Source organism: Actinomadura madurae (assembly GCF_900115095.1).
Lineage (GTDB): Bacteria > Actinomycetota > Actinomycetes > Streptosporangiales > Streptosporangiaceae > Spirillospora > Spirillospora madurae.
Genome location: NZ_FOVH01000013.1, coordinates 115,344 through 173,014, shown reverse-complemented (window position 1 = coordinate 173,014; position 57,671 = coordinate 115,344). Strand labels below are relative to the sequence as shown.

The 57,671-nt window shown below is 72.9% G+C and carries 40 protein-coding genes (2 of these 40 cut by a window edge); 19 read left to right on the top strand and 21 right to left on the bottom strand.

All coding sequences use genetic code 11. From position 1 onward, the window contains the following. The 7 genes from BM339_RS31570 to BM339_RS31540 form a co-directional block, all read left to right on the top strand. A protein-coding gene (locus BM339_RS31570) for an IclR family transcriptional regulator (protein ID WP_024933975.1) crosses the window boundary here: on the top strand, window positions 1-483 show its 3' portion. 309 nt of this gene lie to the left of the window's left edge; only the last 483 of its 792 coding nucleotides appear in the window; the start codon falls outside the window, past its left edge; it ends in the stop codon at window positions 481-483. A 114-nt stretch (window positions 484-597) separates the two neighbouring features. Then, window positions 598-1,386 (top strand): SDR family NAD(P)-dependent oxidoreductase, encoded by a 789-nt coding sequence (locus tag BM339_RS31565; RefSeq protein WP_021592376.1) that lies wholly within the window; start codon window positions 598-600, stop codon window positions 1,384-1,386. An 18-nt stretch (window positions 1,387-1,404) separates the two neighbouring features. Then, a complete protein-coding gene (locus BM339_RS31560; protein WP_021592377.1) occupies window positions 1,405-2,355 on the top strand; it encodes a substrate-binding domain-containing protein in 951 nt (316 codons plus the stop codon). Continuing rightward, entirely contained in the window at window positions 2,352-3,893 is a 1,542-nt protein-coding gene (locus BM339_RS31555; RefSeq protein ID WP_024933974.1) for a sugar ABC transporter ATP-binding protein, read from the top strand. The genes BM339_RS31560 and BM339_RS31555 overlap by 4 nt, the downstream gene beginning before the upstream one ends. After that, entirely contained in the window at window positions 3,890-4,912 is a 1,023-nt protein-coding gene (locus BM339_RS31550; RefSeq protein ID WP_021593873.1) for an ABC transporter permease subunit, read from the top strand. The genes BM339_RS31555 and BM339_RS31550 overlap by 4 nt, the downstream gene beginning before the upstream one ends. A gap of 56 nt (window positions 4,913-4,968) precedes the next feature. Continuing rightward, window positions 4,969-6,051 carry an SDR family oxidoreductase gene (locus BM339_RS31545; RefSeq protein WP_075023236.1) on the top strand — a complete coding sequence of 361 codons (1,083 nt, stop codon included), beginning with the start codon at window positions 4,969-4,971 and terminating at the stop codon, window positions 6,049-6,051. A 23-nt stretch (window positions 6,052-6,074) separates the two neighbouring features. Then, window positions 6,075-7,802, top strand: coding sequence for a flavin-containing monooxygenase (locus BM339_RS31540; RefSeq protein WP_075023235.1), 1,728 nt, complete (start codon window positions 6,075-6,077; stop codon window positions 7,800-7,802). Between the two features lie 126 nt (window positions 7,803-7,928). On the opposite strand, the gene BM339_RS31535 is transcribed toward BM339_RS31540, so the two are convergent. After that, entirely contained in the window at window positions 7,929-9,518 is a 1,590-nt protein-coding gene (locus tag BM339_RS31535; protein ID WP_200871668.1) for a tannase/feruloyl esterase family alpha/beta hydrolase, read from the bottom strand. A 349-nt stretch (window positions 9,519-9,867) separates the two neighbouring features. Between BM339_RS31535 and BM339_RS50200 the strand changes: the two genes are divergently transcribed. Further along, window positions 9,868-10,548 carry a TetR/AcrR family transcriptional regulator gene (locus BM339_RS50200; RefSeq protein ID WP_161790940.1) on the top strand — a complete coding sequence of 227 codons (681 nt, stop codon included), beginning with the start codon at window positions 9,868-9,870 and terminating at the stop codon, window positions 10,546-10,548. Window positions 10,549-10,755: 207 nt separating this feature from the next. Here BM339_RS50200 and BM339_RS31525 read toward each other — a convergent pair whose 3' ends face one another. Further along, on the bottom strand, window positions 10,756-11,757 hold the full coding sequence (locus BM339_RS31525; RefSeq protein ID WP_256255541.1) for a non-reducing end alpha-L-arabinofuranosidase family hydrolase: 1,002 nt from the start codon (window positions 11,755-11,757) through the stop codon (window positions 10,756-10,758). Between the two features lie 395 nt (window positions 11,758-12,152). Here BM339_RS31525 and BM339_RS31520 point away from each other — a divergent pair, with 395 nt between their 5' ends. After that, on the top strand, window positions 12,153-13,571 hold the full coding sequence (locus BM339_RS31520; RefSeq protein WP_075023234.1) for an endo-1,4-beta-xylanase: 1,419 nt from the start codon (window positions 12,153-12,155) through the stop codon (window positions 13,569-13,571). Between the two features lie 59 nt (window positions 13,572-13,630). Here BM339_RS31520 and ald read toward each other — a convergent pair whose 3' ends face one another. From ald to BM339_RS31475, 9 genes are all read right to left on the bottom strand, one after another. Then, window positions 13,631-14,752 carry an alanine dehydrogenase gene (gene ald, locus BM339_RS31515; RefSeq protein ID WP_075023233.1) on the bottom strand — a complete coding sequence of 374 codons (1,122 nt, stop codon included), beginning with the start codon at window positions 14,750-14,752 and terminating at the stop codon, window positions 13,631-13,633. Between the two features lie 116 nt (window positions 14,753-14,868). Beyond that, the gene (locus BM339_RS31510) at window positions 14,869-16,644 is read right to left on the bottom strand and encodes an amidohydrolase (protein WP_075023232.1); all 1,776 of its coding nucleotides are present in this window, start codon (window positions 16,642-16,644) and stop codon (window positions 14,869-14,871) included. Between the two features lie 162 nt (window positions 16,645-16,806). After that, entirely contained in the window at window positions 16,807-17,760 is a 954-nt protein-coding gene (locus BM339_RS31505) for an alpha/beta fold hydrolase (protein ID WP_177287831.1), read from the bottom strand. Between the two features lie 4 nt (window positions 17,761-17,764). Beyond that, entirely contained in the window at window positions 17,765-18,811 is a 1,047-nt protein-coding gene (locus tag BM339_RS31500) for an extracellular solute-binding protein (protein ID WP_075023231.1), read from the bottom strand. Between the two features lie 70 nt (window positions 18,812-18,881). After that, window positions 18,882-19,964 (bottom strand): ABC transporter ATP-binding protein, encoded by a 1,083-nt coding sequence (locus BM339_RS31495; protein WP_083598191.1) that lies wholly within the window; start codon window positions 19,962-19,964, stop codon window positions 18,882-18,884. Beyond that, entirely contained in the window at window positions 19,961-20,773 is an 813-nt protein-coding gene (locus BM339_RS31490) for an ABC transporter permease (RefSeq protein WP_075023230.1), read from the bottom strand. Before BM339_RS31490 ends, BM339_RS31495 begins: the two co-directional genes overlap by 4 nt. Then, window positions 20,766-21,662, bottom strand: a complete 897-nt coding sequence (locus BM339_RS31485) for an ABC transporter permease (RefSeq protein WP_021593886.1) — start codon at window positions 21,660-21,662, stop codon at window positions 20,766-20,768. The genes BM339_RS31490 and BM339_RS31485 overlap by 8 nt, the downstream gene beginning before the upstream one ends. Continuing rightward, window positions 21,659-22,975 carry an aminotransferase family protein gene (locus tag BM339_RS31480; RefSeq protein ID WP_021593887.1) on the bottom strand — a complete coding sequence of 439 codons (1,317 nt, stop codon included), beginning with the start codon at window positions 22,973-22,975 and terminating at the stop codon, window positions 21,659-21,661. The genes BM339_RS31485 and BM339_RS31480 overlap by 4 nt, the downstream gene beginning before the upstream one ends. A 14-nt stretch (window positions 22,976-22,989) precedes the next feature. Next, window positions 22,990-24,450: an NAD-dependent succinate-semialdehyde dehydrogenase gene (locus BM339_RS31475; protein WP_075023229.1), complete on the bottom strand. Its 1,461-nt coding sequence runs from the start codon at window positions 24,448-24,450 to the stop codon at window positions 22,990-22,992. 239 nt (window positions 24,451-24,689) lie between these two features. Between BM339_RS31475 and BM339_RS31470 the strand changes: the two genes are divergently transcribed. The 7 genes from BM339_RS31470 to BM339_RS31440 all read left to right on the top strand — a co-directional run bounded on the left by BM339_RS31470 (window position 24,690) and on the right by BM339_RS31440 (window position 31,580). Next, complete coding sequence (locus BM339_RS31470; protein ID WP_052357180.1) at window positions 24,690-25,190, top strand: MarR family winged helix-turn-helix transcriptional regulator; 501 nt, start codon at window positions 24,690-24,692, stop codon at window positions 25,188-25,190. A 141-nt stretch (window positions 25,191-25,331) separates the two neighbouring features. After that, the gene (locus BM339_RS31465) at window positions 25,332-26,285 is read left to right on the top strand and encodes a hydroxymethylglutaryl-CoA lyase (protein ID WP_075023228.1); all 954 of its coding nucleotides are present in this window, start codon (window positions 25,332-25,334) and stop codon (window positions 26,283-26,285) included. Next, window positions 26,269-27,006, top strand: coding sequence for an enoyl-CoA hydratase/isomerase family protein (locus BM339_RS31460; protein WP_218163811.1), 738 nt, complete (start codon window positions 26,269-26,271; stop codon window positions 27,004-27,006). The genes BM339_RS31465 and BM339_RS31460 overlap by 17 nt, the downstream gene beginning before the upstream one ends. Continuing rightward, complete coding sequence (locus tag BM339_RS31455) at window positions 27,003-28,208, top strand: CaiB/BaiF CoA transferase family protein (RefSeq protein ID WP_024933969.1); 1,206 nt, start codon at window positions 27,003-27,005, stop codon at window positions 28,206-28,208. The genes BM339_RS31460 and BM339_RS31455 overlap by 4 nt, the downstream gene beginning before the upstream one ends. Further along, entirely contained in the window at window positions 28,205-28,993 is a 789-nt protein-coding gene (locus tag BM339_RS31450; RefSeq protein WP_075023226.1) for an enoyl-CoA hydratase/isomerase family protein, read from the top strand. Before BM339_RS31455 ends, BM339_RS31450 begins: the two co-directional genes overlap by 4 nt. Before the next feature lie 5 nt (window positions 28,994-28,998). Next, complete coding sequence (locus tag BM339_RS31445) at window positions 28,999-30,624, top strand: class I adenylate-forming enzyme family protein (RefSeq protein ID WP_075023225.1); 1,626 nt, start codon at window positions 28,999-29,001, stop codon at window positions 30,622-30,624. Continuing rightward, complete coding sequence (locus BM339_RS31440) at window positions 30,621-31,580, top strand: NAD(P)H-dependent flavin oxidoreductase (RefSeq protein ID WP_075023224.1); 960 nt, start codon at window positions 30,621-30,623, stop codon at window positions 31,578-31,580. The genes BM339_RS31445 and BM339_RS31440 overlap by 4 nt, the downstream gene beginning before the upstream one ends. Window positions 31,581-31,627: 47 nt before the next feature. Here the strand turns inward: BM339_RS31440 and BM339_RS31435 are convergent, their stop codons facing one another. The 3 genes from BM339_RS31435 to BM339_RS31425 form a co-directional block, all read right to left on the bottom strand. Further along, the gene (locus tag BM339_RS31435; protein ID WP_075023223.1) at window positions 31,628-33,280 is read right to left on the bottom strand and encodes an ABC transporter permease; all 1,653 of its coding nucleotides are present in this window, start codon (window positions 33,278-33,280) and stop codon (window positions 31,628-31,630) included. After that, complete coding sequence (locus BM339_RS31430) at window positions 33,277-34,203, bottom strand: ABC transporter ATP-binding protein (protein WP_075023222.1); 927 nt, start codon at window positions 34,201-34,203, stop codon at window positions 33,277-33,279. Before BM339_RS31430 ends, BM339_RS31435 begins: the two co-directional genes overlap by 4 nt. Before the next feature lie 88 nt (window positions 34,204-34,291). After that, window positions 34,292-34,969 carry a TetR/AcrR family transcriptional regulator gene (locus BM339_RS31425; protein WP_021593899.1) on the bottom strand — a complete coding sequence of 226 codons (678 nt, stop codon included), beginning with the start codon at window positions 34,967-34,969 and terminating at the stop codon, window positions 34,292-34,294. An 89-nt stretch (window positions 34,970-35,058) separates the two neighbouring features. Between BM339_RS31425 and BM339_RS31420 the strand changes: the two genes are divergently transcribed. From BM339_RS31420 to BM339_RS31410, 3 genes are read left to right on the top strand one after another with little or no spacing between them, the layout of a single operon-like run. Beyond that, window positions 35,059-35,607, top strand: a complete 549-nt coding sequence (locus BM339_RS31420) for a TetR/AcrR family transcriptional regulator (RefSeq protein WP_075023221.1) — start codon at window positions 35,059-35,061, stop codon at window positions 35,605-35,607. Next, a complete protein-coding gene (locus tag BM339_RS31415) occupies window positions 35,604-36,323 on the top strand; it encodes an ABC transporter ATP-binding protein (protein ID WP_075023220.1) in 720 nt (239 codons plus the stop codon). The genes BM339_RS31420 and BM339_RS31415 overlap by 4 nt, the downstream gene beginning before the upstream one ends. Next, window positions 36,320-37,054 (top strand): ABC transporter permease, encoded by a 735-nt coding sequence (locus BM339_RS31410; protein ID WP_075023219.1) that lies wholly within the window; start codon window positions 36,320-36,322, stop codon window positions 37,052-37,054. Before BM339_RS31415 ends, BM339_RS31410 begins: the two co-directional genes overlap by 4 nt. 25 nt (window positions 37,055-37,079) lie before the next feature. On the opposite strand, the gene BM339_RS31405 is transcribed toward BM339_RS31410, so the two are convergent. The 7 genes in view from BM339_RS31405 to BM339_RS31375 are tightly spaced (at most 43 nt apart) and all read right to left on the bottom strand, a layout consistent with a single transcriptional unit that may run on beyond the window. Next, window positions 37,080-37,865 (bottom strand): thioesterase II family protein, encoded by a 786-nt coding sequence (locus BM339_RS31405; protein ID WP_075023218.1) that lies wholly within the window; start codon window positions 37,863-37,865, stop codon window positions 37,080-37,082. Further along, the gene (locus tag BM339_RS31400; RefSeq protein ID WP_075023217.1) at window positions 37,862-38,950 is read right to left on the bottom strand and encodes an NAD-dependent epimerase/dehydratase family protein; all 1,089 of its coding nucleotides are present in this window, start codon (window positions 38,948-38,950) and stop codon (window positions 37,862-37,864) included. Before BM339_RS31400 ends, BM339_RS31405 begins: the two co-directional genes overlap by 4 nt. Next, complete coding sequence (locus BM339_RS31395; RefSeq protein WP_177287830.1) at window positions 38,947-44,487, bottom strand: non-ribosomal peptide synthetase; 5,541 nt, start codon at window positions 44,485-44,487, stop codon at window positions 38,947-38,949. Before BM339_RS31395 ends, BM339_RS31400 begins: the two co-directional genes overlap by 4 nt. Then, window positions 44,484-52,883 (bottom strand): non-ribosomal peptide synthetase, encoded by an 8,400-nt coding sequence (locus tag BM339_RS31390; RefSeq protein ID WP_075023216.1) that lies wholly within the window; start codon window positions 52,881-52,883, stop codon window positions 44,484-44,486. Before BM339_RS31390 ends, BM339_RS31395 begins: the two co-directional genes overlap by 4 nt. After that, window positions 52,876-55,215 (bottom strand): ABC transporter ATP-binding protein/permease, encoded by a 2,340-nt coding sequence (locus BM339_RS31385; RefSeq protein ID WP_143118680.1) that lies wholly within the window; start codon window positions 55,213-55,215, stop codon window positions 52,876-52,878. Before BM339_RS31385 ends, BM339_RS31390 begins: the two co-directional genes overlap by 8 nt. Further along, entirely contained in the window at window positions 55,212-56,168 is a 957-nt protein-coding gene (locus BM339_RS31380) for an ABC transporter permease (protein WP_075023214.1), read from the bottom strand. Before BM339_RS31380 ends, BM339_RS31385 begins: the two co-directional genes overlap by 4 nt. Window positions 56,169-56,211: 43 nt before the next feature. Beyond that, a protein-coding gene (locus BM339_RS31375; protein ID WP_075023213.1) for an ABC transporter substrate-binding protein crosses the window boundary here: on the bottom strand, window positions 56,212-57,671 show its 3' portion. 133 nt of this gene lie beyond the right edge of the window; only the last 1,460 of its 1,593 coding nucleotides appear in the window; its start codon lies off the right edge, out of view; the stop codon is at window positions 56,212-56,214.

Sequence of the window (57,671 nt, the reverse complement as noted above, 5' to 3'; positions counted from 1 at the left end):
TGCGTGCCGCGCCGCGACGAGGCCGTGTGCATCGAGCGCATCGACGGCAAGCGCGTCCAGTCGCTCGCCCTCCAGCTCGGCGGCTCCCTGCCCCTGCACGCCGGAGCGGCGGCGCGAAGCATCCTCGCCCACCGCGACGAGAAGGAGTGGGACGCCTACATCGAGCGCAACGCGCCCCTGCACCGGTTCACGCCCTCGACCCCGGTCGAGCCCGGTGACCTGCGGCGGGTCCTCGCCGCCACACGGGCGGGCGGCATCTCGATCAGCGATCAGGACGTCACGCTGGGCGTCGCAGCCCTCGGCGTGCCCATCACCGACTACCGCGGCCGGCTGCGCGCGGCGCTGTCCATCAGCGGGGTGCGCGAATCGATCCTCGGGCCCGACTCGGCGTCCTGGCGGGCCGCGCTGGTCGAGGCCGGCCAGGAGATCTCGCGCGCCTTCGGCTCCGACGTGGCGCGGCCCGACCTGCTCGACCTGGGCTGACGCGCTCCGTTCACCTCCTTCCGCAAAATGTCCCACTGTCTAGACATCTCGTCCGCCTTATGAGAATGTGGGGCCTCATCACGGGCTGAGTGACCTGTGGGAAGGAGGCGACACATGCAACAGGGCCTGACGGGACGGGTGGCCCTCGTGACGGGCGCGGGCAGCGGCATCGGGCTCGCCTGCGCGCGGCACCTCCACGCGGCGGGCGCGCTCGTCGCGGGGGCGGATCTCCACGTCGACGCCCTCCGCGAACTCGGCGGCCCCGACCGCGTCCTGCCCCTCACCGCGGACCTGCGCGAGGCGGACGCCGCGGCGGCGCTGGTGGCGGCGGCGGCCGAGGCGTTCGGCCGGGTCGACGTCCTGGTGAACAACGCCGGCGCCGCCGCGGTGCGTCCCGGATTCCTCGACACGACCGACGCGGACTGGACGTCGACGCTGGAGCTCAACCTGCTCGGATACGTCCGGGCGGCCCGCGCGGCCATCCCCGCCATGCTCGACGGCGGCGGCGGAGCGCTCGTCCACATCGCGTCCGAGGCCGCGCGCATGCCCAACCCGCGCCTGCCCGACTACAGCGTCTCCAAGGCCGGCGTCCTGATGCTGTCCAAGGTCCTCGCGGCCGAGTTCACCCCGGCCGGCGTCCGCTCGAACGTCGTGTCGCCGGCCTTCATCCGGACCCCGCTGTACGACCGTCCCGGCGGCCTGGCGGACTCGCTCGCCGAGGAGTTCGGGGTGGACAGGGAGACGGCGCTCACCCGCTACGTGGAGCTCAACCGCATTCCGGCCGGCCGGCTCGGCACGGTCGACGAGGTGGCCTCGCTGGTCGCCTATCTCGCCTCCGACCAGGCCGGCTTCGTCTCCGGCGCGAACTTCTGCGTCGACGGCGGCGTCACGCCGGTCGTCTAACCCTGATGAGGACATCCCATGAAGGCAGTGAACCACCCCCGCCGCCTCACCCGGTTCGCGGCGGCCGCCGCCGCGGGCGCCGCGGGCCTCGCGCTGGCCGGCTGCGCCGCGTCCGAGGCGGGCACCGACGCCGAGACCTCGATCGGCGTCGTGCTCAACGCGGCGTCCAACCCCTTCTTCCTCGCCGAGGGGAAGGCCGTCCAGGAGGCCGCGGCCGCCCGCGGCGTCAAGGTCTCGGTCCAGTACGCCAACGCCGATGTCAGCGCGCAGACCGACAAGATCGACACGTTCGTCCGGCAGCGGGTCGACGCGATCATCGTCGACGCGGTCGACTCCGACGGCATCGGCCCCGCGGTGCTGCGCGCCAAGCAGGCGAAGATCCCCGTGGTGGCCGTCGACGTCGCCGCGGCGGGCGCCGACGCGACCGTCACCAGCGACAACGTGCAGGCCGGCCGGGAGGCGTGCAAGTACCTGATCGGCCGGCTCGGCGGCCGCGGCGAACTGGCGATCGTCGACGGCTCCGCCGTCTCGGCCATCGGCGACCGGATGAAGGGCTGCAAGGAGGCCATCGCCGCCAACCCCGGCATCACGGTCGTCGCCACCCAGCGCGCCGACCTGACCCGCGACAAGAGCATGAAGGTCGCCGGCGACATCCTCACCGCTAACCCGGGCGTGGACGGCTTCTTCGGCGTGAACGACCCGACGGCGGTCGGCATCGCGCTCGCCGCCGGGCAGCACAAGGCCGACGTGAAGATCGTCGGAGTGGACGGTGCACGGCAGCTCACCGACCTCATCGGCAAGGGCCCGATCATCGGGACGGCCGGCCAGAACCCGCGCGAGCTCGGCCGCTCCGGACTCGACCTGGCGATCAAGCTGGCCGGCGGGGAGAAGGTGGACCCGAAGCCCAAGCTGATCCCGACCGTCCTGGTCAACGCCGACACCCTCGACGACTACGAGAGCTGGGGATGAGCGCGGCCGGGCCACCGGAGGGCGCCGTCGCGCGCCTGACCGGAATCGAGAAGTCCTACCACGGCAACCCCGTCCTGCGGGGGGTCTCACTCGGCCTTGAAGCGGGACGCGTGCACGTGCTGGCCGGCGAGAACGGCGCCGGCAAGTCCACCCTGATCAAGATCCTCACCGGCATCGAGCGGGCCGACCGCGGCGAGATCGTCCTCGACGGCGTCCCGGTGGCCCTCACCGGGCCCCGCGACGCCCGGGAACGCGGGCTCGCGGTCGTCCACCAGGAGCTGAGCCTGGTGCCGGAGCTGACCGTCGCCGACAACCTGCTGCTCGGCCGCGAGCCGCGCCGCCGGGCCGGCCGGCTCGACCGCCGCCGGGCGCGCGCGACGGCGCTGGAGGCCCTCGGCCGGATCGGCGTCGACCTCGATCCGGACGCCAAGGTGGCCAGGCTCAGCACCGGCCGCCGGCAGCTCGTCGAGATCGCCCGTGCCCTGGGCGAGCGGCCGCGGCTGCTGGTGCTGGACGAGCCCACGGCGGCGCTATCTCAGAACGAGGCCGACATGCTTCTCAGCACGGTCGAGGACCTCCGGGCCGAGGGCCTGGCGCTGCTGTACATCAGCCACCGGATGGAGGAGATCTCCCGCGTCGCCGACCACGTCACCGTCCTGCGGGACGGCGTGGTCGCCGACTCCATGACGCGCGCCGAGATGACCGAGGACCGGGTCGTCACGTCCATGGTCGGGCGGCCCGTCCAGGATCTCTACCGGCACGACCGCGCCCCCGCCGCCGACCGGATCAGGCTCCGCGTCTCCGGGCTGCGCTCGCCGGACGTCCGTCCCGCCTTCTTCGAGGTCCGGGCCGGGGAGGTCGTGGGGGTCGCCGGGATCGTCGGGGCCGGCCGCAGCGAGCTCGGCCGGCTGATCGCCGGCGCCGACCGCGCGGACGGCGGCACGGTGACCGTCGACGGCGCGACCGTGGCCGGCGGGAGCCTGGGCGGCCCGCTCGCGGCCGGGATCGTGATGCTTCCCGAGAGCCGCAAGGAACAGGGGCTGTTCCCGCAGATGTCGATCGCCGACAACGTGTGCGCCGGGACCTCGAAGGGCCGCCGCGCCCTCGGCCGGACCAGCCCCGCGAGCATGCGCGCGGCCGCGCGGCCGCTGACCGAGGCCATGCGCGTCCGGGCGACGGGGCTCGCCCAGCCCGCCGGCCAGCTCTCGGGCGGCAACCAGCAGAAGGTGCTCCTCGCCCGATGCCTCGCCCGCGATCCCTCCGTCCTCATACTGGACGAGCCGACGCGCGGCGTGGACATCGGCGCGAAGGCCGACATCTACGCCCTCATCGGCGACGTCACGCGCCGCGGCGTCGCCGTGCTGCTGATCTCCTCCGAGCTGCCGGAGGTGCTCGGCCTCTCCGACCGCGTCCTCGTCATGCGGCGCGGCGAGATCGTCGCCGAGCTCGCGGGACCGGCCAAGACCGAGGAGAACGTCATCCGCCACGCGACCGGCGTCGCCGGCGACCGCACGACAGCCAGCGAGGTGAACTCGTGAAAGGGACAACCGCCCCCGGCGGCCCGGCGGCCCCCGCCGGCCGCACGCACCACGACCGGCTCCGACGCCGCGTCACCGCCGCCGCCGACCAGGCCGGCGTGGCCGGCGCGCTCGTGGTGCTCGTGCTCGTCTTCGCGGCGTCGGCGCCGTACTTCCTCACCGTGGACAACCTGCTGGACGTGGCGCGGCAGATCTCCGTCACGGCGATCCTGGGCGCCGGCCTCACGTTCGTCATCATGACGGCGGGCATCGACCTGTCGGTCGGCTCGGCCGTCGGGGTGACCGCCCTCTTCGCGGTGCGGCCCGCCCTCGACGGCTTCCCGCCCGCGATCGCGGTGCTGGCGGCGCTCGGAGCGGGACTGGTCATCGGCACCGTGAACGGCGTCCTCGTCGCCCGGCTCAAGCTCGCCTCGTTCATCGTCACCCTCGCCGCGCTCACGTACCTGCGGGGCGTGACCTACGTGGGAACCGACGGCAAGACCCTGTTCTCCACGACCCTCGGCTACGCGTGGATCGGCAATGGAACGGTCCTCGGCGTGCCCGTCCCCGTGGTGATCATGGTGATGGTCTTCGCCGCCGGCTGGTACCTGCTGAACCGGACCGTGTTCGGACGCTGGGTGCACGCGGTCGGCGGCAACGAGGAGGCGGCCCGGCTGGCGGGCATCCCCGTGCGGCGGGTGCTGACCTGCGTGTACATCATCTCCGGGCTCTGTGCGGGGATCGGCGGCGTGATCGCCTCCGCGCGGCTGCAGAGCGCGGTGCCCGACCTCGGCACCGGCTACGAGCTGTCGGCGATCGCGGCGGTCGTCCTCGGCGGCACGTCCCTCATGGGCGGGAAGGGCTCGCTGGTCGGCACCCTCGTGGGCGCGGCGATCATCGGGGTGCTGGTCAACGGCATGACGCTGCTCGACGTCTCCAGCTTCTACCAGCAGATCATCCAGGGAGTCGTGATCGTGCTGGCCGTCGCGGTCGACCGGCTGCGCGTACGCGAGGCGCCCGCGCCGGGTGTGGCCGCGTGACCCGTAAGGACCCGCTGTGCCCAGGCGACATCCCTGAGAACCGGAAGGACATCATGATGACCGACGAGAGCCCGCCGGGCGGGGACGGCACCGTCCTCGTCGCCGGTGCCCACGGCGTGGTCGGCGGCGCCGTCGTCCGCGCCCTGCTGGAGTCGGGCGGGCGCGTCGCCACGGTCGCGCGGCGCGGTCCGGTCGGGCCGCCGGACGGCCCGCCGGTCGGCGACCACCTCCAGGTCGACCTGCTCGACGCGGCGGCGACCCGCGCCGCGCTCGCCGCCCGCCCCGACATCACCGCGATCGTCCATGCCGCGTACATCGAGCGCGAGACGATGGCCGCCACCGTCGAGCCGAACGTCGCGATGCTGCGGAACCTGCTCGACGCCGTGCACGGCTCGCCGTCCCGGCTGCGGCACGTGGTGCTCATCGGCGGCGGAAAGTCGTACGGGGAACACCTCGGCGGCTACAAGACCCCGGCGAAGGAGTCCGATCCCCGCTTCCTCGGGCCGATCTTCTACAACGACCAGGAGGACCTCCTCCACGCCGACGCCGCCCGCGCGGACTACACCTGGACGGTGCTGCGCCCGGACGCGGTGATCGGCCCGAGCCTCGGCTCCCCCATGAACATGCTGACCGGCCTCGCCGTCTACGCCGGCGTCTGCCGCCACCAGGGCGTCCCGCTGCGCTTCCCCGGCTCCCCCGCCGCGTGGGGCGCGCTCCACCAGGCGACCGACGCCCGCGTCCTCGCGCGGGCCGTCGCCTGGGCGCTGCGGTCACCGGCGGCGCGGAACGAGGTCTTCAACGTCACCAACGGCGACAACTTCCGCTGGCGGCACCTGTGGCCGGAGATCGCGGACTTCTTCGGAACGCCGGCCGCGCCGCCCCAGCCGATGTCGCTCGCGGAGCAGATGGCCGACAAGGGCCCGGTGTGGGACGCGATCGTCCGGGAGCACGGGCTGCGGCCCACCGCCCTCTCCCGGATCGCGTCCTGGCCGTTCGTCGACGGCTGGTTCGCCGCCGGCGACGACATGGTGCAGAGCACCATCAAGATCCGCCAGGCGGGTTTCGGCGACTGCGTCGACACGCATGTGAGCTTCCTCGACAACCTCGCGATGCTGCGCGACCTCTCCCTCATCCCCTGAACCAGCATGCCCCGGAGGCAGACATGACCACGACCATCGCGACGGACTGGCTCACCCGGTTCGGCGACGCGCTCGAACGCGGGGCCGACCTGTCCGGGCTCTTCGCCCCCGAGTGCCACTGGCGGGACGTCGTGTCGTTCACCGGCGATCTCCGAACGTTCTCGCACACGCGCGCCCCCGCCGAACTCTCCGCCCGCCAGCCGCGGGCCAAGGCGGCGAACCTCCGCCTCGCGGCCGGGCGGACGCCGCCGCGGGAGGTGGAGCGCAACGGGGTCACCTGCGTCGAGGCGATCTTCGAGTTCGACCTCGCGGTCGGCCGCGGGCTCGGGGTGGTCAGGCTCGTGCCCGGACCGGACGGCCGGTGCGTGGCCCGGAACCTGTTCACCGCGCTGGAGGAGATCGCGGGCCGTCCGGAGCCCGTGGGCGCGCACCGCCCGACCGGCCAGGCCGACTCCTCCAAGTTCGGCGGGCCCAACTGGCTCGACCGGCGGCACGCGGCGGTCGCCTACGCCGACCACGACCCCGACGTCCTGATCGTCGGGGCCGGGCAGAGCGGCCTCGCCCTCGCCGCCCGGCTCGGCCGGCTCGACGTGGACGCGCTCGTGGTCGACGCCCACGAGCGCCCCGGGGACAACTGGCGCAAGCGCTACCACGCGCTCACCCTGCACAACGCCGTCTGGCTGAACGACCTGCCGTACATGCCGTTCCCGCCGACGTGGCCGGTGTTCGTCCCGAAGGACAAGCTCGCCGGATGGTTCGAGGCGTACGTCGAGGCCATGGAGATCAACTTCTGGGGGTCGTCGACGTTCGAGCACGGCGCCTTCGACGAGGCGACCGGGACCTGGGAGGCGCGGATCCGCCGGGCGGGCGGCGGGCACCGCACCCTGCGTCCCCGGCACATCGTCCTCGCCACCGGGGTGAGCGGCATCCCGTACCGGCCGGACCTGCCCGGCCTCGGCGACTTCGGCGGCCGGGTGCTGCACTCGGCCGACTACACGGGCGGCACCGACCACGCAGGTGAACGGGTCGTCATCATCGGGACCGGTAACAGCGCCCACGACATCGCCCAGGACCTGCACGCCAACGGCGCGGCCGTCACGATGGTGCAGCGCAACTCCACCACCGTCGTCAGCGTCGACCCCAGCGCGGCCCTCGGGGACGCGTCCTATCTCACGGCGCCGACGCTGGAGGACAGCGACCTGATCGGGCTGTCGGTGCCCTACCCGGACCTGGTGACCGGGAGCAAGGCGCTGACGGAGGCGATGAGGGAGATGGACGCCGACCTCATCGCCGGGCTGGAGCGGGCGGGCTTCCGCACCGACTACGGCGAGGACGGCACCGGCCAGCAGATGAAGTTCATGCGCCGCGGCGGAGGCTACTACCTCAACGTCGGCTGCTCCGAGCTGATCATCTCGGGCGCGGTCGGCCTCGCGCAGTTCGCGGACACCGACCGCTTCGTCAAGGAGGGGCTCCGGATGAGGGACGGCTCCGTGCTCGGCGCCGACCTCGTCGTCCTCGCCACGGGCTTCCACCCGCAGCAGGAGAACGTGCGGCGCCTCATGGGCGACGCGGTCGCCGACGCCGTGGGACCGATCTGGGGGTACGACGACGAGGGCGAACTCCGCAACATGTGGCGGCCCACCGCGCAGCCGGGCCTGTGGTGCACCGCGGGCAACTTCCAGATGTGCCGCACCTACTCCAAGGTGCTGGCCCTGCAACTGCGGCTGGCCCTCGACCGTCACAGCACCTGAACCATGGACCGTGGGGGCCGGCATCCGGTGTGCGGCCGGCACCCCGGCGTCGTCCGGTTGCCCGTCGACCGCGGCCCGGCACCGCGAAGGCCGGATGGGGCGGGCCCCATCCGGCCTTCCGTGGCGTCAGCGCGAGCAGACGAAGCTCTGGGCGTTGTCGGCGTCACCCGAGCGGTACTTCGGCCAGCGCGGGTACTCGCAGAGCGGGCGCGTTCTGCCGCTGCGGCCGTCTATGACCACCGGCTTGGAAGGCGGCCGCCCCTTCTCGACCCATCGCTCCAGGGCCGAGAGCGAGTCCCAGTTGGCGGCGAAGGCGGGCGCGCCGAAGTTGGCGTGATTCGCGCCCGGCACGAGGTAGTACCGCATGAATCCCCGGGTCTGCCCGTAGCCCATCTTGTCGAGCACTCGCTCGTAATAGTCGTTCGTCGAGCGGTGGGAGACCAGCTCGTCCGCGGAACCGTGGAGCAGGAGCAGTTTCCCGCCGGAGCGCGCGAACGGGCGAAGGTCGGAGTTGTTCCGGTCCTGGATGGTGGACAGGTGACTGATGCGGGGAAGCCACTTTCCCGGTCGCCGGGGGTCGACTTCAAGGGAGTTGTGATCAGGATCCCTCGTCAGGAAGTATTTCACCCACTGATCCCAGTACTGCATCCCATATCCGCTCGTCGTCGGCATGGGGTTGGCGGGCGCGGACGTGCCGAACCCGAGGAATGGCGTTCTCATGTCGGCGCCCGAAAGGAGGGGGAACCCAGGGTATTCCTTCTCACCGCTGGCGATCCGGTACTTCCAGCGGAACGGCTTGGACGCCGCGACCACCGACGCTATCTGCCGATCCGACAGGCACGTCGGCCCGGTGTCGGCACCGCGCGGGCAGCGAAGCACACGGGGATCGAAGTCGCAGCCGGCCTCATTCGAGATGACCTTGTCCCTGAGCCCGTCCCGGCCGTCGCACTTCGCTACAACGCTGTTGTAGAGGAGCGTCTGCTTTTCGGGCCCCGGGAACGCGCCGGGTCGGGACATCACCTGCGCGAGATACCCGAGATCCAGGATCTCGGCCATGTTGTTCCAGGCAGGGTAGGCGGAGATGACGCCATCGAAGGCGCCGGGCCACCGTTGCGCGACGATGAGGGCCTCGCGACCACCGGTCGACCCACCCGAGAAGTAGGACCGGCCGGGACCTGCGCCGTAGCCATGACGGATGAGGAACATGGCGGCGTCGCGGGTCTTCCTGAGCGCGTCACCGGCGGCGAAGTTCCGCACCGCCTCGTCGTTCACGCCGAAGGACCCGTCCAAAGATCCGGTGGGACCTGCTTGGTGCCCGGAGTCACTTGCGAACGTCGCATATCCGCGAGCCAGCGGCGCCAGCCGATCGGCGCGTCCAAATGGCACGTTCTGCGCGATGTCGGGAATCGTGCCGTTGTATCCGCCGCCACCGAACATCATCGCTTTGCGATTCCAGTCGACGGGCATGCCGATCCGCAGCTTGATGTTCGGCGCCGAGCGATCGACGGGGAGGAGCGCGGCGTCGACCCTGCAGTATTCGACCGTCTCGCCGCTCACGACCTGAGTGACAAGACTCGCCGACTCGACACGGCCGCCCTTGGTCGGGAGGCTGATCGCCGACGCCGGGATCTCTCTACCCGCCAACTCTGTACACCTAGGCGTCGTGCCCGCCGCGGCGATGGACGGCGGCGGCGCGAGGACCACCGCCGCGCTCACTGACGCGATGACGAGCCCCAGTCCAGCACGGATCGAGTTCGACGTTCCACGAGCTCGCGGCGCTCGGCTCATTGCGGACACCTCCTGGAGGCTGGCACGCTGTGCCGTAAAATCACAACATGTCCGACACTGGGTGCCAGTGTGTCATGCGTCACAAGGACCCGCAAGTGTCCTGCCGAACCCGCCCCGCCGGGAGGACGAAGCCGGCCACGGTCCTCGCAGCGCCGCGGGGCGACTACCTCGCCTCGGCCGCCCCGGCCCCCGGCACGGCCTTCGTCCTCGCGGTCGGCGACTTTCGGTTACGCGGACTAGACTCGGCGTCACACCACGTCATAATGGGGGCCTGTCGGTGACTTCGCGGCGAGTACTTGAGACCAAGTACCGGATCTCGGAAACGGCAATGGCCTTGTTTCTCGAAGAGGGGTACGAGAACGTTACGGTCGAGGCTGTCGCGGAGGCGTCACGAGTGTCTCGGCGCACCGTATTCCGGCATTTCGAGAGCAAGGACGAACTCGCGTTTCCGGACCACAACGAACGCATCGGTCTCGTCCAGCGCTGTCTCGTCGAGTCCGATCCTGACGCGGATCCGGTAGAGGCCGTCATCGCGGCCACGGAGGAGTCTTTGCATGACTTCCTCAGCCGGCCGGAGCTCGTCCTCCGGCGATACAAGTTGACGCGCGTCGTTCCCGAACTACGGAAGCGGGAGGTCATTGAGCACGAACGATACGTGACGCTTACACGTGCGTTCCTGCGTGAGCGCCTCCCACCGGATACACCACCGTTCCAACCGATGGGCCTCGCGGCCCTCGTGGACGCGATCCACCGATCCGCTCTCGGAAACTGGGCGCGCAGCGGCGGCACGACCGACGCCATTGCCGAAGTGGCGGCGGGAATGGAATGGGTCCGTCGGCTCATGGTCCACGAGACGACTTTCTCCACCACCCCGCTACTTCTCGCGGTGCTCCCTGACGACCCACAAACCCGCCGCGTCCTCAGCTCACTGAAGAACACGGCGGAGGACCTGCTCTAGTACTCCGAGCCGCATTTAGAGATCGGTGAGTTCTCCTTGTCGGTGGTAGTGGCATCTTCGAGCACGGGCTTGGATCTTCATGGCGCTCGTCCTCGCCCCGCCGCCCGGCGACCGAGGGCGTCCTGCCTGCGGTGACCGTGGCGGGCTCGGCTTTTCGTCGTGCCCGCCACGCCAGGTCCACCCCCGAGCCGGACCCGTGTCACGCCGTCAACGCTGCCTCGTCAGCAGACCCGGCCGGTACGGCAGGAGGCCGTAGTCGCCGCCGGAGTTGGGGCTGCGCCCCTGGTAGAGCAACTGCAGATTGCACGGATCGATGGTGAAGGTCTGGTCGGCACTGGTGCGGATCAGTTCGCCATGGCTGATGTCGTTGGTCCAGGTCGCGCCGCTGTTCGCCTTGCCGGCGAAGGGGTTGCTCTCGGTCGCGGCCTGCGGTGTCCACGAGCCGTTCAGACTGGTGGCCGTGAACGAGCGGAAGTAGCGCCCCTGGGAGCCGATCGCCTCGACGAGCATGAGGTAGCGGTTCTGGTCCTGGAGCTTGTAGACCTGAACGGCCTCGAACAGGTTGTTGGTCGAATCGCTCATGACCACTGTCGAGGTCGTGCCGAAGCTGCCCGGGAAGTTCCCGATCGGCATACCGGCCCGGTAGATCTTGCCGTTGTCGCCGGCGAAGAAGAGGTACATGTTCGTGCCGTCACCGATGAGCGTCTGGTCGATGGGTCCCGTCCCGGAGCCGCTGATGCTCCCGGAGAAGAGCACCTGCTGCGATGACCAGCCGTTCGGGTTGGCGGGGTCGCTCGACGTCCGGTAGGAGAAGGCGGTCCCACCCCACTGGTAGGCGAGCACCCAGACGTTCTTCGGCGCGAAGTAGAAGAGCGTGGGAGCGACGGTGGCATTCGACATCCTGTTCTGGCTGGCAGAGGCCATCTCCGACCAGTTGCCGAACAGGCCGAAGTTCATGGAACCCCACGTCGTCCCCGTGTCGTGCGTCGTCGCATAGACGAGATGCCTGCCGTTGTAGGGGGCGACGGTGAAGTCCTTGAGCGAGACCCACCCCGACTTGGGCTGCGCGAGCGGGCCCGTCGACGTCCAGCGGTATGCCGACGGAAGATCACATGTCGGAGCGCGGTCACCGCCACGGGAGTCGACGAGCCGCCATTGCTGCTGGTTCTGGCCATGAGCGGCGCCCGCGCTCATCACGGACAGGAGCACCGACAGCAGGATCGATGCCAGGACCGCACAGGTCCTCACCATGTACTTCCTCCTTCCCTGCAATGTTAGCGCTAACATTTCCCGGGCCGGTGAGACCTCCTCTCCATCGGGATCGGGGGGCGGTGGTGGTGGCCCGGAGTAAATACGAGACAGAGCGACATCGTCAAGGACTGCGGACTTCGAAAATGTTTCGGGCATAGACCTGCTGCTAGAACGCACATACGGCCCTCGTATGCGATGAAAACTTTCAAAACTATTGACGAGATCTTCGAGGCCTCGCACACTGAGGCCGCGACGCCCTGGTGGTGAGTGCGTTCCCGTGATGGGGCGCGGCGTCTGTTGCACGGCGGTGTCCCGTGCTTCCCCACCCCTCGTCCATTCACGGAGGAACAGACGTGCGTGCGAACGTCATACCCAAGTCCAGGATCAGGATCCGCAAGCGGGCCATCCTCGCAGGCGCCCTCGGGGTGCTCGCGACCGCGGCTCTGGTGGCCCCGTCTCCGGCGGCCGCCGCGGAGAGCACCCTGGGCGCCGCGGCGGCGCAGAACGGCCGCTACTTCGGCACCGCCATCGCCTCGGGCAAGCTCAACGACTCGGTGTACACCACGATCGCGAACCGCGAGTTCAACTCGGTGACCGCCGAGAACGAGATGAAGATCGACGCCACCGAACCCCAGCGGGGCCGGTTCGACTTCAGCGCCGGCGACCGCGTCTACAACTGGGCGGTCCAGAACGGCAAGCAGGTACGCGGCCACACCCTGGCCTGGCACTCCCAGCAACCCGGCTGGATGCAGAGCCTCGAGGGCGGCACGCTGCGCCAGGCGATGATCGACCACATCAACGGCGTCATGGCCCACTACACAGGCAAGATCGTCCAGTGGGACGTCGTGAACGAGGCCTTCGCCGACGGCAGCTCGGGAGCCCGCCGCGACTCCAACCTGCAGCGCACCGGCAACGACTGGATCGAGGTCGCCTTCCGCACCGCGCGCGCCGCCGACCCGGCCGCCAAGCTCTGCTACAACGACTACAACATCGAGAACTGGACCTGGGCCAAGACGCAGGCCGTGTACTCCATGGTCCGCGACTTCAAGCAGCGCGGCGTGCCCATCGACTGCGTCGGCTTCCAGTCCCACTTCAACAGCGGCAGCCCCTACAACGGGAACTTCCGCACCACCCTGCAGAGCTTCGCCGCCCTCGGCGTCGATGTCGCCATCACCGAGCTGGACATCCAGGGTGCGTCGGCCACGACCTACGCCAACGTGACCAACGACTGCCTGGCCGTCTCGCGCTGCCTCGGCATCACCGTCTGGGGCGTGCGCGACACCGACTCCTGGCGCTCGGAGCAGACACCGCTGCTGTTCGACGGCAACGGCAACAAGAAGGCCGCCTACACCGCGGTCCTCAACGCCCTCAACGGCGGCACGACGACGCCCCCTGACGGCGCCGGAACGATCAAGGGTGACGGCTCGGGCCGTTGCCTGGACGTGCCCAACGCCAGCACCACTGACGGCACCCAGGTCCAGCTGTGGGACTGCCACGGCGGCACCAACCAGCAGTGGACCTACACCGACGCGAGCGAGCTCAGGGTCTACGGCGACAAGTGCCTGGACGCCGCCGGCACCGGCAACGGCGCCAGGGTCCAGATCTACAGCTGCTGGGGCGGCGACAACCAGAAATGGCGCCTCAACTCCGACGGATCCGTCGTCGGCGTCCAGTCCGGCCTCTGCCTGGACGCGGCCGGCACCGCCAACGGCTCCGCGATCCAGCTCTACTCCTGCTGGAACGGCGGCAACCAGCGCTGGACCCGCACCTGACCCGCCACACGCGGAGCGCGGATCGATGAAGACCCGCGATGCCCGGCGCGGGGCTCGCCTCAGACGGTGTCCAGGACGCTGGGCAGCGCCCGGTGGTCGAGGCCGTGAGTCGCGGCGACCGAGGGTTCGATGAGGTCACCGGCGTGGGTGTTGAGCCCGCGGGCAAGGGCTGGGTCGGCGCGCAGAGCGCCTGCCCAGCCCTCATCGGCGATACGCGCGATGTAGGGCAGGGTGACGCCGGTGAGGGCGTGGGTTGAAGTAGCGGGCACGGCGCCGGGCATGTTGGCCACGCAGTAGAAGACCGTGTCGTGGACGCGGTAGGTGGGCTCTGCGTGGGTGGTCGGTTGCGAGTCGGCGAAGCAGCCGCCCTGATCGATGGCGATGTCGACCAGGACGGCGCCCGGCCTCATCCGGGCCACGAGGTCGGTGGAGACGAGTGTGGGGGCCTGCGCACCGGGGACGAGGACCGCGCCGATGACCAGGTCCGCGTCGAGCACCGCCTGCTCGATCCGATAGGCGGTGGAGACCACGGTGCGGACCCGCCCCTGGTACAGCGCGTCGGCGGCGCGGAGCCTGTCGATGTCGACGTCCAGCAGGGTGACGTCGGCGCCCATCCCCACGGCGATGGCGGTGGCGTTCATCCCGGAGACCCCTGCGCCGATCACCACGACCCGGGCGGCGGGTGTACCGGGGACACCGCCGGGCAGGACCCCGCGGCCACCGGCGGAGGACATGAGATGGTAGGCGCCCACCTGGGGGGCGAGGCGGCCGGCGACCTCGCTCATCGGGGCCAGCAGCGGCAGCGAGCCCGTGGCGGTCTTCACGGTCTCGTAGGCGATGGCGGTGACCTTCCTCTCCAGCAGCGCCTCGGTGCATTCCCGGGACGCGGCCAGGTGGAGGTAGGTGAAGAGGATCTGGCCGGGCCGCAGCCGCGGGTACTCGATCGGGACGGGCTCCTTCACCTTGAGGACGAGGTCGCTCTCGCCCCACACGTCGTCGGCGTGAGCGAGGATCTCGGCGCCGGCCGCGACGAAGTCCTCGTCGGTGATCGAGGAACCGGCGCCGGCGGAGTGCTCGATGACGACCTCGTGGCCATGGGCTGTGAGGGTGTGCACACCGGCCGGGGTGACGGCGACGCGGTACTCGTTGTTCTTCAGTTCCCGCGGAACACCGATTCTCATTCAATGCCCTTCCAGTTGTGGGCGGCACGCGACTGCGCACGGCCGTGCCTGCCGTGCCGTTCGGGGACCGGTCGCCCGGGGGAAGGCGCGTTCGGCGCCTCCCCCCGGGCGAGCGGCTAGTCGCGGCTGATCTCGTCGGCGACCTGGCAGCAGCATCGGCCGGGGTCCGTGCAGGTGTGGCCCGGCTTGCCTAGACCGGCGCGGGCGAAGGCCGCGGCGGCCGTCTTGGCCTTGGCGCCGTCTCCCCGCTCGTAGACGACCTTGCCGTCGACGACCGTGGCGGCCACCTTCATGTCGATGAGCTCGTGCGGGTCCCGGGTCAGCACGTCGCCGTCGACGACGCAGACGTCGGCGGCCATGCCGCGTTCCAGCGTGCCCTTCCACTTCTCGGCGTGATCCTGCCACGCGCCGGTGCGGGTGTAGGTCGCCAGCGCCTGCGGCGCGCTGATGCGCTCCGCCGTGCCCGCGACGCTGCCGTCCGCCCCTTCGCGGAGCTGCGCCGACATCACGCCCTGCAGCCAGTGGAACGCCACGACCGGCGCGTCCGACCCGGTGGTCACCCGCACCCCGGCCCCCAGCGCGCTGCGGTACGGCCACTGGTACTCGGTCAGCTCGGCTCCGATGATCTGTTCGAGCACCCGCCCCTGCAGGTACAGGATCTCGGCGTTCATGTTCGCGCCGATCCCGTTGCGCGCCATGGTCCGCAGCGTCCGCGCCGACGGGAAGTTGCAGTGGATCACGTAGTTGCGCAGGTCCTTCCGGCGCCAGTCGCGCCCCGCCGCCTTGACATATCCGGCGACGGTCGCGTCGGTCGTCGCGTCGCCGCACGAGTGCGTGCCGACCTGGAGCCCGGCGTCCGCGGCGAGCTTGATCATCTCGTGCAGGTTCGCGACCTGCTCGTCCGGCGACGCGCCCGCGATGGTCATGCTGCCCCGGGACCCGTCCAGGTAGGGCTCGTTCATCCAGGCCGTCCTGAACCTGGGGATGCCGTCGGCGAACACCTTGACGCCGACCACGTTCAGCATCCGGGGGTCGACGCCCTCCAGCGGCTCGTACGATTCGATCGCCTCGCGCATCGACTGCGGTGAGTTGCCGCCCCGCAGAAGCACGGTGATGCGCATGCGCAACGCATCCGCACGCTCCTTCTCCGCGTAGATGTCCAAGGGGGCCGAACCCGGCTCGGTGGCGCTGGTGACGCCCATGGTGTGGAGGAGGCTCACGGCGGCGTCGATCGCCTGTGAGCGCTCTTCCCGGCTGAAACCTGGCACGACGCGGGTCACCAGACCCTGCGCGGTCTCGCGGAACACGCCCGTGGGCTCGCCGTTCGCGTCCTTGTCGATGACGCCGCCGGTCGGCGGGACGGTGTCACGGGTGATGCCGGCCAGCCGCATCACCACCGAGTTCACCGACACCGCGTGCCCCGAGAAGTCGTTGAGGACCACCGGGTGGTCTCCCGAGACCGGATCGATGTCGGCGGCGACCGGCGCCCGCGGCAGCCGGAGCTCCTGCCATCCCCGGCCGCGGATCCACGAGTCGGAGGACGGCGCCTCCTCCGCCGCCGTGCGGATCACCGCGACCAGCTCCTCGATCGTCGCCGTGTCCACGCCGAGGTTGTAGGGCGGGACACTGAGGCCGAGCGAGGCGACGTGGTTGTGGGAGTCGTTGATGCCCGGCAGGACCGTGCCTCCGCCCGCGTCCAGCAGTTCGGTCCTGCGGCCCTTGAACCGGTCGATCTCCCGCTCGCTGCCGACGGCCAGGATCCGGCCGCCCCGGATGGCGACGGCCTGCGCCTTGCGGAAGTGCTCGTCCAGCAGCAGCACGCGGCCGTTGTGAATGATCAGATCCGCGGGGCCCCGGGACGGGGACGCGTGCGCCGCCCCCGCCGGCAGCACCCCCGCCATTGTCGTACCGGCCGCCACAGCGGCGGCCCCACCCAAAACCTGACGACGGTTCATCTCCGGATTCATGCCGAATTCCTCCTTGGGGGCATGGGGAGTCGGAGGCCCCGGATCGGGGCCCCTCTGTGCTGGGGATCGGGGTAGGTCAGCCGTTGGCTAGACCAGGGTGCCGTCCGTGAATCTGGCACCTCGGAGGAACTGCAGGAGCTTGCGATTGAAGACGCTCGGTCGTTCCCACTGAGGGCTGTGACCGACTTCGGCGAAGGTCAGTGAGGAGGCGTTGGGCAGGTGCTCCAGCACCGTCCTGCCGAGCGAAGGGGGAATGTACAGGTCGGCGTCGCCCATGGTGAGCAGGGTCCTGGTACGCATGGTCCGCAGAACGTCCCAGGTGATCCGGTTGGTCAGCTTCGGGAACGGACTCGCCGGCCCGGGCCGCGAGAGTTCCACGATCTCCTCCCACTCGTGCACGCCTTGCGGGTTGGCCGCGCGGTAGGACGGCCCCAGTTCCCGGAAGGAATGCGGCAGCGCGTCGGCTCCCGGCGGCTGCAGCCGCCTGAGCGCGTCCCGGAACTCGGTCTCCTGGATCCCGATCTGGCTGTTGACCAGGGCGAGGCTGCGCAGCCGGCGGGGATGGGAGACCGCGAAGTCCGCGGCGACGAAGCCGCCGAGTGCCGCCCCGACCAGATGGAACCTGCCCAGTTCGAGGTGGTCGGCCAGCGCGAGCAGGTCGGCGACGGCCGGCTGGTCCTGCGGTGTCGCGGGCGACGACCGGTGGTGACCGCGCCGCGAGTAGGCGACCACCCGGTGACCGTCACGGGCCAGGACGGGCTGCTGGTATGGCCAGGCCAGGTCGCTCCCCGTGCCAGGGTGCAGGAGGACGACGGGCGTTCCGCCGCCGCCGGTGTCCCAGTACCAGAGCCTCCCGCCGGGTACTTCCACGAACCCCTCCGTGACCGGCACTTGTGCCGGCACGGGTTCGGGCTTCAGCGGATCCCGGGAGGGGCCCGCCGCCGCGGCGGGCCGCGCCATCAGCGGCACGGCGGCCGGTGCCGCCGCGGTGGCCGCCAGGAGCGCGGCCTTGAGAACGGTACGTCTCTCGGAGGTGGTCACGGGATCAGCCGATCTGCCATTTCGACCAGCGATCCACGACCGCGCTGTGGTTCTTGGCCCACCAGTCGGCATCGTTGTAGACCAGCTTGTCGGCGTGCTTCTTGTCGAACGCGTTGACCTGCTGCTGGAGATCGTTCAGCTGGGGTTCCGCCGTGACATTGGCCGGGCCCGCACCGGAGACCTGGGCGAAGGCCGCCGCCTGCTTCGGCTGGGACGCGAACCGGATCAGCTGCTCGCCCAGCTGCTTGTTGGGGCTGCCCTTGGGGATCACCAGCGCGTCCCAGCTGACCGGGACGGTGTCCCACACCGGCTTCCACTGGGTGCCTCCGGCTTGCAGGACCGAGTACGCGCGGGCGCTGACGACGAGCGTCAGGTCCGCCTGGTCGTCGACCATGAGCTGCTGCTGCTGGCCGTAGGTCTGCGCGAAGGTCAGGTCGGACCGGACGCGGTCGTACACGCCCAGCGCGCGGTCGACGTCCATCGGGTACAGGCGGTCCTTCGGGATGCCGTCGGCCAGCAGCGCCGCCTCCAGGACGCCGATCGCCGGGTCCTTGCCGAAGACGACGCGCTTCCCGGGGAACGCCTTCCGGTCGAAGAAGTCGGCCAGCTTGGTGGGCGGCTTGTCGCCGTAGGTCCGCTCGTTGTACATGAACAGCAACCCGAAGAACGCGGTCGGGACCCCGCACTCGGACAGCGTTCCCGGCGGGAAGGCGCCCTTCAGGTCGCCGACGTCGATCGGCTCGACGAGCTTGCCGCAGAACTCGCGCGGCAGGAACGCGTCGGTGTCCATGACGTCCCACGTCACCCTGCCGGCGTCCACCATGGCGCGAAGCTTGGCGTTGTCCGACGGGCCGTCGATCCTCACCGTTGCATCGGCCGACTTCTCGAAGGGACGCAGGAATCCCTTCTCCTGACCGTCCTGGTAGGCGCCCTTCCCGTACGAGACGAACGTCAGCGACTTACCGGCGCCGGCCCCGCCGGTGCCGCACGCGGTGAGCAAGGTTGCGAGCGCTCCGCCGACCGCGGCCAGCCAGAGCCCGTTTCTGCGCATGACGGCTTTCCCCTTTGATGCTGAAGGATTTCCTGAAGTGAGGCGGGGGGCGGAGAGGGCCGACGCGTGGTCAACCGTCGGCGACCGCTCCTACCACGGACTCGGTGGCCGTCTCCTGACCGGCGCGGTGCCGCTGTCCTGGGACGACGGCCTGATCATCCGGATGCCAGCCGGCCACGACGGAGTCGCCCGGGGCGACCGGCGCCCCGCTCCCGGCGAGCACCATCGCCGATCCGTGCGTGCCGTCCGCGAACCGCAGGCCGACCCGGTGGTGGCTTCCCGCGTAGCGGACCTCGGTGATGACCGCCTCGTGCCGCCGGTGCCCCGCCGGGACGGTGTCGCCGCCCGCGTGCAGCGCCATCCGCTCCGGGCGCACCACGATCGTGTCGCCGTCCCGCCCGGGGAAGGTGTTGGACTCGCCGAGGAACTGCGCGACGAACAGGGTGCTCGGGCGCTCGTAGAGCTCGGTGGGGGTGCCCACCTGCTCGATCTTTCCCTCGTTGAAGACCGCGATGTGGTCGGAGAGGGTGAGGGCCTCGTGCTGGTCGTGGGTCACGAAGATGAACGTCATGCCGAGTTCCCGGTGCATGCGGGCGATCTCGCCCTGCAACTGGTCGCGCAGCTTCTTGTCGAGCGCGCCGAGCGGCTCGTCCAGGAGCAGGGCGCGCGGCTGGTACACGACGGCCCGGGCGAGCGCCACCCGCTGCTGCTGCCCTCCGGACAGCTGCCTCGGCAGGCGGTCGGCGTACGCCTCAAGGCGGACCAGTTCGAGTACCTGCTCGACCTTGGCGGCGATCTCGCCCTTGGGCATCTTCCGCTGCTGCAGGGGGTAGGCGATGTTGCGCCGGACGCTCATGTGGGGGAACAAGGCGTACTGCTGGAAGACCACGCCGAGGTCGCGCCGGTGCGGTCTGACCCTCGACACGTCCCGCCCGTCGATGCTGATCGATCCCTCGGACAGCGAGGTGAAGCCGGCGATCATCATGAGCATCGTGGTCTTGCCCGACCCCGACGGCCCGAGGAAGGTCATGAACTCGCCGGGGGCGATGTTCAGCGTCACGTCGTCGACGGCGGGCCGGTCCTGTCCCGGGTAGACCTTGCTGACACCGCTGACGGCGATCTCATGGCTGCGGGACGTGCGCGGTTGGTTCATGACGTGCTCCGGTGCGCGGAAGGCTGTCGGCGGACCAGCAGGGGGACGAGCAGGACGAGTGTGGTCGCGACGACGATGAGGCTCGCCGCGGCGCCGATCGTGGGGTCGATCTCGAGGGTGACCGAGTCGTACATCTGCACCGGCAGGGTCCGGATGTCGGGCGTCTGCAGGAACAGCGCGACCACGACCTCGTCGAGCGAGGTGACGAACGCGAACACGAACCCCGACCCCACGCCGGGCAGCACCAGCGGCAGGGTGACGCGGAAGAACGTGGTCATCCGGCTCGCCCCCAGGCTGGCCGAGGCGGTCTCCACGGTCCTGTCGTATCCGGCGAGGCTGGTGCCGACGGTGGTGACGACGAAGGGGACGGCGAGCACGGTGTGCGCGAGGACGAAGCCCGGCACCGTCCCGTTGAGCCGCCACTGGAGGAAGACGCCGTAGATGGCGATCGCCGTCACGATGCCGGGCACGATCATCGGCGCCATCGCCATCGAGCGCATCATGCCGCGGCCGCGCCAGAGGGTCCGGTCGAAGCCGAACGCGGCGGCGACGCCGATGACCGTGGCGACCACCGCGACCAGCAGGGCCACCTGGATCGACGTCAGCAGCGAGCCGACCCATTCGGGCGAGGAGAAGAAGCTGGCGTACCAGCGCAGCGACCAGTCCTCGGGCGGGAACCGGAAGGTCTCTCCGGCACTGAAGCTCATCGGGATGACCACGAGCGTCGGGCCGAGGAGGAGCACGGCGACGCCGGCCACCCAGATCCGCAGCGTCCAGCCGAGCCCGTGCTCGGAACGGGGGCTACGCACGGTCCACCGCCCCGCTCAGGCTCGCCGCGGGCCGGGCGATCCGGGAGACCGCGAACAGCACGAGCAACGTGACGACGAGCAGGACGCCCCCGAGGGCGCCGCCGCCGGCGAAGTCGGTCAGGTCACTGACCCGTGTCTCGATCACCTGGGAGATCAGCGCCTCCTGCGGCGAGCCGAGCAGCGAGGGAGTGATGTAGAAGCCGAGGGTCAGGATGAAGACCAGGGAGAACCCCGAGACCACGCCCGGCAGCGACAGCGGGATGTAGACGCTACGGAAGGCCTCCCACCTGGGCGCGCCGAGGCTGGCGGCGGCGTCGAGCAGCCTCCGGTCGATGGAGCTCATGGAGCTGTACAGCGGCAGCACCATGAACGGGAGCATCACCTGGACCATCGCCACGGTCACCCCCGTGACCGTCCCGAGCAGCACCACGCCGTCGATCCCCACCGCCGCGAAGGCCTTGTCGATCACTCCGCCGCGCTGCTCCAGCAGGTACCAGGCGAAGTTGCGGGCCATCACGCTGGTCCAGAACGGCAGCAGGACCAGCAGCAGGAGGATGCCGCGCGTCCTCGGCCCCACCCTGGTCAGCGCGTATGCGTACGGATAGGCGATGACCAGGGTGCAGAGACCGACGATCAGTCCGGTCTGCAACGTGCGGAGCAGCACGGTGAGGGACACGCGGTCGTCGAGGAGAGCGAGGTAGTTGTCCAGCCCGAGCTGCGGCTCGCTGACGCTTCGCCACACGATGAAGGCCAGCGGGTAGAAGAAGAAGACGAGGAGGATCGCGGTCACCGGCAGCAGCAGCCAGGACGCTCCCCGGCGCCTTCGCCCGGTTCGCCCGGCCGGAGAGGAGACCTCGGCCGGCCGCGCGGGCACGGTCGCGGTGCTCACGCCGGCGCCTCCTTGACCGACGGCGCTTCCGCGATGGCCGTGACGTGCTTGATCAGCACCCGTGCCAGCGTGTCCACCTGGTCCTCGGTGATCACCAGTGGAGGTGACAGCACGATGTTGGCGCCCGAGGCGCGCACGATGACCCCGTCGGCACGGGCACCGGCCTGCACCTGGGCGGCGTCGCGGTCGAGCTCGACGCCCAGCATCAGCCCGACCCCGCGGACCTCGCGGACGTGGCTCAGCTCTTCGAGCGGCCTGAGCGCTCGCAGCAGCCGCTCCCCCAGCTTCGTGGCGCGATCCAGCAGGCCCTCGCGCTCCAGGATGTCGATGTTGGCGAGTGCGACGGCCGAGCCCACGGGATGGCCGTTGTAGGTGAAGCCGTGGAGGAAGGGGGCGCCCTCGGCGAGCTCCAGCACCCGCCGTCCGATCAGGACGGCGCCCATGGGGATGTAACCGCTGGTGATGCCCTTCGCGGTGACGATCATGTCCGGCTCGATGCCGTACCGCTCGGCGGCGAACCAGTGACCGGTGCGGCCGAACGCCGTGACGATCTCATCGACGATGAGCAGGATGCCGTGGCGGCGCAGCACGTCCTGGACCCGCTCCCAGTAGCCGTCCGGCGGCGGCACCATGCCGCCCACGCCGAGCGCGGGCTCGCCGACGAACGCGGCGATGTTCTCCGCGCCGATCGCCGCGATCCGCTTCTCCAGCTCGGCGACGAGCACGTCGGTCGCGTTCGCGCCGTGCTCCAGCCCGTGGGGCTTGGCGAGGTACTCGACCCCGGGCATGAGCGGACCGTAGCCGGCGCGCAGCCGGTCCATCCCGGTGGCGGACAGGGATCCCGCGCCCATGCCGTGATACCCGCCCGTCCGGGCGAGGATGACGGTCCGCTCCGGGTGACCGGCGTGATGGTGCGCCAGCCGCGCGAGTTTGATGGCGGTCTCGTTGCCCTCCGATCCGCCGTTGGTGAAGAACACCCGCTCGATGCCCGCGGGGGCGAGCCGGAGGAGCCGCTCGGCGAGCCGGATGGACGGCTCGTTCGAGTAGTCCCCGAACGACGAGTAGAACTCCAGCTTCGCGATCTGCTCGGCGGCCACGGAGGCCAGTTCCCGGCGGCCGTGCCCGACCGGGCACTGCCAGAGACCACCGGTGCCGTCGATGAACGTCCGGCCGGTGACGTCCCACAGCGTGGCACCGTCGCCCCGGTCGATGACGAGCGGTTCCAAGGGCGCGCCGATGACGGTATGCGGGTGGATCACCGACCGCATGTCCGCCTGGGCGAGCTCCTGCGCATGCGCGGCGTTCTTGGTCATGGTTCCGCTCCTCCCTACAGCCGCACCGACACGGACTTGGGTTCGAGGTAGGCATCGATGCCCTCGCTGCCGCCCTCCCGTTCCTGGCCGCTGTTCTTCATGCCGCCGAAGGGGAGTTCGGGACGCACCGGGAAAGGCTCGTTGACGCCGATGACCCCGAAGTTCAGCTGGTCGACCGTGCGCCAGACGCGCGTGAGGCCCTGCGAGTACACGTAGGCCGCGAGCCCGTAGTCGGTCTTGTTGGCCCGCTGGACGACCTCGTCCTCATCGTCGAAGACGTACATGGGCAGCACCGGCCCGAAGGTCTCCTCCGAGCTGATCAGCATGGTGTCGTCGGCCCCGGTCAGCACCGTCGGCTCGAAGAACGCGCCCTTGAGGGCGGAGTCGTCGGGTTCCCAGCGGTGCCCGCCGGCGGCGATCGACGCTCCCCGCTCGACGGCGTCCGCGACGTGCCGCTCGACCTTCTCGATGCCGGCGAAGTCGATCAGGGGACCGGTCGTCGTGCGGGCGTCCGCCCCGTGCCCCAGCCTCAGCTGCGCGACCTTGTCCAGCACCAGTCCGAGGAACTCCTCCTGCACGCCGCGGTGCACGTAGAGCCGGTTGATGGAGATGCAGCTCTGGCCGGCGCAGGCGTACTTGGTCGCGACGACGCCCGCCGCCGCCGACTCGAGATCCGCGTCGTCGTAGACGATCGCGGGCGAATGACCGCCCATCTCCAGCGAGACGCGACGGAGCCGGCTTCCCGTGGACCGGACGAGATGCAGGCCGACCTCGGTGGAGCCGGTGAAGCTGACCTTGTTCAGCCTGGGGTCGGCCAGCAGCGCGCCGACGAGCTCGGCGGGCCTGGTGGTGGTCAGGCACTGGAGCACGCCCGGAGGCAGACCCGCGGCGTCGACGATCCGGATGAGCTCCGCGCCGATCAGCGGCGTCTGCTCGGCGGGTTTGACGATCAGCGGGCACCCGGCGGCGAGCGCGAGCCCGACCTTCCGGATGAGCATGCTCGCGGGGAAGTTCCAGGGTGTGATCGCCAGGGCCGGACCGACCGGAGCGCGCAGGACGAGCCCCGGGCCGGTGGCGGTGGACGGTGTCACGCGCCCGTCCGCGCGGCGTCCCTCCTCGGCCGCCCATTCGAGCATCCTCGCGCTGCCCAGGATCTCACCCCGGGCCTCGGCGAGCGGCTTGCCGCTCTCGGCCGTCAGCAGCGCGGCCAGCATGTCGGCCTTCGCCCGGATGCCGGCGGCGCCCGCCCGGAGCAGGCCGGAGCGCTCCTCGGCACCGGTGGCGCGCCAGGCGCCGGCGGCGGCCTCGGCGGCGTCCAGGGCGGCCGGCGCCTCCTCCGTGCCCGCGTCCGCGGCGCGGCCGATGACCTCCAGGGTCGCCGGGTCGACGACATCGAAGCCCGCGGCCCCCAGCTGCCACCGACCGCCGATGAGCAGCGATTCGGGTGTGACCGAGACGGGTGGCGAAGGCGGCATGTCCGGAACCTCCTGAACGGATGACCGTGGCGAGTGGGGACAGTCTCACAGCGGATATTGATAGAGTCAACACTCAATCCCGGTCTTCCACCATGCGAATCGTCAGCCCACCGCCATCTGTCGTGGCCAAGGCAACGCGCTGACCTGGAAAAATACCTTGGACACCGACTTCTGTTAACGAACTCAACAAGTCTTGCCGAGGATCGTCCACACAAGAGCGTTGTCGGTACAGTGAGGGCATGAACCCAGGAACGCCCCCCGTGATCGGCGACGCCACAGGCAGGACGGGCACACGACTCCTCCCCATCACCGAACTCCTCTCCTACCGGCTGAGCCGCGTCGCGAACGCCCTGTCCCGCAGCGCCACGCTGCGGTACCGCAGGCAGTTCGACGTCAGCCTCGGGGAGTGGCGCGCGATCGCCCTGCTCGGCGAGTCGGCGCCGCAGACGCTCAACCGCCTCGCCCGGATGGCCGCGCTCGACAAGGCGCAGATGAGCCGAGTGATCAGCGGGCTGACCGAGCGCGGCTTCGTCCTCAGGGAGCAGGGGCCGCGGCGGACGACCCAGCTCTCGCTCACCCGGCGCGGCAAGACGCTGTACGAGGGCCTGATCACCGCGGCCAACGAGCGCAACGACGCGTTCCTGGTGTGCCTGACCCCGGAAGAACGCGTCGCGCTGGACTCCGCGCTGGAGAAGCTGGCGACCCTCGCACGCGCACTCGAACGCTCCGAGAGCGCCTAGACCGCCGACCGGGCCCGCTCACCCAGAGCCGCCGCTCTCGACATCATGATGTTGTGATTGTCAACACAGCGAGCTATGTTGACTCCTCAACAGCCGATTGCGAAGCTGGCCGCATCAGGTGCGACAGGGGGTTCACGAGACGTGGCAGACCGAGTGACGATCTGCGAGTGCTTCGCCCGTGACGGGCTCCAGCACGAGGAGACATTCCTATCCACGAAAGAGAAGCTCGCGGTCATCGAGGCCATCGCCGACGCCGGCTTCCAGCGGATCGAAGCGACCAGCTACAGCCACCCCGACCATGTGCCCGCCTTCCGCGACGCCGGCCGGGTCCTCGCCGGGCTGCCCCGCCGGCCCAGAGTCGCCTACAAGGCGACGTGCCCCAACCCGAAGGCCGTGCAGCGCGCACTCGCGGACGCCGATGCCGGGTTCGGGGCCGACGAGCTGAGCTTCCTCGTCTCCGCCACCGAGGCGCACACCCGGCGCAATCTCCGGACCAGCCGGGACGGCCAGTGGGAGCGGGTCACCGAGATGGCACGGCTGGCCCGCGGACGGTTCACCATCGTCGGCGTCATCTCCGTCGCGTTCGGCTGCCCCTTCGAAGGCCCCGTTGACGCCGCCGGGGTCGTCGCCGACTTCGAACGGTTCGCCGAACTCGGCGCCGGCCTGGTCACCATCGGGGACACGACGGGGCTGGCGACTCCGCGGACCGCGGCCGCCCTGCTCGGCAGGCTGGCGAAGGACTTCCCCGAGGTGCCGGCCGTCGCCCACTTCCACAACACCCGGGGCACCGCGCTGGCCAACTGCGTGGCCGCGCTGGACGCGGGCTGCCGGCATTTCGACAGTGCGCTCGGCGGCATCGGCGGCCATCCCTCGCAGATCCGGTACGGGCAGGGGATGACCGGCAACGCCGCCACGGAAGACCTCGTGCACCTCTTCGAGGCGATGGGGGTGGACACCGGGCTGGACATCGAGCGGGTCACCGCCGCGTCCCGCATGTCCGAGGACGTGCTGGGCCGGCAGCTGCACAGCTTCGTCGCCCGCGCCGGCCGGGAACCGATCACGAGGACAGGGAGCGGCCGTGACCAGACGGCATGACATGCTCGTAGAGGACCACGGCGCCGTCCGTGTGCTGCGGCTGAACCGGCCGGACAAGCTCAACGCGCTCGACACGGCCCTCACCCGGGAACTGCTCGACGCCCTGCGCGCGGCCGAGGCCGACGACGGCGTCCGAGCCGTCGTGCTCACCGGGGCCGGCCGGGCGTTCTGCGCGGGCGCCGACCTCGCCGAGTTCTCCAGCCTCACCCCGGCCGACCAGGCGGCGGTCCTGCACAGGGCGGAGCTCACCGCCCAAGTCCAGGCCATGCCGCAGGCCATGTGCAAGCCGACCATCTCCGCGGTCCGGGGCGCGGCCGTCGGCGGCGGCGCCGGGCTGGCGCTCGCCTGCGACATGATGGTCGCCGCCGACGATGTGACGTTCGGCTATCCCGAACTGCGGCACTCCATCGTCCCCGCCATCGTGATGACGGGGCTGCAGCGTCATTTCGGGCGGAAGCTCGCCTTCGAGCTCATCAGCACGGGGCGGATGCTCCGCGGCGCCGAACTCGAAGCGCTGGGCGTCGCCAACCGCGTGACGTCCCCGGAGGACGTCCTCAAGGTGAGCCTGGACATCGCCGCCGGGTGGGCGGAGACCAGCCCGCGAGCCATGGCGGCGGCCAAGGGCCTCTTCTACCGGGTCGCCGATCTGCCGTCCGACCAGGCGATGCAGGCGGGCCGCGACGTCAACGCGATCATGCGCGCATTCCCGGAGGAAGGATGAACCTCCTGACCGGTGTCACCGTCGTCGACTTCTCCCGGGTGCTGGCCGGCCCCATGGCCACCCAGATCCTCGCCGAGCTCGGCGCCGAGGTCATCAAGATCGAACGTCCCGGGCAGGGGGACGAGGCGCGCGCGATGGAACCCCGGCTGGAGAGCGGGGAGAGCGCGTACTTCTTCGCCTTCAACCGGGGCAAGCGCTCGGTCGTGCTCGACCTCAAGACCGAAGCGGGCAAGGAGACCGCGAGGAGGCTCGTCGCCAAGGCCGACGCGCTCGTGGAGAACTTCCTCCCGGGCACCATGGAACGCCTCGGCCTCGGCTACCGGAGGCTGGCCGCCGACAACCCCGGCCTGGTCTACGTGTCGAACACCGGCTTCGGGCAGGCGGGGCCGAACGCGCAGCGCAAGGGGTACGACACCATCTTCCAGGCCCTGTCCGGCATCACCTCGATCACCGGCCACCCCGGCGGCCCCCCGGCCAAGGCGGGAGTCCCCATAGCCGACATGACCTCGGCGCTGTGGGCCGTCACCGCCGTCCTCGGCGGGCTGCTGCGGCGCGGGACCACGGGTGAGGGCGGGCACATCGACCTGGCGATGATGGACGTGCAGATCAGCCTCCTCGCCCTCGCGGCCGCGAGGCTGTTCGCCTTGGACGAGGACGTGTCCCGGCCCGGTACCGCGCATCCGGGGCGGGTGCCGTCGGAGGCGTACCAGTGCGCCGACGGGACATGGCTCCAGATCAGCTGCAGTGATCAGCATTGGCCGGCGCTGTGCTCGGTGCTCGACCTGGCGGACCTGGCGGACGACGACGCGCTCGCGACCAACGCCGGCAGGCTGGCCCAGCGGGAGCGGGTCGGCGAAGCGGTGCGCGCCGCCTTCGCCAAGCGTGACCGGGCCTGGCTGGCCGCGGCGCTGCTCGCGGCCGGCATCCCCGCGGGGGAGGTCAACACCGTCCGTGAGGCGCTGGCCGATGAGAACACGGTCGTACGCGAGCTGGTGGGACATTTCCACCATCCGGTCGAAGGGCGGTTCCCGGCGTTGCGCACCCCGTTGCGGCTCCGTGATCCCGGCGGCGAGGGCTTCGCCGCCGTTCCGGTCCGGACCCCGCCGGTGCTGGGGGCGGACACCGCGGCGGTCCTCAGCGAGAAGCTCGGACTCAGCCGGGCCGACATCGAAGCACTCGAACGGGCGGGAGCATTGGGATGACCACCTCTGGGACGGCGAGCCCCGAACCGGTGGTGCGCACCGAGGTCCGCGACGGGATCGCCCGTGTCGTCCTCGACCGCCCGTACGCTCGTAACGGGGTCAACATGGCCATGTGCCTGGAGCTACGGCGAACGTTCGAGGAGCTGGACTGCGCCTCCGACGTCCGGACGATCTTTCTCAGCGGCAACGGACCCGTGTTCTGCGCGGGAGCCGACCTCAAGGAGCGTGCCGGCAAGGACGAGAGGTGGGTCCGCCGCCGCAGGCAGGCGTCCTTCGCCGCGTACGAGGCCATCGAGCGGTGCGGCAAGCCGGTCGTCGCGCTGGTCGACGGCGCCGTCGTCGGATCGGGCGGGGAGATCGCCATGAGCTGCGATTTCATCGTCGCGTCGACCGCCGCCACGTTCCGGTGGCCGGAGCCGCACTGGGGCACCGTCGGCGCCACGCAGCGGCTGCAGCGTGTGATCGGCAAGCGGCGCGCCAAGGAGCTGCTCTACACCGACCGCGTCATGTCCGCGGGCGAGGCCTACCGGGTCGGCCTCGTCACCCGGCTCGTCGAGCGGTCCGAGCTGGCGGCCGAGGAGGCGCGCATCGGCGCCGCGATCGCCGAGGCCCCCGCTCTGGCGATCGAGCTGGCCAAACAGGCGATCGAGCTGGGCGAGGAGACCGATCTGGATCGCGGCATCCGCATCGAGATGGCCGCCATCGAGCGGAGCCTCGCCGACGGGGCATGGCGCGAGGGGATCAGCCGCTTCACGGGCTCCGCCGACCGGGCGCAGGAAGGGTGAGACACATGGGGAAGAACTTCGATCCGGCCGACGCCTGCCCGGTAACCACCGACGCCGTGCTGCGCCGGGCCGCCGCCGTCGGGCCCGATCTCGAAGCCGTCGTCAGCCCCTCCGGACGCCGCACCTACGCGGCCCTCGCCGCCGAGGTGGACCGTGTGCGCTCGGCCCTCGCCGCCGCCGGGGTCCGCCGCGGCGACCACATTGCGGTCTGCCTCGGCAACGGCCCGGAGTGGATCACCCTGTTCCTGGCGATCGGGTCGCTCGGCGCGGTGACCGTCCCCGTCAACACCCGTTTCCAGGCCGGCGAGCTCGCCCAAGCGTTGCGGCAGTCCCGCGCGTCCATGCTCTTCGTCGCGGACCGCTTCCTGAAGATCGACTTCATCGCGATGCTGAGGGCCGTCTGCCCCGCCGTCGACTCGACGCTGCCGGACCCCGGCATGCCCGATCTCCGGGCCGTGGTGGTTTTCGGCGAGGACGTCCCGGCCGCCGGCCGATCGTGGTCCGACTTCCTCGCGCACGGCACGGAGCCCACCGAACCGTCATGCACCCCGGACGACGTGCTGCTCATCCAGTACACGTCGGGCACGACCGCGTACCCGAAGGGCGTGTTGCTCACCCATCGCGGGATGTGCGCCGACGCGTTCTTCTCGGGTCTGCGCATGGGCCTGCGAACCGGCGACCGGTTCCACAGCGTCCGGCCGTTCTTCCATGTCGCGGGCAGCACGCTCTCGGTCCTGGCCGGCCTCCAGCACGTGGCCACGCTGGTGACCATGGACCGGTTCGAGCCCGGGGAGGCGCTGCGGCTCATGGAGACCGAACGGTGCACCCACTTCTCCGGGAACGACACCATCGCCCTCATGCTCCTCGGCCACCCCGACCTCGGTCAGAGGACGCTGGCACTGCGCGGAGCCTGGCTCGCGGCCTCCCCCACCATCGCCCAGCGGGTCATCGACGAACTCGGCGCGGCGGAGACGGTCGTGGGATACGGGCTGTCGGAGGCGTCGCCGAACGTCGCGCAGTCGGCATGGTGGGAGGACCGGGAGATCAGGGTGTCGGGCAGGATGCTTCCCCAGCCCGGTGTCACGGTCCGGATCCGGGACCGCGAGACCGGCGGGGACCTCCCGCCCGGCGAGGTCGGCGAGATCCAGGTGCGCGGCTGGAACGTCATGCTCGGCTACTTCGGCATGCCCGAGGAGACGGCCGAGACGCTCGCGCCGGACGGATGGCTGTCCACGGGCGACCTCGGCAGGCTCGGAACCGACGGCCGGCTGGAATTCTGCGGACGGGCCAAGGACGTGATCCGGGTCGGCGGCGAGAACGTCTCCCCCACCGAGGTCGAGGACGTCCTGCACCGGCACCCGCGGGTGCGGCAGGCCGCCGTCGTCGCGGTGCCGGACGAGCGGCTGATCGAGGTCCCCTTCGCGTTCGTGGTCCTCACCGAAGGCGGCCCCGTCGAGGCCGCGGAGATTCTGAGCTGGGTGAACGGGAGGCTGGCCCGGTTCAAGGTCCCCCGGCACCTGCACATCCTCGACGGGTTCGAGGAGATCGGGATGACCGCGAGCGCGAAGGTGCGCAAGTCGGGGCTCGCGGAGCACGCGATCGGGCTGCTGCGCTCGGAGACCGTCCGATGAGGATCGAGACCTCGGTGACACGGCTGCTCGGCGTGGACCTCCCCATCGTCCAGGCCGGCATGTCGTGGGCCTCGTCGAACGCCGCGCTGCCGCTCGCGGTGTCGCGGGCCGGCGGTCTCGGCGTCATCGCCGCGGGGCCGATGCGGATCCCGTATCTGGAACGCGCCATCGACGAGGTGCGGGCCGGCACCGACGCGCCGTTCGCGGTCAACCTCCCGCTGAACCGCAAGGGATCGGACGAGGTGATGGACCTGCTGGCGGCAAAGCGCGTCCCCGTCCTCATCGCCTCGCAAGGCGGCCCGCGGCGCTATCTGCCGAGGTTCGACGGCACCGGGACGATCTGCCTGCACGTCGTCGCGAGCGTCGAGCACGCGGCCAAGGCCGTGGACGCGGGCGTCGACGGCCTTGTCGCCGTGGGCGCGGAGGCGGGCGGGCACCCGCCGCCCGACCTCGTCTCCACCCTGGTCATCACCCGCGCCATCGTGCAGGCGGCGCCGAACACTCCCGTCATCGCCTCCGGCGGGTTCGCGGACGGCTCCGGCCTCGCGGCCGCCCTGGCACTCGGCGCGGGAGCCGCCCAGTTCGGCACCCGGTTCCTCGCCAGCTCGGAAGCGACCGTGCACAGCGCCTACAAGGAAGCCGTCCTCGCGGCGAGCGTCGCCGGCACCCGCACGGTCGGCCGCGACCTCGGCATCGTCCGGACCCTCGCGAACGCGTTCACCGAGCGCATGGCCGAGCTGGAGAACACCGGGGTCGACCTGGAGCAACGGCGCATCGAGTTCGGCAAGGCGACGCTCAGGACGGCCGCGGCCGAGGGCGACACCGCCTTCGGGAAGGTGGAGGCCGGCCAGTCGGCGGGCCTGATCGACACGGTGCTGCCGGCCGCCGAGATCGTCCGCCGCCTGACCAACGAATACCGCAAGGCCCACGAAGCCCTCCCCGCAGTACACGACTGACCGGCGATCACCGCATCGTCTCCTGGCGAGGCGGGCCTCAAGCGGTCTCACGCCCCTGTCTTAAGGTCGCGGCGGTTGAACGTCCGCAGCGCGAGGGCGGTGAGGGCGGCGGTCAGGAGGATGAGGACGCCGACCGCGGCGGCGCTGACGTGTTCGCGCGGGTATTCGCCGACGTGCGCGAACGGTGAGATGCGGACGGCGCCGTCAGGCAGGTCCAGGACGGGGGCGAACAATCCGGCGACGACGCCGTAGCCGAGGGCCGCCCAGACGATCGGCAGCGCACGGGGCAGTGCCCCGTACAGCAGCCCGGCGGCGGCGAGGAGCAGCCACACGGCCGGTGCGTGGGCGATGTGTCCGAGGGTGGTCTTCCATAGCAGTGCGGCGTCGCCGGTGCCGATGGCCGCGGCGGCCCCGGTGCCCAGGCCGGCGAGGAACAGCAGCCAGGGGACGGCGATCGCGGTGACGGCGAGGTTGCCGCCGAGCCACCCCGTACGGCTGACGGCGGTCGCCAGCACGGGTTCGGTGCGTCCGGCGGACTCCTCGGCCCGTACCGCCTGCACGGCCAGGACGGCGAACACGGTGACCGCGAACGCCATGGTCAGGCCCATGGTGCCGAGGTAGCCGGCCACGAGGTCCCGGCTGCCGCCCATGACGGCGATCAGGTCTTCCGGGGCGTCGTCCAGGCCGTCGGCCATCGGCTGGGCGAACGCGCCGTAGGCCACGCCCGCGATCAGCAGCGCGATGCTCCAGCCGGCGATTCCGGCGCGCTGGAGGCGGAAGGCGAGCGTGGGCGCGTCGCGAAGCCAGGCGGCGGCGCGGGGCGAACCCGGACGTGGTGGGACGAGTCCCGCGTCCACGTCGCGGCGGGCGGACAGGCGGTACCCGGCGGTGGCCGTCGCGGCGGCGCAGGCCAGTGAGAAGGCCAACGGCCACCATCGGTCGAGCACGTAGGGCGCGGTCTGCTGTGACCAGCCGAGCGGGGACAGCCACGACAGCCAGGAGGGCCCGGTGTCCTGGACGGCGCTCATGTCGCCGATGCCGCGCAGGACGAACGCGGCGCCGAGGACCGCGCCGGTGAGCCCGGAGGCGGCGCGGGGGAAGGCGAAGATCTGCACGGCGATCGCGGCGATGCCGCCGAAGACCAGTCCGACGGCGCCGACGGACGCGCCGAACAGGGCCGACCCGGCGGCGGCGTACCCGGCGGCGAGCATGATGGCGGTGACCAGGACGGCGACGGCGGCGCTCATCAGCGCGGTGAGGATGAGCGCGGCGGTGAGCTGGGCGGACCGTCCGACGACGTTCGCGCGGACCAGTTCGGCGCGCCCCGAGCGTTCCTCGGCGCGAGTGTGCCGGGTGACGGTCAGCAGGGCCATCAGCGCCGCGCCGAGCATGATGTACAGGCCGTACTGCCCCGACAGGAACCGTTCGAGGGTGATGGCGTCGTAGCCGTAGGCGGGTCCACCGAAGATCGCCCCGGCGGGGCTGGTCGAGAATTCGCTGACCGACTCCAGCTGCTCGGTCGTGCTGTAGACGGAGTTCAGCGCGGTGGTGAAGTAGCCCATGAGCAGCGCCACGCCGAGCGTCCAGGCGGGGAACCGCACGCGGTCGCGGCGCAGCATGAACCGCAGCAGCGTGCCCGTGCCCGCCAGCGCTCCCCCGGCGGTGACGCGGGCGGGTGCGGGGAGGGTCGTCGCGGTCATGAGGTCCTCCCGGCGGTCGCGCCGTCGCCGGTGCGGGTGAGGTCGTCGCCGTAGTGCCGCAGCAGCAGCTGCTCCAGGGTGGGCGGGTGCGCGGTGAGGGTGTGGACGTCCAGTTCGCCGAGGCGGCGCACGGCGGCCGCCAGGTGATCGCCGTCGACGTCGAAGCGGAGCTGGCCGTCCTCGGTGCGCAGGTCGTGGACGCCGGGCAGGCCGGCGAGCGCGCGGGCGTCCCGGTCGGTGGTGGCGGTGACGCTGGTGCGGGTCAGGTGCCGCAGCTCGGTCAGCGTGCCGGTCTCCACGATCCGGCCGTGCCGGACGATCGAGACACGGTCGGCGAGGGCCTCCACCTGCGCGAGGATGTGGCTGGACAGCAGGACCGTCCTCCCCGAGTCGCGGGCCTCGCGGATGCACTCCTGGAAGACGGCCTCCATCAGCGGGTCGAGCCCGGCGGTCGGCTCGTCGAGCAGCAGCAGCTCGACGTCGCTCGCCAGCGCCGAGACCAGCGCGACCTTCTGCCGGTTGCCCTTGGAGTAGGTGCGGCCCTTCTTGGTGGGGTCCAGGTCGAACCGCTCGCACAGCTCGTCCCGGCGGGTCCGGTCGGCACCGCCGCGCAGCCGGGCGAACAGGTCGATCGCCTCGCCGCCGGTCAGGTTGGGCCACAGCTCCACATCGCCAGGGACGTAGGCCAGGCGATGGTGCAGTGCGACCGCGTCGGTCCAGGGATCGCCGCCGAGCAGCCGGGCCCGTCCGGCGTCGGCGCGCAGCACCCCGAGCAGGATCCGGATCGTGGTGGACTTCCCGGCGCCGTTCGGCCCGAGGAACCCGTGGACGTGGCCGGTCCGCACGGACAGGTCGAGCCCGTCCAGCGCCTTCACTTTCCCGAAGGCCTTGTGCAGGTCGTTGATCTCGATGGCAGGGGTCATTGTTCAGCCCTCGCTGAAAAGCATGAAGAAAGGTGGGGCCGAGTTTGCTCGGCGGACCGTCCGGGGGACGGTGAAATGGCGCGGTGGGTCAATCCCGGGACCGGTCGCGGGGCGGGTCCGGGACGTACAGGAGATACTCCTCCAGGAGTGACCGGTCGGTGTAGAGCCCCTCGGTGAACACTTCGAGCATGGGGACCGTCACCTCCTCCATATAGGCGCGCAGGGCCTTGCCGAAGGACGCCGGGTCGGCGTGCTCCGGGTGCGTCGTGAGCCACATCAGCATGCCGCCCATCGCCTGGTACGCCATCACCCGTGCACGGGCGGCCGGGTCGCGGCTCGGCCGGACCACCCCGGCCTCGACGCCCGCCTCCAAGTACCGCGTCGCGTCCTCGACCATGTCCTCGAACAGGTCGGCGGCCAGGTCGCCGCCTTCGCGCAACGTCCGCACCACGTACAGGACGACGGGGGCGAACCTCTCGACGTCGGCCAGCTGCGCCAGGAGCCCGGCGGCGGTGCCGTCGGTCGCGGCCGCGCGCTTCTCAGTGACGATCACCTCGCGCACCCGCTCGTCGCACGCGCGCCGCAGGCCCTTCTTCGACCCGAAGTAGTGCACGACCAGCCCTGGCGACACCGCCGCGTCCTCGGCGATGGCCCGCAGCCCGACGGAGAACCCGTCGCGGCCGAACCGGTCGATCGCGGCGTCCCGGATGCGGATCGCGGTGGCGGCGTCGCCACTGCCCGCCGAAGGCGCGCTCCTCGTGCTCACGAGAACAATATAAACACTCGTTCAATGATCAGCAACGGATCCAAGAAAGGCTCTTGTGTTAGTGAGTAACACTTGCTAGTCTCTAACGCATGGGCTTGCGGGAGACCAAGCGGGAACGGACGCGCCGGGCGATCCAGGAGCAGGCCATGCGCCTGTTCTGCGAGAACGGCTTCGACACCACCACGGTCGCCGAGGTGGCCGAGGCCGCCGACGTCTCCGCCATGACCGTGTTCCGGCACTTCCCCACCAAGGAGCACCTGGTCATGGAGGACGACTACGATCCGCTGATCGCCGAGCGGGTCCGGCGGCGGCCGGCCGGCGAACCGCTCCTGCGCCGCATCGCCACGAGCATCCTGGAGGGCCTGGACGAACTGCCGCCCGACCCGCACCTCCTGCTCACCCGGACCCGGCTGATCCTCGACACCCCCGCGCTGCGGGCCCGGGTCTGGGAGAACAACCACACCACCCAGCAGGCCATCGCCGCCGCCCTTCCGGACGAGGACCCCTTCGAGGTCCAGGTCGCCGCGAGCGCCTGCCTGGCCGCCGCCACCACCGCGATGACCCGCTGGACCGAGGCCGGCGGCCGTCCCGCCCTGCGCACCGTGATGGCCGAGGCCCTGGAGGTGATCGTCCGATGATCCAGACGCACCGCCTCACCAAGCGCTACCGGCGCACCACCGCCGTGGACGGGCTCAGCCTGCGCGTCGAGCCCGGACAGATCTACGGCTTCCTCGGCCTCAACGGCGCGGGCAAGTCCACCACGATCCGGATGCTGCTCGGCATGACCCGCCCGACGAGCGGCACGGTACGCCTGTTCGGAAGGGACGGGCAGGACTGGAGCCGGGTCGGCTACCTCGTCGACGGCGCCCACTCGTATCCCGGCCTCACCGTCCGCGAGAACCTGGAGCTCGCCCGCCGCCTGCGCCGCGAACCCGACCGCGACGCCGTCGACCGCGCCATCGAGCTGCTCGGCCTGGCCTCCTACCGCGATCAGCGCGCCGGAACCCTGTCCCTGGGCAATGCTCAGCGACTGGGGCTGGCCAAGGCGGTCCTGCACCGTCCCGACGTCCTCGTCCTGGACGAACCGGCCAACGGACTCGACCCGGTCGGCATCGTGGAACTGCGCGGCATCCTGCGACGCCTCGCCGACCAGTCCGGCACGGCGATCCTGGTCTCCAGCCACATCCTCGCCGAGGTCGCCCGCACCGCCGACCGCATCGGCGTCATCGACCGGGGCCGCATGCTGACCGAGTTCCCCGCCGCCGACCTGCCCCGCTGCACCTGCGGCGCCGAAGACCTGGAGGACGTCTTCCTGCGCCTGCTGACCGACGATCGGCGGGAGGCGGCTGCATGAGCGCCGCGCTGCGCACCGAGATCACCAAGTTCCTGCGGTCCCGCGCCCCCTGGGTCACCGCCGCGGCGTTCCTGCTCCCGGTGGCGCTCGCCGCCCTGTTCACCGGCGCCTCCGACACCCCGTCCCTGAGCGGGAAGTCCCAAGCGCTGGGCATCACCCCGGACTGGCCCGGCTTCCGCACCGCCCTCATGCAGATCGACGCCGCGGGCGGCTTCCTGCTCTTCGGCATCCTGGTCACCTGGATGTTCGGCCGCGAGTTCAGCGACCGCACCGTCCTGGACCTCCTCGCTCTCCCCACGTCCCGCACCGCGATCGTCCTCGCCAAGTTCGCCGTCACCACGGGCTGGCTGATCCTGCTCGGTGCCTTCCAGACCGCCGCCTGGGTCACGACGGGGACCCTTCTCGGGCTGTCCGGCACCCCGCACCATGGGGTGTCCGGCCTGGTCCTGCTGCTCGCCCTCACCGTCGCCCTCACGCTCCCGGTGGCGCTCGCCGCCAGCGCGGGCCGCGGTTACCTCCCGGGCATCGCGGCGACCATCGCGCTCCTCGTCTGCGGCGTCGCCGCCGCCACCCTCGGCGCGGCCACCTGGTTCCCGTGGGCGCTGCCCGCCACGGTCGGCGGCCTTACCGGCACAGCGTCCTTTCCGGTCAGTGGTCCGGTCATCGGCGCCGCGACGGCGGCGGCGGGCATCGCCGCCACGGCCTCTTGGTGGCGGCGAGCCGACCACTAGGACGGCGTCGACGGCTTGAGCGGGGTCAGGGGGTCGACGGCCAGGTGGGGGTTTCGGCGAGGCCGAGTGCGTGGAGGACGCGGTCGACGGCGGCGTGGCGCTCGGTGCTGAGGTAGAAGTGGCCGCCGGGCAGGACCCAGAGCTTGAACGCCGCCCGCGTGAGGTGCTCCCATCGCCGTGCCTCCGCTCGCGTCACCTCCGGGTCGCGTTCCCCGATGACCGCGGTAATGGGGCAGCGCAGCGGGCGGGGGTCCGCGCACCGGTACGTCTCGGCCAGCCGGTAGTCGTTGCGCAGGATCGGCACGACCATCTCGCGCAGGGCGGGTTCGGACAGCAGCACCGCCGCCGTCCCGCCGAGCCGTGTCAGCTCCGCGACGAGAGCGTCGTCGTCGCGCAGGTGGACGTCCTCGTGCCGGAAGTCCTGCGGGGCGTGGCGGCCGGAGGCCAGCAGATGGACCGGCCCCGGCCCCGAGTCCTCCAGGCGGCGGGCCGTCTCGTAGGCGACGGCGGCGCCGAGGCTGTGCCCGAACAGGGCGTACGGGGCGCGGACCTGGCGGGAGATCACGCCGGTCAGGGCGGTGGCGAGGTCGTCCATGTCGTCGATGCGCGGGTCGCCGAGCCGGTCCTCGCGACCGGGGTACTGGACGGCGACCACCTCGACGCTGTCGGGCATCAGCCCGGGCCAGAAGCGGTAGAAGCTCGCCGACCCGCCGGCGTGCGGGAGGAGGACCAGCCGCAGGGCGGCGTCCGGCCTCGGCCGGTAGATGCGCAGCCAGCGGTCGTCCTGACCGCCGGGTTCCGTGCCGGTCACAGGTCTCCTTCCTCGACCGTGCGGCCCGCGCCGGCCCTTTCGACGTCGATGAGGTGCAGTTCCGGCCCGGCCTCGGTGAGGGTCACGCCGGGCAGGCCGCCGAGCAGGGCGTGCACCTCGGACGGCTCCAGCACGCCGGCCGCGTAGTGCGTCCCGGCGGGGACGGTGCCGCCGAGGACGGCGGCGGTGGCGGCGACGGTCACGGCGGCGGCCGGCTCGTAGCCGTCGGTGGAGGCGACGACGAGCGTCCTGGTGCCCGCCGGGCCGGACGCCTGGACGACGATCCGGTGGTAGGGGTCGCGCCCGGCGAGGTCGAGCCGGATCGCCTCCATGAGCCGCGCGGCGGCCTCGTCCAGGTCGGGCACGCCGCCGTTCCACAGCGCGCTCAGCACCCGTTCGGCCCGTCCGGTGGGGAAGACGTTGTACCAGCGCGCCTCCCGGACCCCCAGCAGGGCGGCGGCCCGCTCGATCTCGGTCGGCAGGTACGGGTAGGCGGTGGCCTCGCCGGGCAGGAACGGCAGCCGCACGTCCCGGACCGGCCGCAGCGACCGGGGCGCCCGCCGGCCGCCGGACCAGCCGGCGAGCGGCTCCCCGATGCCCGCGCTCGCGCTGAGCAGGAAGTCGCGGGCGGCGGCGGGGGTCAGCGGGGCGAGCCCGCCCGCGAACGCGAGCAGTCCGGTGGCCTGCCCGTGCCCGGCGAGCATCCGGGGCAGCAGGCCGCTCAGCCCGGGGAGCAGCCCGGCCGACAGCACCGCGCGCCTGCCGCGCGAGGCGAGGTCGCGCGGGGCGAGCAGGGCGTGCAGCGGGTCGTCCCCGGCGGGGTCGACGTAGTCGGCGCCGGCGTCGAGCGCGGCGCGGGCGACCGTGTCGAGCACCTCGTAGGAGGGGCCCGCGCAGTTGACGACGACCCGGCAGCCCGCGCAGAACTCCGCGAGCCGGGCCGGGTCCCGCAGGTCCACGGCCCACGTGCCGTCGCCGGGGACGGGCGGGCGGCGCGCGGCGCACCGCAGCGGGAGCCCGAGCCCCGCCAGGCCCGGGACGGCGGCGCGGCCCACCGCGCCCGTCGCGCCGAGGACGCCGATCACCGGGCGCCCTCCCCCGCCCGCCGGATCACGCGGGCGACGGCCTCCACGTTGGGCGGCCGCATGCAGCCGAAGTGGTCCCCCGGCACGTCCACGAGCGAGAACCGGCCGGCGCACAGGGTCCGCCAGAAGCCGGACGGCTCGTCGGTGACTCCCGGCAGGAAGGGCTCTCGGGAGATTTGCCGCACGACGGTGATGTCGCCTTCGTACGGTTCGGGCGTCCAGCGGGCGACGGCGTTGACGCTGTGGGTGAAGACGGCGAGCGTGCGTTCCATGCTCGCCGCCGCGGGTCCGGGATCCTCGCCGGGCAGCGCGGCGCGGGCGAGGGCGGCGACGCGTTCGGCGGGCGGACGGGCCCGGTAGGCGGCGATCCCGGCGATCCCGTCCAGAGATCCCTCGGGGACGCGGCCGTCATGCTCGTCCAGGGCGGCGCGGACGGCGCGTCCCAGCGGCCCGGGGTCCGCGGGCAGCCCGGCCGCGCCGGGGTCGGCGCCGAGGACGCGGGCGAGCCCGTACTCGACGAGCGCGGGCTCGTCCACCAGGTACGGGACCCGGTGGCTGCTGACCACGGTGAGGGAGCCCACGTCCACGCCGTGCGCGGGCAGCCGGCGGGCCAGCTCGGCGGCGATCATCCCGCCCATGCAGTAGCCGACCACGTCGACGCGGCCCGGCGCCGCGGCGGCGAGGGCGGCGGCGTACTCGGCGGCGAGATCGTCGATCAGGGACTCCCTGGGGCGGGCAAGGTAGGCGTCCAGGTCGGGCGGTGCGATGCCGGTGAGCGGGCGCGTCCCCGACAGTTCGGCGACGAGCGCCCGGTACGGCAGCAGCGTGCCGCTGCCGTCGTGGACGAGCACGCAGGTCCGCCTCCCCGCGGCGGGCGCCTCGCTGAGCACCGTCACGGGCGAGGCCGTGCGCTTCGCGGCACGCAGCGAGCCGGCCAGGGCGGCGATCGTGGGCCGGGCCAGCAGCGCGGGGACGATGTCCTCCCATTCCAGCGCGGCGGCCTCGGGAAGCTCCTCGCGCAGCAGGCCGGTGAGCCGGGACAGCAGCAGCGAGTCGCCGCCGAGGGCGAAGAAGTCGTCGTCGCGTCCCGGCTCCGGCACGTCGAGGACGCGCGCCCAGATCGCGGCGAGGCGGCGCTCCAGGGCGTCGCGCGGCGGTTCGCCGGACGGTCCGGACGGGCCCGCCGCGCTCGCGGCCCGGCCGGTCAGCGCCGCCCTGTCGATCTTGCCGTTCGCGGTGAGGGGCAGCGCCTCCAGCGGCTCGATACGGCCGGGGACCATGTACTCGGGCAGCCGCTCGGCGAGGTGCCGGGCCAGGTCCGCGCGGTCGAGCCGGAGCCCGGCGGGGTCGCCGAAGCGGGCCGTGAGGACGGTCTGGCCGAAGCGTTCCAGCGGGTCGGCATCGCCGGGCAGGCACACCTCGACCTCGCCGCCGGCGCCGCGCAGCGCGGCCGTCCACTCGGCGCGGTCCAGGAAGATGCGGTCCTTGCCGTGCCGCGCGTCGGCGAAGTCGGGGCGGTCGGCCTCGTCGAAGGTCATGAGGAACTCCATCGAGGTCATGACCTGGTAGTTCTCGCGCGTGGTCTCGATGACGACCAGCCGGCCTCCGGGCGCGAGCAGGTCCCGCAGCCTGGCGACGGCCTCGTCCGCCGACAGCGCGTTGTGCAGGACGTTGGCGCACAGCACGACGTCGAACGAGCCGGGCCGCATGCCCTGCGCCGCGGTGCCGGTGTTCATGTCGAACAGGCCGTACCGCATCCACGGGTACCGGCCGAACGCCTCGCGCGCCTCGTCGAGGAAGAACCGCGACAGGTCGGTGAACAGGTAGTCCACGTCGTGCCCGTCGAGGGCCGGGACGACGTGGGCGGTCGTCCCGCCGACGCCCGCGCCGACCTCCAGGATCCGCAGCGGCCCCGGGTGCGCCTCGGCGATGCCGGCCAGCACGGAGGCGACGGCGCGGTTGGCGTACCGGCTGATCAGGTTGTCGCGGTAGGCGGCGTTGGCGGTGCGCACGTCGCCGCCGGGGAAAAGCAGCGCCAGGGCGCTCTCGCGGCCCTGGACGAGTCCGGGCAGCCGCTCCGCGCAGGCCCGCAGGAACGCGATCAGCGCGGCGCCGTCGTCCAGGCCGCGCTGCGCGTCGGTCAGCCGGGTCCACGCGTCCGCGAGCGTGGCGGTGTCGGTGGGGGTGAGGGCGTGCAGGCGCCCGCGAGGGTCCCGGCGGAGCAGGCCGTTGTCGAGCAGCACCCGGAGCCAGCGGCGCACGACCCGCCGGTTGCGGGGCGCGGCACCGGTCGCGGCCACCAGCTCGCCGTCGGTGTAGGCGTCGGCGCCGTCGCGGAAGAGGCCGAGGGTGCGGAGCGCGTGCGCCATCGACAGCAGGGCGACCTCGTCCATCGCGTCCGCGAACCGGGTGACCCGGTCCGGGTCGGTGCCCGCGAGCACGCGGGCCGCGTCCGCGGCGGCGGTCTCCTCCAGCTCGGGCGCGGGCTCGCGTTCCGGTGCGGCGGCCGCGGCGGGCACGACGTAGGCGGCGAGCCGCCGGTCACCGCCGGATTCGCCGGCGGCGACCACGGCCGCCGACGCCACCCCGGGATGCGACAGCAGCGCCGCCTCGATCTCCGGCAGCTCGATGCGGTGGCCGCGGACCTTGACCTGGAGGTCCTCGCGGCCGAGGAACTCGATGGCGCCGCCGGGCAGGTAGCGGCCGACGTCCCCGGTCCGGTACAGCCGCCCCTCCTTGCCCGGGACCGTGACGAAACGCTCGGCCGTGCGCTCGGGGTCGCCGAGGTAGCCGGACGCGACGCCCGCGCCGCCGATGTACAGCTCTCCGGGCACCCAGTCGGGACGGTCGCGGCCGTGCCCGTCCAGGACGTGGAAGGTCTGGTTGGTCAGCGGCAGCCCGTACGGGATGCTGCGCCAGCCGTCCGGCACGGGCCCGATCGGGTACGCGATGGACCAGATGGACGCCTCCGTCGCGCCGCCGAGGGAGGTCAGCTCGATGCCGGGCAGCAGGTCCCGGATCCGGTCCGGGAGCGTCACCGGGATCCAGTCTCCGCTCAGCAGCGCGAGGCGCAGCGCGGAGAGGTCCGGCCGGGCGCCGGCCGTTTCGAGGTGGTCGGCGAGCATCCGGAGCTGGGCGGGCACCGAGTTCCAGATCGTGACGCCGTGCGCGGCGGCGGTCCGCGCCCAGTGCGCGGGGTCGCGGCGGCCCGGCTCGGGCAGGACGAGCGCGCCGCCGGCCGCGAGCGTGCCGAAGATGTCGAACACCGACAGGTCGAAGCCGAGCCCGGCGAGGCCGAGGACGCGGTCGTCCGGTCCCAGCCCGGACCCGCGCATGATGTCGTCGACGGTGTTGCGGGCGGCGCGGTGGGTGATGACGACGCCCTTCGGCCGGCCGGTCGAGCCCGAGGTGTAGATGACGTACGCGGTGTCGTCCGGCGCCGCGGAACTCGCGGGGGGCGGGCCGGACGCCGGGTTTCCGGCGTGCACGGCGGTGACGCCCGGCGGCAGGTCGCGGCCGGAGTCCGGGTCGGTGATCGCCTCCGTGACGCCGGCGTCCGCCAGGATCGTGTCACGGCGGATCGCGGGCTGGCCCGGGTCGACGGGCAGGTAGGCCCGGCCCGCCATGAGGATGCCGAGCACCGCGGCGATCTGGTCGGCGCCCTTGTCCAGCAGGACGGCGACGGGGGCGTCACCGGAGGGCGGGTGCCCAGAGGACAGGGTGGCCGCGATCCCGGAGGCGCGGGCGGCGAGCTCCCCGTAGGTGAGCGCCGCGCCGCCCGTGACGACGGCGGTGCGGTCGGGCCGCAGCCGGGCGCGGGCGAGGAACGGATCGTGCAGGAGGCCGTCCGGCAGCGGGCCGGCGGTGTCGTTGGCCTCCGCCCGGACGCGGCGCTGCTCGGCCGGCGGCTCGACCGGCGACGGGGAGCGCCACACCGCGGCCGGGTCGTCGCCGGCGAGCCCGGCGAGCAGGGTCGTGAACGCGGCGAACGCGTCCTCGATCACGCCGGCGGGGAAGACGCCGTCGCGGACGTCCCAGTTCACGACCAGCGCACCACGGTGCTCCATCACCTGGCAGTCCAGCCAGACCTGGGGAGTCTGGCTGATGCCGTACAGCAGTTCGCCGGAACCGGTGAGCGCGCCGCGTTCCGCGCCGTCCCCGGCGAGGCCGAGGGCACTGGTGAAGACCACCGGCATGAGCGCCTCCGCCCTGCCCCGCCGCCGCGCGACCTCGCGCAGCACCTCGACGCCCGAGCAGGCCCGGTGGTCCAGGTCCTCGAACAGCCGCGCCGCCAGCGCACGCGCCCGCTCGGCGAACGGGACGTCCGCCGAGCCGTCCACCTCCAGCGGGACGACGGCGGTGAAGTCGCCGACCAGCGCGTCCACCTGATCGTGCAGCGGCAGCCGGCCGTTGATCGTGAGGTTCAGCGTGAACCGGGGGCGGCGGCTCCATCGCAGCAGCACCTCGGCGTAGGCGGCGAGCACGGCGCCCGAGGCGGTCACTCCCGCCTCCCTCGCCGCCTCCTTCAGCCGCTCCCACTCCGGCGGCGCCAGCGTGCACGTGTGGCGCCGGAAGCGCACGGCCGTACCGGCGCGGTCCTCGCCGTCCGTTCCGGGGACCGGGGCTCCGTCGCCGGCCTGCGGCAGTTCGGGCGCGGGCGGGAGGGCGTCGACGCGCGACCACCAGTAGTCGCGGTCCCGCTCGTACCGCCGGCCGTGCCGCAGGCTCCGCTCGGCGACGATGTAGTCGCGGAAGCCCAGCTCCAGAGAGGGCGCCGGGGCATCCGGGTCGGTGTAGAAGCGGTCGAGGTCGGCCAGGAGGATCTGCACGCTGACGAAGTCGGCGACCAGCATGTCGATCGACAGATGCAGGACCGCGCGTTCCGGGCACAGCGTGACTCGAAGGTCGAACAGGGGCCAGCGTTCGGGGTCGTACACGCGATGCGCCATCTCCTCGCGGGCCCGTTCGAGGGCGCCGCGCGCCTCGTCCGGTGCGGTGGCCCGCAGGTCGGCGACGGCGACCCGGTACGGCGGGACGTCCGTGAGGACCCGCTGGTGGCCGTCCCGGTGGACGACGGCGCGCAGCATCGCGTGGCGCTCGACGACCCGCCGCCACGCCGCCTCCACCCGTCCGGCGTCGAGTTCGGGGAACGCCAGTTCGAGGTAGCTGTGACAGCCGACGCCGCCGAGGTCGAAGGCGTCGTGCCGGCCGATGAGGTAGGCGGCCTGCACGTCGGTCAGCGGGAACGGCTCGTGCCGGGAGTCCGGGTCGGGCACCGCGGCGGGCAGCGCATCGCGCCGCAGGTGGTCCAGGACGGCGGCGCGCCGGTCGCGGACTGCGTTGCGCCGCTCCTCGGTCATCACGCCCTTGGGGGCGCGGAACCGCAGCCGGTCGCCGTCGGCCCACAGCCGGACGCCGGCGTCCTCCAGCTCGGCGATGAACCGGCCGACGTCCTGGCGTGCGGTGTCCGGTGTCTTGGTCGTGTCCGGTGTATTGGTCGTGTCCGGTGTATTGGTCGTGTCCGGTGTGGTCGTCACAGCTCCCCCTCCTCGGTCTCGGCGGGCGCCAGGGGCGCGCACAGCGCGGCGGCCTCGGCGATCGTCGGGCCGGCGAAGAACTCCCGCAGGGTCAGGTCGGTGTCGAGGCGGCGGTGGACGGCCGCCAGCATCCGGGTGGCGAGCAGGGAGTCGCCGCCCAGGACGAAGAAGTCGTGGAAGCGGCCGATGTCGCGGACTCCGAGCAGGTCGCGCCAGATCTCCGCGAGCACCCGTTCGGTCTCGCCGTCGGGTGGCGCGTCCTGTTCGGCGGCCGCTTCGGGCACGTGCCGGTCCTCGGGCGGGACGGCCGGGATCGCCGCCCGCGTGGTGACCCCGGCGGACGGGCCGGGCTCCGAGCCCGCCCACGCGTCCGTCGCGGCCAGCTCGATCAGCTCGCGGTAGGCGGCGAACATCGCGTCCACGGTCCCGGCGTCGAACAGGTCGGCGACGCAGTCCCAGTTCACGACGAGGTCGCCGGACGCGGCCTCCGACACCTGCTGGTCCAGCCACACCTGCGGGGTCTGCGACACGCCCCAGATCCGCGCCGGGAACCAGGGCGGCGGGTCGATGGACCGGCCGCCGGCGATCCCGAGCCCGCTGGTGAACACGACCGGGGCGCCGCCCGCGGCGGTCCCCGGCGGGGTGCCGCCGCGCCGGGCCAGCTCCCGCAGCACCCAGACCGCCGACACGTCGCGGTGGCCGAGGTCGCGGGCGAGCCGGTCGCGCAGCCGGTGCGCGCGGGCGAGCCGGGTGTCGCCGGGGCGGGTGCGGTACTCCAGCAGGAGCAGGGAGGTGAAGTCGCCGAGGATGGCGCCGATGTCGGGATGGACGTCGCGGCGGTCGAACAGCGTCAGGTTGACCGTCAGGTCGGGGTGCGCGCTCCACCGCGACAGCACCTCGGCGTAGCAGGCGAGCAGCAGCGCCGCGGGGGTGAGGTCATGGGCGCGGGCGCGGTCCTTGGCCGCGCCCCACACCCGGGCGGGGACGCGGACCTCGCGGCGGACGAACCGGGGCCGCTCTATGGCGGACGGGTCGGCGCGCAGGGGCAGGAGCGGGCCGGGCGGCAGGTCGTCCAGGCGGTCCAGCCAGTACTCGCGCGCCGCCCGCTCCGCGCCGGGGTCGGGCCGGACCTGCGTCCGGTAGTCGCGGAACGTCAGGGCGCGCGGGGGCAGCTCCGCCGCCGGGTCCCGGTACAGCTCCTCCAGCTCGGAGAAGACGATCATCATGCTGAGCCCGTCGAGCACGATGTTGTCCAGCCCGACCGCGACGCGGGTGCGGACCCGGCCGCCGCGCCGGTAGCGGACGGCGCGCACGTCGAACAGCGGCCACCGCTCGGGGTCCATGACCTGGTGCGACATCCATTCCCGCAGTCCGTCCAGGACCGCCTGGACCTGCGCGTCCGAGGCGTTGTCGGCGACCCGGTGGGTGCGGATGACCAGGGGCGGGACGGAGCCGGCGGGCAGGAACCGCTGGCGGCCGTCCGGGGTGAACACCGACCGCAGCTCGGCATGCCGGGCGATCAGCAGGTTCCAGGCGCGTTCCAGGCGCGGGACGTCGACGTCCTCGCCGTCGAACTCGCTGTAGTAGTGCGCGCCGACGCCGCCGAGCGCGAGGCCGGGGCGGCGCCCCACCCAGTACGCCCGCTGCACGTCGGTCGCCTCGAACGGCTCGTGCTCGCGGGCGGGATCGGGCACGACCTTCGGCGGGGCCGCCGGGCCGACGCCGCCCGACCGGGTCAGCCCGGCGCAGAAGTCGCGCAGGACGGGACGTCCGAACAGGTCGGCGAGCTCGGCGTCGATGCCGTGCTCGTGCAGCCGCCCGAGCAGGCGGGTGCCGAGCAGCGAATCGCCGCCGAGGGCGAAGAAGCCGTCGTCGCGGCCGACGCCGGCCACGCCGAGGACCTCGCTCCACAGCGCCGCGACCAGCTCCTCGGTCGCGCCCCGCGGCCGGGCGGAGCCGGGGGCGGTCTCCCCCGCCGTCCGGTGGAGCGCGGCACGGTCGATCTTGCCGTTGGCGGTGACCGGCCACGCGTCGACCGGGACGATCGCGGCCGGGACGGAGTGCGCGGGCAGGCGTCCGGCGAGGTGGTCGCGCAGCTCGGCGGGTTCCGGGAGGTCGGCGCCGTCCGCGGCCCGGACGAAGGCCACCAGCCGCCGCGCGCCCCGTTCGCCGGGCGCGGTCACGACGGCCTGGCCGACCGCCTTGTGCGTACGCAGCGCGGCCTCGATCTCGCCGAGCTCGATGCGGTGGCCGCGGACCTTGACCTGGTGGTCGGTACGGCCCAGGAATTCCAGCAGCCCGCCGGGACGGTAGCGACCCAGGTCGCCGGTCCGGTACCAGCGACGGCCATCATGCAGCGGGAACCGCTCGGCCGTCCGCACCGGATCGTTGCGATACCCCCGCGCCACCCCGGCACCGCCGATCCACAACTCGCCCGGCACCCAGTCGGGACAGTCACGGCCATGCGCGTCCACCACCCGGAAACACTGGCTGCGCAACGGCGTCCCGTACGGAACCGAGGGCCAGCCTTCGGGGAGGCCGTCGGAGATCTCGTGGTGGTTGGACCAGATCGCGGCTTCGGTCGCGCCGCCGAGCGCGATCAGCTGGCAGTCCGGTGCCAGTGCCCGAAGCCGTTCGTGGAGGTCGACGGCGACCCAGTCGCCGGAGACCAGGACCAGGCGCAGGGTGTCGAACGGTGCGGCGGGCTGCCAGGCGGCGGCGGTGAGGAACATCTCGAACAGCACCGGCACGGTGTTCCACACCGTCACCTGATGCAGCGCCACCAGCTCATGCCAGCGCTCAGGATCGCGCCGTGCGCCCTCCTCCACCAACACCAACGCCCCACCGGAGCCCAGCAGACCGAACACGTCGTACACCGACAGATCGAAATCCAGCGCCGACACCGCCAGCACCCGGTCATCCGAGCCCACCCCGTACCGGGCGCTGATGTCCTCCACCGTGTTCAACGCCGCCCGGTGCGTCATCTCCACACCCTTCGGCTCACCCGTCGAACCCGACGTGAACACCACATAGGCGGTCATGTCGGCGGAGACCTCGACCGGTGCCTGGAGGGCTGGGGCGTTCCGGGTCTCGCCGACGCTGATCGGTTCGACACCGGGCGGCCATTCCGAGGAGCCCTCGGTGAGCGCCCAGCGGGCATCACCTCCAGCGAGGATGCGGTCGCGGCGGGCGGGCGGCTGATCGACACCGACCGGCAGATACGCCGCCCCGGCGGCCAGCACCCCCAGTACCGCCACCACCTGATCCGGACCCTTCGGCAAGCACACCGCCACCGTGTCGCCCGGACGCACACCACACCCCCGCAGCACACCCGCCACACCAAGCGCCCTCGCCGACAACTCCCCATACGTCATCGACCCCGACCCACCCCACAGCAACGCCACCCGCCCCGGACCCCTCGCCGCACACCGGAAGAACCCGCCATGCAACAACCCCTCCGGCACCGGCCCCGCCGTCGCGTTCACCCGCTCCCGCACCTCGACCTGCCCGGACGGACGCAGGTCGGGGACGGGCCGCTTCCAGGCGTCCGCGGTCGCCGGGTCGGCGAGGAGGTCCAGCAGCGCGAGGTAGGCGGCGAACATGTCGCCGATCAGGCCGTCCGGGAACAGCTTCTCGACGACGTCCCAGCTCAGCAGCAGGTCGCCGTGCTGCTCGACGACCTGGTGGTCGAGCCACACCTGCGGCGTCTGCGAACCGCCGCCGACGAACGCGGGGAAGTCGCCGCCGGCGCCGTCGAACAGGCCGCCGCCCGCGCCGAGCGTGCTGGTGAACACGACCGGGGCGACCGCCGCGCCGACCCCGACCCGCCGGGCGAGGCGGCGCTGCACCTCCACGGCCGACACCGCGCGGTGCTCGATGTCGCGGGCGAGCTGCTCCTGCGTCTCGCGCGCGAGGTCGAGCCAGGTGCCCGGCCCCGGCCGGTAGGCCAGCAGGATCAGCGAGCTGAAGTCGCCGACCACCCGCTCGATGTCGGGATGGACGTCGCGGCGGTCGAACAGCGTCAGGTTGAGGGTGAGGTCCGGTTCGGCGCTCCACCGCGACAGCACCTCGGCGAAGCAGGTCAGCAGGACCGACGAGGGCGTCAGCCCGTGCTCGCGGGCCCGGTCCTTGATCCGCGCCCACGCGTCGGCCGGGAGCGTGCGGGCGTGCCGGGTGAACCGGGGAGGGCCGAGCGTCGCCGGGTCGGCCGCGAGCGGCAGCATCGGCCCGGGCGGCAGCTCGTCCAGGCGGCCGTACCAGTACGCCTCGGCCGCCGTGCGCTCGGCGGCGCCGGGACGGACGCTGAGCACGTAGTCGCGGAACGACGGCCCGATCTCGGGAAGGGCGGCGTCCGGGTCGGCGTAGATCCGGGCCAGCTCGGCCATGAGGGTCTTGACGCTGAGCCCGTCGAACACGATGGGGTCGAGGTTGATGCCGACGCGGACCCGTCCCGTCCCGTACCGGACGACCTCGGCGGCGAACAGCGGCCAGCACGCCGGGTCGAACGTCCGATCCCGCAGGGGCCGCAGCAGTCGCCGGGCCGCGTCGGCGTCGGCCGCCGCCCAGGTCCGCACGGTGAGGCCGGGCACCTCCGGCACCGGCAGGATGCGCTGGCGGCCGTCGGCGACCACGGCGCGGAGCATCTCGTGCCGGGCGATGAGCCGGTCCCACGCGCGGGTGAAGCGCGCGACGTCCAGCCCGGCGCCGTCGAGTTCGAGGTAGAAGTTGGCGCCGATGCCGCCGAGCGGGAGGCTCGCGTCGCGGCCGAGCAGGTAGGCGTGCTGGACGTCGGTCAGCGGGAACGGCTCGCCCCGATTCGCGGGGTCGGCGACGAGGGCCGGGGCGGGCGCGGCGCCGTCGCCGGCCTCGGGGCGCAGCGTCGCGGCGAACGCGGCGACGGTCCGGGTGCGCAGCAGGGCGCCGAGTTCCACACCGCCGATCCGGGCCCCGTCGGGCAGGACGCGTTCGCGCAGCCGGGACACCGAGCGGGTGGCGGACAGGCTGTCGCCGCCGAGCCGGAAGAAGTCGTCGCCGCGGGCGACGGGACCGGTGCCGAGCAGGTCGGCCCACAGCGAGGCCACGGCCTCCTCCATCGGCCCCCGCGGCGCGTCGAACCGGTCGTGCCGGTCGCCGGCCCGCAGGGCGGGCGGCGCGGCCAAGGCGGCGCGGACGGCCCGCCGGTCGACCTTCCCGCCCGGCGTGAGGGGGAGCTCGGCGACCGGCAGGACCAGTTCCGGGAGCATCGCGGGCGGCAGCGACCGGGCGCAGCCGGCCCGGATCTCCTCGGCGAGGTCCCCGGTGGCGGGGGCGTCGCCGATCGCGGCCATGGCGCGCAGCCGCGGCGTGCCGCCCTCGTCGGCCACCACGGCGGCGACGGCGCGGCGCACCGCCGGGTGGGCGCGGACCGCGGCCTCGACCTCGCCGGGCTCGATCCGGTTGCCGGCGATCTTGACCTGGAAGTCGGTGCGGCCGAGGATCTCCAGGTTCCCGTCCGGGAGCCGGCAGACCCGGTCGCCGGTCCGGTACCAGCGCTCGCCGCCGTGCTCGACGAACCGGTCGGCGGTCAGCGCGTCGTCGCCCCGGTAGCGGCCGTGGACGCCGGCGCCGCCGATCCACAGCTCCCCGGGGACGAGGTCGGGACGGTCGCGGCCCTGCGCGTCGGCGACCCGGACGCGCTGGTTGCGCAGCGGCCGCCCGTACGGGATGGAGCGCCAGCGCGGGTCGACCTCGCCCACCTCGTACAGCACCGACTGGATGGACGCCTCGGTGGCGCCGCCGAGGACGGTGCAGCGGCAGTCCGGTGCCAGGGCGCGGAGCCGTCCGGGCAGGTCGAGACCCACCCAGTCGCCGCCGAGCATCACCAGCGCGAGCCGCCGCACGGCGCCGCGCGGCGCGCCCGGGGCCTCGGCGGCGGTGAGCAGCATGTCGAACAGCACCGGCACCGTGTTCCAGACGGTGACGCGGTGCCGGTCCATCAGCCCCAGCCAGCGCTCGGCGTCGCGGCGGTCGTCCTCGCCCGGGACCACGACGGCTCCCCCGGCCGCGAGCAGCCCGAAGACGTCGTAGACCGACAGGTCGAAGTTCAGCGACGACACGGCGAGCACCCGGTCGTCAGGGCCGACGCCGAAGCGGTCGTTGAGGTCCTCGATCGTGTTGGCCGCGCCCCGGTGGGTGATCTCCACGCCCTTGGGGACCCCGGTCGACCCGGAGGTGAACAGCACGTACGCCGGATCGTCCGGGGAGACGTCGGCCGGTGCGGGCGCGGGCGGGACGGCGAGGCAGGCGGCCAGTTCCAGGACCCGCGGCGATCCGGGCAGGTCATCCGGGATCCGCGCGGCGTCGTCGGTCAGCACCCAGCCGATGCCGCCGGAGGCGTGCACGGCGGCGCGCCTGGCGCCGGGCTGCTCGACGCCGACCGGGACGTAGACGCCTCCGGCCGCGAGCACGCCGAGGACGGCGACCGCCTGGTCCGGGCCCTTCGGCAGGGTGACGGCGGCGGTTCCGCCGGGGCGCAGGCCGGCCGCGTGGAGGGCGGCGGCGATGCTCAGCGCCCGTCCGGCGAGGTCGCCGTAGGTCATCTCGCCGCCGTCCCACAGCAGCGCCGGGCGGCCCGGGTGCGCGGCGGCGCCGTCGAAGAGGCCCTCGTGCAGGAGCGTCCGCCGCTGCGGCGCGGCGGTGTCGTTGGCGGCGTCGCGGACGGCGCGCTGCCCGGCGGGCAGCGGGTCCGGGACGGGCCGGGTCCAGGCGGCCTCGTCGGTGGCGAGCAGGTCCACGAGGTCGCGGAACGCGCCGAACATCGCGTCGATCACGCCCGGCGGGAACGCCTCGTCGCGGACGTCCCAGTTGACCAGGATGCCGCCGTCCAGCTCGGTGACCTGGGCGTCCAGCCGCACCTGCGGGCCCTGCGAGATGATCCAGGCCGGGTCGCCGAAGCAGCGCCGCACCCCGTCGGCGAACAGCTCGCCGAGGTTGAGGGCGCTGGTGTAGACGACGGGTGCCAGCACCCGCTCGCCGCCGGAGAGGCGGGACAGGTCCCGCAGCACCTCGATGCCGGGGTAGGCGGCGTGGGCGATGGCCTGCCGCAGCTCGTCCTGGAGGGCGCTCGCGCGCTCGGTGAAGGTCGCGGGGGCGGAGACGTCGGCGGCCAGCAGCAGGGAACTGGAGAAGTCGCCCACCAGCAGCGGCACGTCCGGGTGGAGCTCCTCGCGGTCGAAGAGCGGCAGGTTCAGCAGGAACCGCGGGTCGGCCGACCACGCGCCGAGCGTCTCGGCGAACACCGCCGCGAGCGCCATCGCGGTCGTGATGCCGTGGGCCCGCGCCCGGTCGGTCAGCCGCGCCTTGGCGTCCGGTCCGAGCCAGTGGTGGCGGCGGGTCACGCGGGGGCGCGGGCGGCCCTCGGCGGTCCCGGCCTCCCTGGCGAGGTCCCCGGCCGGAAGCTCGGGCGGGCCGGGCAGCTCCGGCAGCCGGGCGCGCCACCAGTCGCGGGCGCGGGCGCGCTCGGCGGCGCTCTCGCCGTCCGGGTCGGCGTCGCGGGCGCGCCGGTCGGCGAGATAGCTCGGGTAGCCGTAGCTCAGCGGCGGGAGGGACCGGCCGGGATCCTCGTAGAGGGCCGCGAGGTCGGCCGTCAGGGTGCGGAAGCTGACCGCGTCGGCGGCGAGCATGTCGAGGTTGACGTGGACGCGGGTGCGCCCGCCCGGCAGCAGCGACAGCCGGACGTCGAAGACCTCCCCGTCGGCGATGCGCAGCATGCGGTGCGACAGCGCGTCCCGGATCTCCTCCAGGCGCGCGGTGACGGCCTCGTCGCGCAGGTCCCGCAGGTCGTGCACGGTCAGGCCGGGCCACGGGCTCGCCGGCAGGATCCGCTGGCGGCCGTCGTCGAGGAACGACACGCGCAGCATGGCGTGCCGGTCCAGCAGCGCCCGGACCGCTCCCTCCAGCCGGCCGGGGTCGACGCCGCGGCCGTCGAACTCGTTGTAGAAGTGGGTGGAGACCCCGCCCAGCTCCTGCTCGTCGGCCCGGCCGACCCAGTACGCGTGCTGCATGAGCGCCAGGTCGAACGGCTCCGACTCGTCCACCTCCACGTGCCGGACGCGGGGCGGTGCGGCGGAGCCCGGCCCGGCGCGCTCGGCGACGAGCGCGGTCCACTCGCCGAACGTGCGGCGCTCGGCCAGCTCCGCGAACGTCACCCGGACGCCGCGCCTGCGGCACGCGCCGACCAGCGCCATCGTCGTGATCGAGTCGAATCCGAGCATGATCGGGTCGGCGTCGTCGCCGAGGTCGGCGGGCGCCAGGCCGAGGCGCCCGGCGGCCGTGTCGCGGAACCAGGCGGCGTGGTGCGCCGGCGCGGTCGTGTCCTGCGCGGGGGCGAACTGCTGGTCGAAGGTCGCTTCAGCCATGGGGTGTCTCCTTCGCGAGCACGGCGGCGGGACCCAGCCGGACGATCCGGCCGGAGTCGAGCACGGCGACCCGGTGCGCCAGCCGCCGGGCCACCGCGAGGTCGTGCGTGACGACCAGCAGGGCGAGGCCGTGGCGGGCGCGGGCCGCGTCGAGCAGGGCGCAGATCCCGGCGGTCGTGCCGGGGTCGAGCGCGGAGGTGACCTCGTCGCAGACGAGGACGTGCGGGCGGGCGGCGAGGGCGCGGGCGATGGCGACGCGCTGCCGCTCGCCGCCGGACAGCTCGGCCGGCCGGCGGTGCCGGTGGCCGCGGGGCAGCCCGACCTCGTCGAGCAGCGCGATCGCCTCGGCGGCGCCGTCCGCGCCGCGCAGCGCGGCGGGGCGGGCCAGCAGCGCGCCGACCGTGTGCGCCGGGTTGAGGCTGGTGTCGGGGTCCTGGAAGACCAGGGCGATGCGGCGGCGCTGGCCGGGCGGGCGGCGGGCGGCGGTCCCGGCGAGCGGCCGCCCGTCGAGCAGCACCGTCCCGGATTCGGGCGGCAGCAGCCCGGTGACGCAGCGGGCGAGGGTCGTCTTGCCCGCGCCGGACGGGCCGAGCACCGCCACGCACTCGCCGGCCGCGACGTCGAGGTCGACGCCGCGCAGTGCGGCGCCGCCGGAGCGGGTGTAGGAGGCGCCGAGAGCGCGGACGCTCAGCAGGGCGGGGCCGTCCCCGTTCCGGGGCGCGGAGGACGGGCCGGTCACGGGTCCCGCCGCCGGAGCCTCGGCGAGGATCGCGGTGCGCCCCGCCCGCAGGCCCACGGTCCGCTCGCACAGCCGGGCGGCGGCGAGCGGGTCGTGCGTGATCATGACGAGGGCGCAGCCGGTCGCGGCCCGCACCCGGCCGAGTTCGGCGAGCACCTCGTCGCGGGTGCGCGGGTCGAGGCCGGCGGTCGGCTCGTCCAGCACGATGAGCCGGGGGCGCCCGGCGAGGGCCATGGCCAGCGCGAGCCGCCGCCGCTGCCCGCCGGACAGCTCGTGCGGGCGCCGCCGCAGGAAGCCGCGGCCGGTCGGCAGCCGGACCAGGTCGAGCAGCGCCTTCGCGGCGGCCGGTGACGCGTCGGCGCCGGTGCCCTCCAGCGCTTCGGCGAGCAGCCGCCCGGCGCGCATGGTGGGGGTCAGCGCCGCCGCCGGGTCCTGGGGGACGTGCCGGACGGTGCTCCGCCGCACCGCCCGCAGTTCCGCCGGGGACGCGCCGATCAGGTCCGTCCCGTCCACCGTCACCGTTCCGGCCGTGACGCCGAGACCGGCCCGGACGTGTCCGAGGAGCGCCAGGCCGAGCGTGCTCTTGCCCGCCCCGGACGGTCCGACGATGGCGACGGCGCCGCCGCGGGGGACGGCGAGGTCGGCGGCGTCCAGGACCGCGCGGCCCCCGGCGTCCACGACGGTGAGGCCGCGGATCTCCGCCACCGTCCCGGCGCCGGCGGGCCGCGCGGCGGCCGGTACGGGCGCCGGCACGGGCGCGGACGCGGAGAGGGGGCGCCCCGGACGTCCCCCGGTGCGGGCGACGCCGTGGTGGGCGAGCAGGTTGGCGCCGAGCGCGAAGCAGGCGATGAGCAGCGCGGGCGCGATCACCGGCCAGGGCTGCAGTCCCATCGTCGCCCGCGCCTCGAAGATCATCAGTCCCCAGTCCGGCGCGGGCGGGCGCGGCCCGAAGCCGAGGAAGCCGGCCGTGGAGACCATGAACACGGCGGTCAGCAGGCGGATGCCGGCGTCGGCGGCGATCACCGGCCACAGGTTCGGCAGCAGTTCCCGGCGCAGCAGCGCGCCGCGCCGCTCCCCCGCCAGCAGCGCGGCCAGCGCCCACGGCCGCCCCGCGAGCGCCGTGGTGCGCGTCGCGATCACCGGGATCAGCGAGGGCACCATCACGATGACCGACGCCGCGAGCAGCAGGGTCCAGGACCGTCCGAACCCGGCGACCAGGGCCGCGAGGAGCAGCAGCGACGGGACGGCGAGGAACACCTCGGCGACGCCGAGGACGGCGGCCCGGCCGGCGCGGCGGGACTGCCCGGCGGCCAGGCCGAGGGCCACGCCGATCACCTCGGCCACCGCCAGGGCCCCGAACGCCACGCCGACCGGGCCGCGTCCTCCGGCCAGCACGCGGCTCAGCACGTCCCGGCCGAGATGGTCGGTGCCGAGCCACGCGCCGGCATGCGGCGCCGCCAGCACGTGCGCGGACGTCGCGACCGGATCGTGCGGCGCCAGCCACGGCCCGGCCACGGCCACCGCGACCGGCACGGCCAGCAGGACCGTTCCGGCGGCGGGGGCGGAGCACACCACGCGCCTGCGCGGCCTCATCCGGCGGCCCGCCCGCGCCCGGCCGGGTCCAGCAGCCGGGCGCACAGCTCGCCGAGGACGTTCGCGACGACCACGACGAGCGCCAGCACGACGGCGATGCCCTGCACGACGGGCATGTCCCGGTCCGCCGTGGCGGTCCGCAGCAGCGACCCCGCGCCGGGGAAGGTGAAGACGTTCTCCACCACCACCGTCTCGGTGACCAGCCCGATCGCCGACAGCGCGACGAGCTGCGCCGCGACGGGCAGCAGGCCGGGCAGCAGGTGCCGGCGGACGAGCCGCGCCGGCCGCACCCCGCGCAGCCGGGCGGCCTCGACGTACTCGGCCGCGGCGACCGTCACGACCTGCGCGCGGACGACCTGCACGAGGTATCCGGCGAGGCCGAGCGCCAGCACCGTGACGGGCAGCGCCAGCAGGGCGGGCTGCGCGGGCAGCGGCCGGGCCCGGTCCGGGCTCGACAGCGCCGGGAACCAGCCGAGCCGGACCGCGAACACGAGCGACACCCCGATGCCGACCACGAATCCGGGCACCGCGACGCCCAGCGCGCAGACGGCGAGGACGGCGCGGTCGACCAGGCCGCCGGGCCGCAGCCCGCACCACAGAGCGAGGCCGAGCGCGAGGGGCACCGTCACCGCCAGCGTCGCGGCCATCAGCCAGGCGGTGTTGCCGAGCGCGCCGCCCAGCATCGCGGTGACCGGGCGCCCGCTGGTCCAGCTGTGCCCGAGGTCGCCGTGCAGCGCGTCCGCGAGCCAGCGGGCGTAGCGCTCGAGGACTGGCCGGTCCAGGCCGAGCCGCGCGCGCTCGGCCGCCACCTGCGCGTCCGTCGCGGTGGCGGGCAGCCGCCCGCCACGGATGCCGTCGCCCGGCAGCCAGTACATCGCCATGAACACCGCGAACGACACGGCCAGCACCACCGGCGGCGCGGCGGCCAGCCGGCGCAGCGCGAAGTCCCGCATCTCCCCGTCCCCTCTCGGCCGTCCCGGTCCGGCCCGGTCGCGCCTACCCGGCCAGCCACACGCCGCCGAGGTCGGGAGCGGTCGGGTCGATCACCGCTCCGGCGCCGCCCACGCCCGGGGACGTCGCGCTCTGCTTGGGCACGAGGCCCCACACCAGGTCCGTGCCGGAGTCCCACAGCTCCCGCTGGAGCCGGTCGTAGGCGCGCTGCCGTGCCGCCGCGTCGAACTCGCCGGCGGCGTCCTGGAACCGCTCGGCCCAGGACGGGTCGTTCCAGCCGAAGTTGTAGGGGGCCTTGGGGATGTACAGGTACTGGGCGATCTCCGGGAACGGAGCGGTCCAGCTGAACGTCACCGCCGAGTAGTCGTAGTACTTGGACGGGTCCGCGTAGAACTGATCGACCGGCATCTCGGTCACCTGGACGTCGAACCCGGTGTCCCTGACCTGGTCGACGACGAGGCGGCTGGCCTCGACCAGGCCGGGCGCCATCGCCGAGGCGAGGATCCTCACCGTGACCCTGTCCTTGCCGGCCTCCTTCAGCAGCGCGGACGCGCGCGCGGTGTCGCGGGAGCGCTGCGGCAGCCCGGTCGCGTACCAGGGCAGGCCCACGCCCCACAGGTCGTTGCCGACCTTGCCGAGGCCGAACGTCGTCGCCTGGACCAGCGCGTTCCGGTCGACGGCCAGCCGGAACGCCTGGCGGACGCGCGGGTCGTCGAACGGCGGACGGGTCGCGTTGAGGAACCAGCCGAGCCCGTCGGGGGCGGGCGCCGGGTGCAGCACCACGCGGGCGTTGCCGCGCTGGGCCCGCGCGTCGGCGAACGCGACGTTGTCGGCCCAGTCCACCTGACCGGCCAGCAGGGCGTTCATCCGGGCGGACGGGTCGGGCACGGCGAGCATCTCGATGCGGTCGGGGTGCCCGCGTCCGGCGCCGCCCCAGTAGTCCTTCCTGCGGACGAGGACGCTGCGGCCACCGGGCGTGAACGACTCCACCCGGTAGGGGCCGGAGCCGTTGAGCCGCTCGGCCTTGGTCGCGGTGCGGCCGTCCGGCATCACCGTGAAGTAGCCGGACGCGAACCGCGCGTCCAGGTCGGCGGTGGGCGAGGTCAGGACGAAGCGGACGGTCCGCGCGTCCGGCGCGGACGACCGGCCCGCGTCGATCATCGCCAGCGACGCCGCGGCCTGGGTCCGCGACTGGGTGACGTAGGAGGCCAGCACGTCGGCGGCGGTCATCTCCCGCCCGTCGGCGAACTTGACGCCCTCCTTGAGGGTGAACGTCCACTCGGTGCCGTCGGGGTTGTGCGCGACCCGCTCGTACAGGAGCGGCCGCACCTTGCGTCCCGGGCCGAGCAGGCCGAGCTTCTCGTACACCTGGAGCAGGCGGGCGTTGGACAGGTAGTCGCTCGTCTTGAGCGGGTCGATGCTGTCGGCGGCGGTGCTCAGGTACGCGATCCGCAGCGTCCCGCCCCGCCGGGGCGGCCCCGCCGGGCCGGTGGCGCGGGCCGTGC

Coding starts and splice junctions, on each gene's coding strand:
- BM339_RS31565 (WP_021592376.1), top strand. CDS start 598: ATGCAACAGGGCCTGACGGGACGGGTGGCCCTCGTGACGGGCGCGGGC.
- BM339_RS31560 (WP_021592377.1), top strand. CDS start 1,405: ATGAAGGCAGTGAACCACCCCCGCCGCCTCACCCGGTTCGCGGCGGCC.
- BM339_RS31555 (WP_024933974.1), top strand. CDS start 2,352: ATGAGCGCGGCCGGGCCACCGGAGGGCGCCGTCGCGCGCCTGACCGGA.
- BM339_RS31545 (WP_075023236.1), top strand. CDS start 4,969: ATGACCGACGAGAGCCCGCCGGGCGGGGACGGCACCGTCCTCGTCGCC.
- BM339_RS31540 (WP_075023235.1), top strand. CDS start 6,075: ATGACCACGACCATCGCGACGGACTGGCTCACCCGGTTCGGCGACGCG.
- ald (WP_075023233.1), bottom strand. CDS start 14,752: ATGAGAATCGGTGTTCCGCGGGAACTGAAGAACAACGAGTACCGCGTC.
- BM339_RS31500 (WP_075023231.1), bottom strand. CDS start 18,811: ATGCGCAGAAACGGGCTCTGGCTGGCCGCGGTCGGCGGAGCGCTCGCA.
- BM339_RS31495 (WP_083598191.1), bottom strand. CDS start 19,964: ATGAACCAACCGCGCACGTCCCGCAGCCATGAGATCGCCGTCAGCGGT.
- BM339_RS31480 (WP_021593887.1), bottom strand. CDS start 22,975: ATGACCAAGAACGCCGCGCATGCGCAGGAGCTCGCCCAGGCGGACATG.
- BM339_RS31475 (WP_075023229.1), bottom strand. CDS start 24,450: ATGCCGCCTTCGCCACCCGTCTCGGTCACACCCGAATCGCTGCTCATC.
- BM339_RS31470 (WP_052357180.1), top strand. CDS start 24,690: ATGAACCCAGGAACGCCCCCCGTGATCGGCGACGCCACAGGCAGGACG.
- BM339_RS31455 (WP_024933969.1), top strand. CDS start 27,003: ATGAACCTCCTGACCGGTGTCACCGTCGTCGACTTCTCCCGGGTGCTG.
- BM339_RS31450 (WP_075023226.1), top strand. CDS start 28,205: ATGACCACCTCTGGGACGGCGAGCCCCGAACCGGTGGTGCGCACCGAG.
- BM339_RS31445 (WP_075023225.1), top strand. CDS start 28,999: ATGGGGAAGAACTTCGATCCGGCCGACGCCTGCCCGGTAACCACCGAC.
- BM339_RS31440 (WP_075023224.1), top strand. CDS start 30,621: ATGAGGATCGAGACCTCGGTGACACGGCTGCTCGGCGTGGACCTCCCC.
- BM339_RS31435 (WP_075023223.1), bottom strand. CDS start 33,280: ATGACCGCGACGACCCTCCCCGCACCCGCCCGCGTCACCGCCGGGGGA.
- BM339_RS31430 (WP_075023222.1), bottom strand. CDS start 34,203: ATGACCCCTGCCATCGAGATCAACGACCTGCACAAGGCCTTCGGGAAA.
- BM339_RS31420 (WP_075023221.1), top strand. CDS start 35,059: ATGGGCTTGCGGGAGACCAAGCGGGAACGGACGCGCCGGGCGATCCAG.
- BM339_RS31415 (WP_075023220.1), top strand. CDS start 35,604: ATGATCCAGACGCACCGCCTCACCAAGCGCTACCGGCGCACCACCGCC.
- BM339_RS31410 (WP_075023219.1), top strand. CDS start 36,320: ATGAGCGCCGCGCTGCGCACCGAGATCACCAAGTTCCTGCGGTCCCGC.
- BM339_RS31390 (WP_075023216.1), bottom strand. CDS start 52,883: ATGGCTGAAGCGACCTTCGACCAGCAGTTCGCCCCCGCGCAGGACACG.
- BM339_RS31385 (WP_143118680.1), bottom strand. CDS start 55,215: ATGAGGCCGCGCAGGCGCGTGGTGTGCTCCGCCCCCGCCGCCGGAACG.
- BM339_RS31380 (WP_075023214.1), bottom strand. CDS start 56,168: ATGCGGGACTTCGCGCTGCGCCGGCTGGCCGCCGCGCCGCCGGTGGTG.